At 51.6% G+C, this 56,447-nt stretch carries 56 protein-coding genes, 3 tRNA genes, 1 pseudogene and 1 riboswitch (1 of these 61 running past the window's edge); of the genes and pseudogenes, 24 read left to right on the top strand and 36 right to left on the bottom strand.

What is annotated here, in order from left to right:
* Positions 1-1,218, bottom strand: partial view of a serine--tRNA ligase gene (gene serS / locus ABXT50_RS00300; protein ID WP_415274203.1) — the 5' portion only. The gene continues 48 nt to the left of window position 1, outside the view; the window shows 1,218 of its 1,266 coding nt (coding positions 1-1,218); it begins with the start codon at positions 1,216-1,218; its stop codon lies beyond the left edge, outside the window.
* A 38-nt stretch (positions 1,219-1,256) separates the two neighbouring features.
* Positions 1,257-2,186 carry a prephenate dehydratase gene (gene pheA, locus ABXT50_RS00295; protein ID WP_415274202.1) on the bottom strand — a complete coding sequence of 310 codons (930 nt, stop codon included), beginning with the start codon at positions 2,184-2,186 and terminating at the stop codon, positions 1,257-1,259.
* A 51-nt stretch (positions 2,187-2,237) separates the two neighbouring features.
* Between pheA and ABXT50_RS00290 the strand changes: the two genes are divergently transcribed.
* Positions 2,238-2,636: a hypothetical protein gene (locus ABXT50_RS00290; RefSeq protein WP_415274201.1), complete on the top strand. Its 399-nt coding sequence runs from the start codon at positions 2,238-2,240 to the stop codon at positions 2,634-2,636.
* Positions 2,637-2,639: 3 nt separating this feature from the next.
* Here ABXT50_RS00290 and ABXT50_RS00285 read toward each other — a convergent pair whose 3' ends face one another.
* Positions 2,640-3,479: a D-alanyl-D-alanine carboxypeptidase family protein gene (locus ABXT50_RS00285; protein ID WP_415274200.1), complete on the bottom strand. Its 840-nt coding sequence runs from the start codon at positions 3,477-3,479 to the stop codon at positions 2,640-2,642.
* Positions 3,480-3,506: 27 nt separating this feature from the next.
* Here ABXT50_RS00285 and ABXT50_RS00280 point away from each other — a divergent pair, with 27 nt between their 5' ends.
* The 3 genes from ABXT50_RS00280 (at position 3,507) to ABXT50_RS00270 (ending at position 7,700) form a co-directional block, all read left to right on the top strand.
* Positions 3,507-5,189: an MDR family MFS transporter gene (locus ABXT50_RS00280; RefSeq protein WP_415274199.1), complete on the top strand. Its 1,683-nt coding sequence runs from the start codon at positions 3,507-3,509 to the stop codon at positions 5,187-5,189.
* A 20-nt stretch (positions 5,190-5,209) separates the two neighbouring features.
* Positions 5,210-5,323: riboswitch (TPP riboswitch) on the top strand.
* Between the two features lie 27 nt (positions 5,324-5,350).
* Positions 5,351-6,304, top strand: coding sequence for a thiamine ABC transporter substrate-binding protein (locus tag ABXT50_RS00275; protein ID WP_415274198.1), 954 nt, complete (start codon positions 5,351-5,353; stop codon positions 6,302-6,304).
* A gap of 1 nt (position 6,305) precedes the next feature.
* Positions 6,306-7,700, top strand: coding sequence for an ABC transporter permease (locus ABXT50_RS00270; protein WP_415274197.1), 1,395 nt, complete (start codon positions 6,306-6,308; stop codon positions 7,698-7,700).
* On the opposite strand, the gene ABXT50_RS00265 is transcribed toward ABXT50_RS00270, so the two are convergent.
* Complete coding sequence (locus ABXT50_RS00265) at positions 7,660-8,499, bottom strand: DNA-methyltransferase (protein ID WP_415274196.1); 840 nt, start codon at positions 8,497-8,499, stop codon at positions 7,660-7,662. The genes ABXT50_RS00270 and ABXT50_RS00265 overlap by 41 nt on opposite strands.
* A 19-nt stretch (positions 8,500-8,518) precedes the next feature.
* Between ABXT50_RS00265 and ABXT50_RS00260 the strand changes: the two genes are divergently transcribed.
* On the top strand, positions 8,519-8,848 hold the full coding sequence (locus tag ABXT50_RS00260; RefSeq protein WP_415274195.1) for a GNAT family N-acetyltransferase: 330 nt from the start codon (positions 8,519-8,521) through the stop codon (positions 8,846-8,848).
* Here ABXT50_RS00260 and ABXT50_RS00255 read toward each other — a convergent pair.
* Entirely contained in the window at positions 8,845-9,396 is a 552-nt protein-coding gene (locus tag ABXT50_RS00255; protein ID WP_415274194.1) for an acyl-CoA thioesterase, read from the bottom strand. The genes ABXT50_RS00260 and ABXT50_RS00255 overlap by 4 nt on opposite strands.
* On the bottom strand, positions 9,393-11,357 hold the full coding sequence (locus ABXT50_RS00250; RefSeq protein ID WP_415274193.1) for a M13 family metallopeptidase: 1,965 nt from the start codon (positions 11,355-11,357) through the stop codon (positions 9,393-9,395). Before ABXT50_RS00250 ends, ABXT50_RS00255 begins: the two co-directional genes overlap by 4 nt.
* A gap of 44 nt (positions 11,358-11,401) precedes the next feature.
* Here ABXT50_RS00250 and ABXT50_RS00245 point away from each other — a divergent pair.
* Positions 11,402-12,315: pseudogene (locus ABXT50_RS00245) on the top strand (rhodanese-related sulfurtransferase).
* 166 nt (positions 12,316-12,481) lie between these two features.
* On the opposite strand, the gene ABXT50_RS00240 reads toward ABXT50_RS00245, so the two are convergent.
* Both ABXT50_RS00240 and ABXT50_RS00235 read right to left on the bottom strand, forming a co-directional pair.
* Positions 12,482-13,144, bottom strand: a complete 663-nt coding sequence (locus tag ABXT50_RS00240; RefSeq protein ID WP_415274192.1) for a hypothetical protein — start codon at positions 13,142-13,144, stop codon at positions 12,482-12,484.
* Between the two features lie 133 nt (positions 13,145-13,277).
* Positions 13,278-13,901, bottom strand: coding sequence for a trimeric intracellular cation channel family protein (locus tag ABXT50_RS00235; protein WP_415274191.1), 624 nt, complete (start codon positions 13,899-13,901; stop codon positions 13,278-13,280).
* Between the two features lie 129 nt (positions 13,902-14,030).
* Here ABXT50_RS00235 and ABXT50_RS00230 point away from each other — a divergent pair, with 129 nt between their 5' ends.
* The 7 genes from ABXT50_RS00230 (at position 14,031) to pknB (ending at position 22,620) form a co-directional block, all read left to right on the top strand.
* Positions 14,031-14,702, top strand: coding sequence for an FhaA domain-containing protein (locus tag ABXT50_RS00230; RefSeq protein ID WP_415274190.1), 672 nt, complete (start codon positions 14,031-14,033; stop codon positions 14,700-14,702).
* Positions 14,703-14,906: 204 nt separating this feature from the next.
* Positions 14,907-15,182 (top strand): FHA domain-containing protein, encoded by a 276-nt coding sequence (locus ABXT50_RS00225; protein ID WP_415274189.1) that lies wholly within the window; start codon positions 14,907-14,909, stop codon positions 15,180-15,182.
* Positions 15,183-15,186: 4 nt separating this feature from the next.
* A complete protein-coding gene (locus ABXT50_RS00220; protein WP_415274188.1) occupies positions 15,187-16,440 on the top strand; it encodes a protein phosphatase 2C domain-containing protein in 1,254 nt (417 codons plus the stop codon).
* Entirely contained in the window at positions 16,433-17,797 is a 1,365-nt protein-coding gene (locus ABXT50_RS00215; protein ID WP_415274187.1) for an FtsW/RodA/SpoVE family cell cycle protein, read from the top strand. The genes ABXT50_RS00220 and ABXT50_RS00215 overlap by 8 nt, the downstream gene beginning before the upstream one ends.
* A gap of 8 nt (positions 17,798-17,805) precedes the next feature.
* Entirely contained in the window at positions 17,806-19,245 is a 1,440-nt protein-coding gene (locus tag ABXT50_RS00210) for a peptidoglycan D,D-transpeptidase FtsI family protein (RefSeq protein WP_415274186.1), read from the top strand.
* Positions 19,242-20,708 (top strand): protein kinase domain-containing protein, encoded by a 1,467-nt coding sequence (locus tag ABXT50_RS00205; RefSeq protein WP_415274185.1) that lies wholly within the window; start codon positions 19,242-19,244, stop codon positions 20,706-20,708. Before ABXT50_RS00210 ends, ABXT50_RS00205 begins: the two co-directional genes overlap by 4 nt.
* Positions 20,709-20,781: 73 nt before the next feature.
* Positions 20,782-22,620 (top strand): Stk1 family PASTA domain-containing Ser/Thr kinase, encoded by a 1,839-nt coding sequence (gene pknB / locus ABXT50_RS00200; protein WP_415274184.1) that lies wholly within the window; start codon positions 20,782-20,784, stop codon positions 22,618-22,620.
* Here pknB and ABXT50_RS00195 read toward each other — a convergent pair.
* Positions 22,594-23,232: an anthranilate synthase component II gene (locus ABXT50_RS00195; RefSeq protein ID WP_415274183.1), complete on the bottom strand. Its 639-nt coding sequence runs from the start codon at positions 23,230-23,232 to the stop codon at positions 22,594-22,596. The two genes, pknB and ABXT50_RS00195, sit on opposite strands and share 27 nt — an antisense overlap.
* A 58-nt stretch (positions 23,233-23,290) precedes the next feature.
* Here ABXT50_RS00195 and ABXT50_RS00190 point away from each other — a divergent pair, with 58 nt between their 5' ends.
* On the top strand, positions 23,291-23,560 hold the full coding sequence (locus ABXT50_RS00190; RefSeq protein WP_415274182.1) for a cell division protein CrgA: 270 nt from the start codon (positions 23,291-23,293) through the stop codon (positions 23,558-23,560).
* Here ABXT50_RS00190 and ABXT50_RS00185 read toward each other — a convergent pair whose 3' ends face one another.
* Both ABXT50_RS00185 and ABXT50_RS00180 read right to left on the bottom strand, forming a co-directional pair.
* Positions 23,561-24,214, bottom strand: coding sequence for a rhomboid family intramembrane serine protease (locus ABXT50_RS00185; RefSeq protein WP_415274181.1), 654 nt, complete (start codon positions 24,212-24,214; stop codon positions 23,561-23,563). It lies immediately after the preceding gene.
* Entirely contained in the window at positions 24,215-24,745 is a 531-nt protein-coding gene (locus ABXT50_RS00180) for a peptidylprolyl isomerase (RefSeq protein ID WP_415274180.1), read from the bottom strand.
* 83 nt (positions 24,746-24,828) lie between these two features.
* Here ABXT50_RS00180 and ABXT50_RS00175 point away from each other — a divergent pair, with 83 nt between their 5' ends.
* Together ABXT50_RS00175 and ABXT50_RS00170 are read left to right on the top strand one after the other, a co-directional pair.
* Complete coding sequence (locus ABXT50_RS00175; protein ID WP_415274179.1) at positions 24,829-25,536, top strand: ABC transporter ATP-binding protein; 708 nt, start codon at positions 24,829-24,831, stop codon at positions 25,534-25,536.
* The gene (locus ABXT50_RS00170; RefSeq protein ID WP_415274178.1) at positions 25,536-26,312 is read left to right on the top strand and encodes an ABC transporter permease; all 777 of its coding nucleotides are present in this window, start codon (positions 25,536-25,538) and stop codon (positions 26,310-26,312) included. The genes ABXT50_RS00175 and ABXT50_RS00170 overlap by 1 nt, the downstream gene beginning before the upstream one ends.
* Positions 26,313-26,374: 62 nt before the next feature.
* Here the strand turns inward: ABXT50_RS00170 and ABXT50_RS00165 are convergent, their stop codons facing one another.
* The 4 genes from ABXT50_RS00165 to ABXT50_RS00150 are packed head-to-tail and all read right to left on the bottom strand — an operon-like array spanning position 26,375 to position 29,908.
* Positions 26,375-27,136, bottom strand: a complete 762-nt coding sequence (locus tag ABXT50_RS00165; protein ID WP_415274177.1) for an ABC transporter permease — start codon at positions 27,134-27,136, stop codon at positions 26,375-26,377.
* A gap of 9 nt (positions 27,137-27,145) precedes the next feature.
* The gene (locus tag ABXT50_RS00160; RefSeq protein ID WP_415274176.1) at positions 27,146-28,261 is read right to left on the bottom strand and encodes a betaine/proline/choline family ABC transporter ATP-binding protein; all 1,116 of its coding nucleotides are present in this window, start codon (positions 28,259-28,261) and stop codon (positions 27,146-27,148) included.
* Positions 28,258-28,914, bottom strand: coding sequence for an ABC transporter permease (locus tag ABXT50_RS00155; RefSeq protein ID WP_415274175.1), 657 nt, complete (start codon positions 28,912-28,914; stop codon positions 28,258-28,260). The genes ABXT50_RS00160 and ABXT50_RS00155 overlap by 4 nt, the downstream gene beginning before the upstream one ends.
* Positions 28,915-28,921: 7 nt before the next feature.
* Positions 28,922-29,908 (bottom strand): glycine betaine ABC transporter substrate-binding protein, encoded by a 987-nt coding sequence (locus tag ABXT50_RS00150; RefSeq protein WP_415274174.1) that lies wholly within the window; start codon positions 29,906-29,908, stop codon positions 28,922-28,924.
* Between the two features lie 96 nt (positions 29,909-30,004).
* Between ABXT50_RS00150 and ABXT50_RS00145 the strand changes: the two genes are divergently transcribed.
* Genes ABXT50_RS00145 through ABXT50_RS00135 form a run of 3 tightly spaced genes read left to right on the top strand, consistent with a single transcriptional unit; the run spans position 30,005 to position 32,029 of the window.
* On the top strand, positions 30,005-30,844 hold the full coding sequence (locus ABXT50_RS00145) for an IclR family transcriptional regulator (RefSeq protein ID WP_415274173.1): 840 nt from the start codon (positions 30,005-30,007) through the stop codon (positions 30,842-30,844).
* A gap of 13 nt (positions 30,845-30,857) precedes the next feature.
* The gene (locus ABXT50_RS00140) at positions 30,858-31,673 is read left to right on the top strand and encodes an SDR family oxidoreductase (protein ID WP_415274172.1); all 816 of its coding nucleotides are present in this window, start codon (positions 30,858-30,860) and stop codon (positions 31,671-31,673) included.
* Entirely contained in the window at positions 31,655-32,029 is a 375-nt protein-coding gene (locus tag ABXT50_RS00135) for a DoxX family protein (protein ID WP_415274171.1), read from the top strand. The genes ABXT50_RS00140 and ABXT50_RS00135 overlap by 19 nt, the downstream gene beginning before the upstream one ends.
* A 40-nt stretch (positions 32,030-32,069) precedes the next feature.
* Here the strand turns inward: ABXT50_RS00135 and ABXT50_RS00130 are convergent.
* Positions 32,070-32,143, bottom strand: a tRNA-Gly gene (locus ABXT50_RS00130).
* A gap of 6 nt (positions 32,144-32,149) precedes the next feature.
* Entirely contained in the window at positions 32,150-33,430 is a 1,281-nt protein-coding gene (locus ABXT50_RS00125) for an O-antigen ligase family protein (protein WP_415274170.1), read from the bottom strand.
* Positions 33,431-33,592: 162 nt separating this feature from the next.
* On the opposite strand from ABXT50_RS00125, the gene ABXT50_RS00120 reads away from it, so the two are divergent.
* On the top strand, positions 33,593-34,612 hold the full coding sequence (locus tag ABXT50_RS00120; RefSeq protein ID WP_415274169.1) for a Gfo/Idh/MocA family protein: 1,020 nt from the start codon (positions 33,593-33,595) through the stop codon (positions 34,610-34,612).
* On the opposite strand, the gene ABXT50_RS00115 is transcribed toward ABXT50_RS00120, so the two are convergent.
* The 6 genes from ABXT50_RS00115 to ABXT50_RS00090 all read right to left on the bottom strand — a co-directional run bounded on the left by ABXT50_RS00115 (position 34,609) and on the right by ABXT50_RS00090 (position 41,460).
* Positions 34,609-36,729, bottom strand: coding sequence for a 3-hydroxyacyl-CoA dehydrogenase NAD-binding domain-containing protein (locus ABXT50_RS00115; protein ID WP_415274168.1), 2,121 nt, complete (start codon positions 36,727-36,729; stop codon positions 34,609-34,611). The two genes, ABXT50_RS00120 and ABXT50_RS00115, sit on opposite strands and share 4 nt — an antisense overlap.
* Before the next feature lie 4 nt (positions 36,730-36,733).
* Positions 36,734-37,921, bottom strand: a complete 1,188-nt coding sequence (locus ABXT50_RS00110; RefSeq protein WP_415274167.1) for a thiolase family protein — start codon at positions 37,919-37,921, stop codon at positions 36,734-36,736.
* Positions 37,921-39,885: an acyl-CoA dehydrogenase gene (locus ABXT50_RS00105; RefSeq protein WP_415274166.1), complete on the bottom strand. Its 1,965-nt coding sequence runs from the start codon at positions 39,883-39,885 to the stop codon at positions 37,921-37,923. Before ABXT50_RS00105 ends, ABXT50_RS00110 begins: the two co-directional genes overlap by 1 nt.
* Positions 39,886-40,042: 157 nt before the next feature.
* Entirely contained in the window at positions 40,043-40,822 is a 780-nt protein-coding gene (locus ABXT50_RS00100) for a crotonase/enoyl-CoA hydratase family protein (RefSeq protein ID WP_415274165.1), read from the bottom strand.
* Between the two features lie 117 nt (positions 40,823-40,939).
* Positions 40,940-41,191, bottom strand: coding sequence for a hypothetical protein (locus tag ABXT50_RS00095; protein ID WP_415274164.1), 252 nt, complete (start codon positions 41,189-41,191; stop codon positions 40,940-40,942).
* Positions 41,192-41,217: 26 nt separating this feature from the next.
* Positions 41,218-41,460, bottom strand: a complete 243-nt coding sequence (locus tag ABXT50_RS00090) for a hypothetical protein (RefSeq protein WP_415274163.1) — start codon at positions 41,458-41,460, stop codon at positions 41,218-41,220.
* A 61-nt stretch (positions 41,461-41,521) separates the two neighbouring features.
* On the opposite strand from ABXT50_RS00090, the gene ABXT50_RS00085 reads away from it, so the two are divergent.
* From ABXT50_RS00085 to ABXT50_RS00075, 3 genes are all read left to right on the top strand, one after another.
* Positions 41,522-42,214: a nitroreductase gene (locus tag ABXT50_RS00085; RefSeq protein ID WP_415274162.1), complete on the top strand. Its 693-nt coding sequence runs from the start codon at positions 41,522-41,524 to the stop codon at positions 42,212-42,214.
* A gap of 129 nt (positions 42,215-42,343) precedes the next feature.
* Positions 42,344-42,784 (top strand): fasciclin domain-containing protein, encoded by a 441-nt coding sequence (locus ABXT50_RS00080; RefSeq protein WP_415274161.1) that lies wholly within the window; start codon positions 42,344-42,346, stop codon positions 42,782-42,784.
* 288 nt (positions 42,785-43,072) lie between these two features.
* Positions 43,073-43,651, top strand: a complete 579-nt coding sequence (locus ABXT50_RS00075) for a fasciclin domain-containing protein (protein ID WP_415274160.1) — start codon at positions 43,073-43,075, stop codon at positions 43,649-43,651.
* Positions 43,652-43,731: 80 nt separating this feature from the next.
* Here ABXT50_RS00075 and ABXT50_RS00070 read toward each other — a convergent pair whose 3' ends face one another.
* The 3 genes from ABXT50_RS00070 to ABXT50_RS00060 form a co-directional block, all read right to left on the bottom strand.
* Positions 43,732-43,905, bottom strand: coding sequence for a hypothetical protein (locus ABXT50_RS00070; protein WP_415274159.1), 174 nt, complete (start codon positions 43,903-43,905; stop codon positions 43,732-43,734).
* Positions 43,906-43,963: 58 nt separating this feature from the next.
* Positions 43,964-44,527: a DM13 domain-containing protein gene (locus tag ABXT50_RS00065; protein WP_415274158.1), complete on the bottom strand. Its 564-nt coding sequence runs from the start codon at positions 44,525-44,527 to the stop codon at positions 43,964-43,966.
* Positions 44,528-44,747: 220 nt separating this feature from the next.
* Positions 44,748-45,113 carry a hypothetical protein gene (locus ABXT50_RS00060; RefSeq protein ID WP_415274157.1) on the bottom strand — a complete coding sequence of 122 codons (366 nt, stop codon included), beginning with the start codon at positions 45,111-45,113 and terminating at the stop codon, positions 44,748-44,750.
* A gap of 115 nt (positions 45,114-45,228) precedes the next feature.
* On the opposite strand from ABXT50_RS00060, the gene ABXT50_RS00055 reads away from it, so the two are divergent.
* Positions 45,229-45,633, top strand: coding sequence for a DoxX family protein (locus ABXT50_RS00055; RefSeq protein ID WP_415274156.1), 405 nt, complete (start codon positions 45,229-45,231; stop codon positions 45,631-45,633).
* A gap of 374 nt (positions 45,634-46,007) precedes the next feature.
* Here the strand turns inward: ABXT50_RS00055 and ABXT50_RS00050 are convergent, their stop codons facing one another.
* The 10 genes from ABXT50_RS00050 to dnaA form a co-directional block, all read right to left on the bottom strand.
* On the bottom strand, positions 46,008-46,457 hold the full coding sequence (locus ABXT50_RS00050) for a hypothetical protein (protein WP_415274155.1): 450 nt from the start codon (positions 46,455-46,457) through the stop codon (positions 46,008-46,010).
* A 217-nt stretch (positions 46,458-46,674) separates the two neighbouring features.
* Positions 46,675-46,747: transfer RNA gene (locus ABXT50_RS00045), tRNA-Ala, on the bottom strand.
* Positions 46,748-46,781: 34 nt separating this feature from the next.
* Positions 46,782-46,855: transfer RNA gene (locus ABXT50_RS00040), tRNA-Ile, on the bottom strand.
* A gap of 53 nt (positions 46,856-46,908) precedes the next feature.
* Positions 46,909-47,310, bottom strand: coding sequence for a DUF3566 domain-containing protein (locus ABXT50_RS00035; RefSeq protein WP_415274154.1), 402 nt, complete (start codon positions 47,308-47,310; stop codon positions 46,909-46,911).
* Positions 47,285-49,798, bottom strand: a complete 2,514-nt coding sequence (gene gyrA, locus ABXT50_RS00030) for a DNA gyrase subunit A (protein ID WP_415274153.1) — start codon at positions 49,796-49,798, stop codon at positions 47,285-47,287. Before gyrA ends, ABXT50_RS00035 begins: the two co-directional genes overlap by 26 nt.
* 13 nt (positions 49,799-49,811) lie before the next feature.
* The gene (gene gyrB / locus ABXT50_RS00025) at positions 49,812-51,749 is read right to left on the bottom strand and encodes a DNA topoisomerase (ATP-hydrolyzing) subunit B (RefSeq protein WP_415274152.1); all 1,938 of its coding nucleotides are present in this window, start codon (positions 51,747-51,749) and stop codon (positions 49,812-49,814) included.
* A gap of 120 nt (positions 51,750-51,869) precedes the next feature.
* Complete coding sequence (locus tag ABXT50_RS00020; protein WP_415274151.1) at positions 51,870-52,358, bottom strand: DUF721 domain-containing protein; 489 nt, start codon at positions 52,356-52,358, stop codon at positions 51,870-51,872.
* Positions 52,351-53,484 carry a DNA replication/repair protein RecF gene (gene recF, locus ABXT50_RS00015; protein ID WP_415274150.1) on the bottom strand — a complete coding sequence of 378 codons (1,134 nt, stop codon included), beginning with the start codon at positions 53,482-53,484 and terminating at the stop codon, positions 52,351-52,353. Before recF ends, ABXT50_RS00020 begins: the two co-directional genes overlap by 8 nt.
* A 16-nt stretch (positions 53,485-53,500) precedes the next feature.
* Positions 53,501-54,631 carry a DNA polymerase III subunit beta gene (dnaN, locus tag ABXT50_RS00010; RefSeq protein WP_415274149.1) on the bottom strand — a complete coding sequence of 377 codons (1,131 nt, stop codon included), beginning with the start codon at positions 54,629-54,631 and terminating at the stop codon, positions 53,501-53,503.
* A 327-nt stretch (positions 54,632-54,958) separates the two neighbouring features.
* A complete protein-coding gene (dnaA, locus tag ABXT50_RS00005; protein ID WP_415274148.1) occupies positions 54,959-56,347 on the bottom strand; it encodes a chromosomal replication initiator protein DnaA in 1,389 nt (462 codons plus the stop codon).
* Positions 56,348-56,447 lie beyond the last annotated feature (100 nt).

The following is a 56,447-nucleotide window of genomic DNA, read 5'->3' as shown; positions in this document are numbered from 1 at the left end:
CGCGGCTGGTATCAGAACTGATCCGTCCGCCTGCTGGTGGTTCTCCAAAATTGCGACCAGCCATCTGGTGGTTGCAAGGGTGCCGTTTAGGGTAGCTGCGACAGCCGGTTTGCCATCTTGATCTCGGTAGCGAGTGTTTAGCCTTCTGGCCTGATAGGTGGTGCAGTTCGAGGTTGAAGTCAACTCTCGGTAATCACCCTGGGTTGGAACCCAAGCCTCTATGTCATACTTCCTCGCCGCGCTTGAACCGAGGTCTCCGGCTGCCACGTCGATGATCCGGTAGGGCAATTCACACTTCTGAAGCATCTGCTCTTGCCACTCGAGCAACTTGGCGTGCTCAGCCTCAGCATCCTCAGGCTTGCAGTAAGAGAACATTTCAAGCTTGTTGAATTGGTGAACACGAAGAATGCCTCGGGTGTCCTTGCCGTGACTGCCGGCTTCCCTGCGGTAGCAAGTCGACCAACCGGCATAACGCATTGGAGTTGTTAGATCATCAAGGATCTCGCCGCTGTGATAACCGGCGAGGGCGACCTCGCTAGTGCCAGTTAGATACAAGTCATCGGCGGGAAGGTAGTAAACCTCTCCAGAGTGCTCTCCCAAAAAGCCAGTGCCCTGCATGATTTCGGGCTTTACCAGAGTCGGAGTTATCAACGCCGTGAAGCCAGCTTCGCTGGCTTGATCAAGCGCGAGCTGCATTAGGGCAAGTTCTAGCCTTGCTCCAAGGCCCTTCAAAAAATAGAATCTAGAACCAGAAACCTTGGCGCCGCGCTCGATGTCTATTACATCTAAGGATTCACCTAGAAAAACGTGGTCCTTCGCTTCAAAAGAAAACTCAGGCCTATTGCCAACCTCTTTAAGAACCACAAAGTTTTCTTCGGATCCGGCTGGAACTCCCTCGAGAACAACATTCTCGATTTTATGAAGGACGACCATCAGCTCTTGGTCAGCAAGGTTCGCCTCGGCCTCGAGTCTTTTTACATCGCTAGACATCTCCTGAGCCTGAGCGACTAGCTCTGCCTTTTCTTCCTTGGGGGCCTGGGCCACCAGCTTGCCATGGGCGTTCTGCTTTGCCCGCATAGCTTCGAACTGCTGCAACGCAATTTTTTTCTGTTCCGCAAGTTTCACAGCTAAATCAACGAGTGCCACGTCCGCGCCGCGGGCAGCCTGAGAGTCCCTAATTGCCTGAGGGTTTTCCCGAAGTAAGTTGATCTCAATCACGGAGTCAAGCCTACCTGCTAGCTAAGCGCTGCTTGGGATTAGCGGCTCTCCCGAAGTTTTTGAAGCCAGGTTTGGGCCGACTGGTAGTCCGGGTTTGCGTTATTACCGAGGTGAACAGAGTCAGAGTGGTCGGCTCTGGGATAAGAACCCAGAAACACCACCTTGGGGCTGAACCTATGAAGACCCATCAAAGCCTCACCGATAGCCTCGTCATCCAAGTGACCTTCAACATCGATGTTGAAGCGATACCTGCCGAACCGGTCGCCGACTGGCCTGGACTCAATTCGTGAAAGGTTGATGCCCCTAGCCGCGAACTGCTCAAGCATTTCCAGTAGCCCACCCGGACGATCATCCGGTAGCTCGACCACGACGCTGGTTTTGTCCTGGCCGGTTTTCGCAGGAGGTGATCCGGCTTTACCTATTTCGTAGAATCTGGTTTGAGCGTCCTGGTTCTCACCGATGTCGCTCGCGATAATCTCAAGGCCGTAAATTTCCGCAGCACCACTAGCTGCAATTACGGCGTGAGCAGTCGAGCCATTGGCCAACGACCTAGCAGCAGCTGCTGTTGATGCTGCAGGTATGTGGGTGTGAGACTTGAGGTTTTGACTCAGCCACTTCCTGGATTGGGCGTAGGCAACCGGATGCGTAAGTATCTCTTGGATGTCTGCAATTACGGTTCCAGGCCTAACCATCAGGTCAAATTTCACAGGTACCAGATATTCACCGTAGATCTGAGCACCCGCAATTGTTGCAAGAGCATCGCTGGTGGCACTGACGCCGCCCTCTAATGAGTTCTCAATTGGCGCTACTGCTCGATCCGCTAATCCAGACAAAACAGCGTCAATCGCCTCGGTAACACTTGCCATCGGAACAAGTTCAGCACTAGCTGCCCCGGGCAGCATCTTTGCCGCCATCTCGGTGAAGGTTCCGGCTGGTCCCAAGTACGCAATCTTGTTGTCATTAGACATGCCTCAAGATTAGGGCAGGCAAGAAACCTCCGATAGCAATACGATGCGTTTATGCATAAAAGAGGAGATGTCCAAAGACTGCGCGGCGTGCTGCGATTAGGCGCCGTAGTCTTTGCAATTAGTTCGCTGGTGCTGTTCATAGCACCGCGTTTGTTCACCGATCTTCTTGGACTACCTGGTTCCTTGAACCTCGATTGGTCGATGCAGCTATCTGGCGTGACGATACTCACCCTCGGGGGTTTGATGTTTGTGATCGCTCAGGCGGGCAGCGCTAATGCCGTCTTATGGGCTTCGCGGGTCATGATGATTGGCGCTTTTGGATTAGGTGTGATGACGCTACTGATTCCTACCGGCGTTACTTGGTTCGTAATTCTCTACGCGCTGATTGGTTTTGGTTTTTCATCCGCGTACCTGGTCTTCCTGACAAGGCGTAACCCTCAGACAGATTGATTCTCAATCGACCTTGGACTCAGCATCTTCCTCCGGGTAAAACTCCGCAGCCGGCAAAGACCAGAACTCTTCGAGGGTATGTATTCCGTTTTCGGAATACTCAGCCGCTAGTGCCTCTCCGACGAATCGCAGGTGCCAAGGTTCATAGCTATAGCCGGTAATAGCAGTCGTCTCTTCTTCGTAGCGAACAATGAACCCAAATTGCCAGGAGTTGCTGGCCACCCACTTACCCGCAGCAGTTTCTCCAAAGCAGGTCATTATTGCGCAGCCCTGGGCCGGCACAGAAACATCAACGGCCAAGCCAGTTTGGTGTTCCGAGTGACCGGCCTTTGCACTTCTAACAAGAGCACCCGCCAAACCGTACTGACGAGTTTTTGATTCAAAGAGTTCCACTTGATAGTCATAGGTTCGATAGGCGGAATTCACGAACAGCTGACCGTAGCCCTCGGCATGCATTTGCTCCGCCATCAGAACAAGCGCATTGGCCGCCGAAGACGCTAAAACTAATTCTCTCGAGTTGTCCAAAGACTTACTCGAGGGCATGACAACCAAGTTCGACGGTGCGAAGTCGATTGGGTCTAATGCCCGCTGCTTGTTGACAACCACCAAAGGCTGGTTAGCCGATTCAATTGTGAGCCGCGGGTAGATGTAATCGGTTAGCCCTAGGGTCGGGGGCACGAGGCCCTGGGCAGCACTGATCCTGTTTTGCTCGTTGATCATTTCGAGCTTTGGGCTTGCAAGGATTCCAGATTGAATCAGCAGGCCAAATCCCAAAATTGATAAAAGAACCGGAGGCCCAAAAATAAATAGGGGACTCCGTTTCCGAGGCGTAGACTTAGGCATCTCTAAACCCTAAATCCAGGAGACTAATTGGCCACGAACACCTCTCGGGATGCCGCAAAAAAGGCAGCCCAATCTGGAACCATGACTCCTAGGCAAATTTGGATAGTTCTCATCGGACTCATGTCTGGAATGTTTTTGGCAGCTCTTGATCAATCTGTGGTTGGAGCCGCTATGCGGACGATCGCCGATGACCTTTCTGGTCTTTCGCTTCAAGCATGGGCAACCACGGCCTACTTGATAACCGCAACTGTCTCGACGCCCATCTACGGAAAACTCGGAGACATCTTCGGTCGCAGGCCTCTGTTCATGATTGCAATCGTGATTTTCATAGTTGGTTCGGTAACCTCGGGCTTTGCAACCTCCATGGCCGAACTGGCCGCTTTCCGAGCGCTGCAAGGCATGGGCGCTGGAGGGCTGTTTTCACTGGCCTTCACAATTGTTGCCGACATTGTTCCTCCAAAGGAAAGAGCGAAATACCAGGGCATGTTCCTGGCGGTCTTCGGCACTTCATCTGTACTGGGCCCAGTTGTTGGTGGCGCACTTGCAGGAGCCGGCGAGATTCTGTTTATCGATGGCTGGCGCTGGATTTTCCTGATGAACATTCCAATTGGTGCCGTTTCGCTATTTATGGTGGTTACGTTTCTACATATTCCGAATAACCCAAGACCTCAAAAGATCGACTGGTGGGGTGCAGTCACAATCGTGTTGGCCGTCGTTCCGTTCTTGCTGATCGCAGAGCAGGGCCGCGAGTGGGGCTGGTCCAGCCCAATGGCTATCGCAATGTATGTCACCGGTGTGTTTGGAATTGTTAGCTTCATCATGATTGAAAAAAAGGTGGGTTCTGCTGCTCTGATCCCACTTTCTTTATTCAAAGAGCCAACTTTCGCAAGAACGCAAATCCTAGGTTTTATTCTCGGTGTTGGGATGTTCGGCGGAATGATTGTGCTGCCCTTGATCATCCAGGTGGTCTACGGGGCCAGCCCAACTGAGGCCGGCTTTTTGATGCTGCCAATGGTCGCCGGAATGATGACGGCAACAATTACCTCCGGACGCATTACCTCTAAAACCGGTAAGTATCGAATCTTCTTCAACACTGGAACCGGTGTGTTGTTCCTGGGGTACCTATTTATGCTTTTGATGATGGATGCCTCAACCCCAATCTGGGTCATCTCAATCGGAATGGTGATGATCGGGCTCGGCTTCGGCCAGCTAATGCAGACCACAATGATTGCGAGCCAGAATTCGGTTGCCGCAAGAGACATTGGTGTGGCTACAAGTTCCGCAACTTTCTTCAGGCAGATGGGTGGCACCTTCGGTGTTGCGGTGTTTATGTCGATTCTGTTTGGTCAGGTTGGAGACAAAATAACCACCGCCTTCCGGCGCACAGACGTTCGTGAGGGAATCGCTAGTGCAACTAGTGACGCGCAAGTATTAGCCAACCCGGACAATGATGCGATTATCGAAATACTCCAGAGTGGACCATCGGGTGCAAGTGAGATAACGCTCGATTCCTCCTTCCTGATTGGCGCGGATGACAGGCTGACACTGCCCTTCAGAATCGGCTTTGTCGAGTCATCTCTGACTGTGTTTTTGGTTGCGATCTTCTTCGTCGGGGCAGCCTTTGTAATTAGCTGGTTTATCAAGGAAATACCTCTCCGAGAAAAGAGTGCCTCGCAAGAAGTTGCAGATGCGGCGAACTCCGCCAAGTAGTTTTATCGGTTAGGCTTTTCACGTAACACCACGGGAGTTCGGTAAACCGGACTGAGAGGAAGACTAGAAATAGAGTCTTCGACCGTCAAACCTGATCTGGGTAATGCCAGCGTAGGTAGAGACCTCTAACCCGTGCCTACTTATAACCAAAAGGCACGAAAATGAAAAAATTAGCAATACTGGCAATCAGCGCTTTGGCCCTAACCGGTTGTAGCGCTCAAGACATAACACTGGTTCGCCTAGCAGCCCACGACTCCTTCGTCATCAGCGATGAACTTGTGGCCGAGTTTGAAAGCCAAACTGGATACGAACTAGAAATCATCAGACTCGGTGATACCGGGTCACTAACAAACCAACTAGTGCTAACTACCAACGCGCCCGTTGCAGATGCGTTCTTTGGCATCGATAACACATTCGCTGGAGTGGCCACCGACAACAACATTGTTGACGGTGAGATGCAAGCAATCGACTACGGGGATGTTTGCTTCAACTATGACCTTGACTGGTTTGCAGAGAGCTCAATTGCCCCTCCGACTTCTTGGCGTGAACTAGGCCAGGATCAATACGAGTCTCTGGTCGTTGTGACCAACCCAAACTTTTCCTCCCCCGGATTGGCATTTCTGGCAACCACTCACGCCGGCTTTGAAACCAGCGCTGAGGTTTCCGACTACTGGCGCTCACTGAAAGATAATAATCTCAAGGTAGCCGCTGGCTGGGAAGATGCTTACTTTGTTGACTTCACTCGTTACGGCGGTGACCGCCCGATTGTTTTGAGCTACGCATCGTCGCCCTCAGCCGAAGTAAAGGAAGACGGTACACCGGGGTCAGCTGCACTTCGAACCGAGTGCTTCAGGCAGATTGAATATGCCGGAGTCTTAGACAATGCGGACAACGCCCCTGGCGCCAGAGCAATTGTCGAGTTCTTGCTAGGCGATAGCTTCCAAGCTTCAGTTCCGGAAAACATGTATGTCTATCCAATTAACGAAGCCATCGAGGTCCCAGAGGCCTGGGCAAAGTTTGCACAGCCGGCAGATAGCTTGCTGGGTGAAGCCTCAGACATAAACGCCAATCGCGACCAGTGGTTGGCCGACTGGTCGGACGTATTTGACAACTAGCTTGGAACTGTTCGCAACCACCGCACTGATTGCACTATTGAGTGCGGTGGTTGCGACAATCCTTGGTTATCCAATCGGAAATTGGTTGGCAGGAACAGGTCGCAAAACAAGGCAACTGGTCTCAGCGTTTTTGCTGGTGCCTTTCCTTCTGCCGGCGTTTCTAATTGGAATAACCCTGCTTCCGCTCCAGCCCAATGCCTTTAATTCCATTACTGGAATACTTTGGATCATTGGAGCGCATGTTTTTATGAATGTGGGATTCATGGCGCGCGTGGTTTCGGCAAATCAAATACCCGCCGATCAAATGGAGGCCGCATCACTTGATGGGGCAAGCGGCCTAATAAAGCGCTTCGCAATCGAGCTTCCACAGCAGCTGGCTGGAATGCTGTCCGCTGGTTTGTTGGTCGCACTCTACAGCGCGACAAGTTACGGGCTTGTGCTGACACTGGGAGCGGGCAGAGTCGACACTCTAGAAACCGAGATTGCAACGGCAGCGCTGAGGGATCTAGATCTGAGTCTTGCACTGGCGCTAGCGCTGTTGCAAACAGCGCTGACCCTGTGTTTTTTTTACCTGGCAAGATCAATCGGTGCCGAGCCGACTCCGTTATTTGGCGAGAAAGAAACAGCCTCGACTGGCTCCAAACTGGGTGGGGTGTTAGCGGCTTTATTATTGGCCGCGATAGTGATCGTGTTCGCAGGGGTTTTTGTAAGAGCCATAACTTATGGACCGGGTCTAGTCGAGAATTTTGCTAACCTTGCTGGTCGAGGTGGCAGACAGATCCTGAATATCTCAGTTGCCGAGGCTGCTCTAAACAGTCTTCGAAACTTGCTTGTTGCGGCCCTGATTGCGCTTCCCGTTGCTTGGCTTGCTGCCGGAAGAAAAAAGACTAGCTACTTGGTTCTGCTACCGATCGGTATTTCCCCGGTCGTTTATGGTTTGGTGTTTTTGGTTCTAAGCGGATACCTGCCTTCGGCACTAAGTGGCACTTGGCTCCTAGTCCCGATTGTTCAAAGCCTTTTCCTCATCCCGCTTAGTTACCAGGTACTCAGGCCAGCGAGGCAATCAGTTTCCACGGAGATAAAAGACGCGGCGCTTCTAGACGGAGCTTTTGGTTGGAAAATGTTTACTCAGGTCGAGGGGCCCCTTGTTCGAAAGCCACTCAGTGTTGCTGCAGCCTTTGTTGCCCTGGGCTCGCTTGGTGAATTTGGGGCGGCGAGCTTTCTTGCCTACGGATCACAAGCGACATTGCCGCTTGTGATGTTCAGGTTGATTTCAAGGCCGGGGCCGGAAAACCTGGGAATGGCCATGGCTGCGGCAAGCCTATTTATTGCTGTTGCGCTGGCAGTCGTCTGGATTATTTCACTTGAAGCACGTACTCAACGCCAAGAGCGTTGAGACGATTTGTGATTACCTCAATTGACTCTGGGTTTTGATCCACAACAACAAATTTTCTTTGCAGTTCAAAGGCCGCCTGCGCGGTAGTCCCAGAACCCGCAAAAAAATCAAGCACCCGATCACCCGGTCTTGAGCTAGCACTAATTATTCGTCTGAGAATGCCAAGTGGCTTTTGGGTTGGGTAGCCGGTTTTCTCTTTTCCAGTTGGTGACACAATCGTGTGCCACCAGACATCGGTCGGAAGCTTGCCTCGAGCCACCTTCTCTGGAGTCACTAGACCGGGAGCCATGTAAGGCTCACGGTCGACGGCGGTGCTATCGAAAAAGTACTTTGCTGGGTTCTTCACGTAAACCAAAATCGTGTCGTGTTTTGCCGGCCAGCGACTTTTTGACTTTCCGCCGTAATCGTAGGCCCAGATAATTTCGTTTAGAAAACACTCTCTGCCAAACAGGGCGTCCATCAAAACTTTTGCGTAGTGGGCCTCTCGATAGTCAAGATGCAGATAAATCGTCCCGGTTTCGTGGAGCAACCGATAGGCCTCGATGAGTCGGGGTTCTAGGAATGCCCAGTAGTCGGCGAAGTCGTCGTCGTAGGACAAAACTGATTTGACTACCTGCTCGTATCTCTTGCCTTGAAAGCCGAGGTTCCCAGTCGCACTCGAAATGGAGCTGCGGTTTGTTCTTACCTGAGAGCGACCGGTGTTGAATGGGGGGTCGATGTAAATAAGCTGAAAAGACTCATCCGGCATAGTTTTAAGTGCTGCGAGGTTCTCCCCGTTGATAACCTCGTTAGTAGCCATAAGAAGAAAGGTTAACAGCATGAGCACTCAGGTAGTGAAAGATAGCGATAACGACCGCTTTGAAATTTACATGGATTCTTCTCGGGTAGGACTGCTAGATTACGTCGTCAAGGACGACGAGATTCACCTGGTCCACACCGAAGTGAACCCTGAACACCAAGGCAAAAAACTAGCCGCACTTTTGGTTCGCGAATCTCTTCGAGACATTAGGGAAGCCGGCGATAAGAAGGTTGTTCCGGTCTGTTCCTACGTAGTCAAATACATGGAGAACAATCCGGACACTCACGACTTGCTAAAGGGAACCATTGAAGAAGCCGTTGCTTCTTGCAGGTGGCCGGGGGCTAACTAGTCCCAAGTACTAGGAGCCGGTTCTTTACCCTTGGGTAATGCTGCGTCTTTGGCCCATCTGACGATCCACTTTGGTAACTCGGGTCGTTCTCCGGGCCAGCCACCGGAGCCGTCCATAACTTCCTGCGGGGTGAGAGTGCCCCAAGCGCGCTTCAGGAACCGTCCGCGCATAATCGCTTTGGCATAGATCTCACCATTTCGGACAAATCGCTGCTCGATGTAAACGGCTATGTCGTCCCAACCGACCACCTTGGTCTCGAGATCAAATATTTGCCAGGGCTCAAGAGACTTGCGGTAGCTAATCGTTGAGTTGACGACTATCGGGTACCAGCCTTTTTTGTTCCAAATTTGCCAGATACCTGTTCTTAGACCCTGGTCGTAACGACCGAGGTCCATGAGTGTCAAAAATATGCCGTTGTTCATGTGGTTGTAAACATCCAGGTCGCTTGGCATCACCCGAAGGGTCACCGACGAAACCTCGTCGATAGTCACCTTTGATCGACGACGCCAGGTCAGCTTGATGAAAAGGATTCGAAACCAGAGCTTCACCAGATAACCACACGCTCTTCTGGTGCAAGCCACATCGGATCTGATTCAGTGGTTTCGAAGGTGTCGTGGAAGATGTCCAAGTTTTTCACAACCTGGTTGCACCTGAATTCGGCCGGAGAGTGTGGGTCGGTGGCCAAACGCTGAATAGCAATTTCATCTCGGCTGATACCGCGCCAGCACTGGGCCCAAGAGAACAAGAACCTCTCGGCAGCAGTCACTCCGTCTATGGTCGGTGGCTCCTTGCCGTCAAGTGAAATCAAATAAGCCTTCCAAGCAATACCGAGACCTCCCAAGTCTCCGATGTTCTCACCGATGGTGAGCTCGCCGTTTACCTTGTTGCTGTCATCAAGCTGGGTCGGACTTAGCTCGTTGTATTGATCGATAAGAGATTTCGTTCGCTGCTCGAATGCCTTTAGGTCCGCCTCGGTCCACCAGGAAACCAACTTGCCATCTCCGTCGTACTTCGCACCTTGGTCATCAAAGCCGTGACCAATTTCGTGACCGATTACGGCCCCGATGCCGCCGAAGTTCATGGCGTCATCGGTATCTTCAGAGAAAAACGGTGGCTGCAAAATTGCCGCGGGGAAGACAATTTCATTCAGACCAGGGTTGTAATAAGCGTTCACGGTCTGAGGTGTCATGTGCCACTCGTCGCGATCGATTGGTGATCCGATTTTCTTGACCTGGAAATCAAACTCCCACGCGGAAACATTTTGAATGTTTTGCAGCAGATCTTCTCGCGAGATAACGATGCTCGAGTAGTCGTGCCACTTAACCGGGTAGCCAATCTTCGGAGTGAACTTCGACAGCTTCTCTTGAGCCTTTTCTTTGGTGGCTCCAGTCATCCACTCGAGCTTGTCAATACTTTGGCGATAGGCCTCAATGAGGTGAGCCACCAAGGTGTCCATTTGGGACTTGGAGCTTGCCGGAAAGTGCTTGTCAACATAAATCTGACCGACAGCTTCCCCAAGGCTTCCTTCAACCAAGCTGACGGCACGCTTCCATCGTGAACGATTGACCGGCTGGCCAGTCAACTTCGTTCCATAGAAACTGAAGCGCTCAGCTACAAAATCGCCGGAGAGATAAGGAGCGTGAGCTCTGATGTAAACCCAGCTCAGCCATGCCTTTAGAGCATCTAGGTTTTCAGCTGTCAACACGTCAACGAGCCCCTCGAAGAATGAAGGCATCATAACTACATTCCATTCCAGGAATGAATCGGTGAGACCTAGGCCCGAAAGGTATTCGTCCCAGTGAATGCTCGGTGCGAGAGTTTTTAGTTCCGCAAAGGTTTTGAGGTTATAAGTCTTTTCAGCGTCTCTCGCTTCGACTCTGCTCCAGTGCTTGGAGGCAATCTTGGTTTCGAGCTTCAAGATTTGCTCCGCCTTGGAGTCGGCTTCTGCTAGAGGTAAGCCAGCCAGAACCAACATGCGTGAAATGTGCTTTGGATATTCTTCACGAACATCCTTGTACTTCTCATCGGAGTAGTAATCCTTATCCGGCAGACCTAGGCCGCCGTTATAAAAATGAACGAGGTACCGCTCTGGGTTACCGGCGTCATTATCGATGTAACTGCCCCATAGCCCGCCAACGCCCATGCGCTCGAGGTGGCCCATCAAACTGTGCAGCTCCTTGAGGTCAGAAACTGCTGCGATTTTAGATAAACCCTCAACCAGTGGAGTGGCTCCAAGCTTCTCAGCTCGATCTTCGTCTAGGAACGATGCGTAAAGATCTCCAATTTGCTGGCTAACACCTGGAAGTGGGTTGTTGGACGCCTCTTCAAGGATTTCCTTGACGGCGAGTTCCGAATCATCGGCCAGCATATGGAAGCTACCGAACACGGCTTTGTCCTCGGGTATCTCGGTTGAATCCAACCAGCTTCCATTCACATGGCGGAACAGGTCCTGGGTCGGTTTGGTGGTTTCACTTAGTTCGGCTTTATCTAGCCCTGGTTTCATTGACATGCTTCCTAGTGTAAGTCAGTGCATTGTCACTTGGCTGACAGCTGATGTCCCTCAATAAGATCCTCCTTTACTACGGGCTCGCGCCGATAGCAGATCCGCAAGCAGTCTTGCTCTGGCAGCGGACCTTGTGCGAGGCTCTCGGGCTAAAGGGTCGGATTCTCATCTCCCCCCACGGGATAAATGGAACCCTCGGTGGCAAGATGGAAGGTCTATAAAAATACGTACACGCCACCAAAGAGTTCAAGGGTTTCTCCAAAATTGACTTTGAGTGGTCTGCCGGCACCGGTAATGAGCTTTCGAAGCTCATGGTGATAGTGCGACGAGAGCTGGTTACTTTCAATACCCCGGACGAAGTACAAGTTGACATCACGGGCGTGGTCAATGGAGGTAAGCATCTAAAGCCACAACAGGTCAATGTGCTAGTTGATAAGCGCGGCGACGATGTTGTCTTTTTTTTGACGGCAGGAATGCCTTCGAGGCCGAAATTGGCAGATTCAAAAATGCAGTCGTGCCTGACATTCAGACCACTCACGATTTCGTTACGGAAATCGAATCGGGCAAGTACGACCACCTCAAAGACAAGCCGATTGTGACCTACTGCACCGGTGGCATCCGGTGTGAGATTTTGAGCGCGGTAATGCTAAATCGCGGATTCAAAGAGGTCTATCAAATCGAGGGCGGCATCGCACGCTACGGCCAAAAATACCGGGATGCAGGGCTCTGGGAGGGCGCTCTTTACGTATTCGATAACCGCATGGCCGTTAATTTTTCAAAAGACGCATTGACCCTGGGAACTTGCGTGAACTGCTCAGAAAAGACTTCGCAGTTCCGAGACTGCGAAGGACCTGGCTGCAAGGATTTAGTGTTGCTGTGCGAGGACTGTTTTACCGACCCAAAGAACCTAAGGTGTGACGAAAGTCACATTCGGGGTAGAAATAAGCTCAGGCAAATAGGTTAAGGAAAAAACCCTCGGGTTCTTGCCCGAGGGTTTTCCTATTAGGAGGGTATGCAATCTATGAGAATTACATGGCTCTAACTCTAAAAGCCAAGCGGTGTCGACCAAGTAAAAGTCAGGGTTTCAACATCAAGCTCTCAGTGCTTTCTCAGCTTCAAGAGATGTCAGATTAGTCAGCAACATCTTCATACTGCTGGCCGTGGTTGCGCATCCCCTCATGCTTGCCCTTGCCTAGCTTTTTCCCGCGAGGTTCAAAGCTGGCGGCGTCATCTGCATCGTAGTTGAGGCGAAGAACTCCACTCGCGTTCGCGGTTGCAACTCCAGACGCGTCGGTGGTTACAGTCACAAGAATCGGAGCCGATTCATCCGAAGGGTAGAAAGCAAAAACCTCCACGCCCTCGATTGGACTTGCCTTGAAAACTAGATTGCCTGTGACGGTTCCAGCTGCAATCTCCGGCCTTATCAGATCGAGATTTGCATCAAGTACTGGATGAACGCCGATTACATGGCCACGAGTTGTCGGCTTAGTTGTTGGGGCCTCGGTTGCGCCGGGCTCGAGGCGAAAGATCTCGTAGTTGGCGCTCTTTACAACTTCTCTCAGTTCTGTAACATCTGCCGGGATCCCGATGATGGTGGCTGACAGAGTCGCAGTGTTATGTTCTTTTCGCATTTGGCCTTCGTTGGCCCTGTCAGCGTGCATGCCGCGCTCGATTTTAGGTGCGGAGCTATTTGGTCCTTGCGAATCGTGAGCCAGAGATGGAAGCGCGAATGCCAGCGCACCAACTGCCAGGCTGGCGGTTGCCGCGATGGCAATTGTCGATTTTATTTTCATGTTCTTTCCTTTGTTTGTCGGACAAGCAACAAATTAGTAATCCAGATTGGGAAAGAAACTAAATTTCAGGTAGTTGAGACGCTTTTAGCAGTGGGCTGCCAGACAAGGCATATTTCTGGCAGTTAGCTGAGGGCTAGAGGTAGCGCCAGCGGAAAAGCTCAATTTTGAATCGAACCGCAATGAGCCGCATGGTGACAATCAAAATTGCCGCGATAGCGACGTCGAGGTACTCGGGGGTGTTCAGGTAGCCCAGCAGCACGACAGCCCAGCCGCCAGCAAATGCGATTACTGCGTAAGGCTGGTGGTCATGAAACGCTCTCGGGACTTCATTAATCAGGACATCTCTCAATACACCGCCGACAACTCCAGTAATTACGCCCATCAAAACCGCAATCATCGGGCTCATGCCTGCGACCAAAGCAAGGTGAGTGCCACCAGCTGCAAATATTCCAAGGCCAACAGCGTCGGGGATCACAATCGCCTTTTCGGTCAAGTCAACGTGGGTTGCCCGGTAGAAAAACGGCAGAGCCAAACCCACCAAAATAAGCGCCCAAACCCAAAATTCTTGCTCAACCCAAAAAAATGGCCTTCTGTCCAACAGCACATCCCTGAGGGTTCCGCCGCCAAAAGCGGTGACCGCTCCGATCATCACAACGCCCACTAGGTCAAAATGCTTTCTAGCCGCCTCCAATATCCCGGAAAGCGCGAACGCCAGCACCCCTAGTGCTTCCAATGAGCTTAGAAATATCTCTAACAATTCGCTTCCCAATTTAGGTTCTCAATAACCCTAATAAGGCGGCGCCCGGATTAGCAAAGATTGCCCGACTAAATAGCCACTCGGCGATAGACTGACCTGACCTAAGAACCGCTCAGGGAAGCAGGTAACGTGGGCTTTCTAGACAAGGCCGAGGCGCGCATTGAGAACATAGTTGTCTCAATGTTTTCCAAGCTATCCAAAAAGCAACTTCAGCCGATTGAAATCTCTCAGGCTGTCAAAAATGCTATGGACGTCGCAGCGACTGCTCCAGGTAAGGACCGGAAACTAGTTCCCCATAGATACCTGATCAAACTTAACCCTCAAGATAAAGACAACCTCTCCGACCAGCTTCTTCGAGCCATAAGTTCAGAGGTTGCAAACCATGCCGGGCAGAAGAGCTATCAACTGACAGGTCAACTTGAGCTGAAGGTTTTAGCTGACCAGAAAGTCGCCAAGGGGCGAATTCAAGTTGGATCTGCGGCAGTGGGCAGTTTGGTGAGCTGGAAACCGATAATTTCCTATGGCAGCGAGCGCCGAGAGCTATCTAGTGGAACTACTACTTTTGGCAGGGACGATAGCGCCGACGTGGCGATAGATGATCGCGGCCTGAGCCGGATTCACTTCGAAATCGCATTCAATGGAGACATTGCAGCAATCAGAGACTTGCAGTCGACCAACGGAACCTTCGTAGACGGTTCGAGAGTGAACGAGGTGGTTCTTAGGTCTGGCAGCAAGATAAATGCCGGTAGGACTGAATTCGATTTTGAGCTATTGGCCCTGACGGGTGGGCCAAATGAGTGAGCTTGCCCTATTTCTGATTCGTATTGGTTTTGTTGCGGTGCTCTGGGTGTTTATTCTGAGCCTGCTTTCCGTTATTCGCGCTGACCTGTATGGCAGGCGAGTTATCAGTCGCATAGCTAAGCAGAACGCTCCCCTGCTAACCGCAGGTTCGGCTGCGAGCCTGGGCATAGACGATGGCGATAGTTTAATCCGACCGAGATCGCGGTGCTTACGGGCCGGGCCGCCGGAACTAACATCCCACTCGAGAACAAAAAGGAAGTGCTGATTGGCCGCGCTCCGAGTTCGGACATGGTAATCAGCGATGACTTCGCCTCCTCGATTCACGCAAAGCTTGTCCATGTGGGGGACGACTGGGTCTTACAAGACCTAAACTCCACCAACGGCACCAACCTAGACGGCAAGAAAATAACCACCCCGGTGACCATTAAAGCTGGGATGACGATACGAATTGGAACCACGACCTTTGAGCTGAGGTCTTAGTCAGTTGGCGATCAAGACCATTAGCTATGCAGCCAGCGACATCGGCAAGCACCGCAGTTCGAACCAGGATTCCGGTTATTCCGGTTATCAGCTGTTCTTCGTGGCGGACGGCATGGGCGGTCACGCCGGAGGAGACATCGCGTCGGCGATTACCTCGCAGCGAGTTGCACTAACCGACAGCAAATACGACACGGTTGAAGAAGCCATTGAAACCCTGAAGGCCGGAGTTCTGGAGGCCAACTCCATGTTGACCGGGACCGTAGTTGAGCATCCGGAACTTCAAGGAATGGGAACCACGTTTTCAGGGCTTTTGGTGCACAGAAGTCAGATCATTACCGCTCACATCGGTGACTCCCGTATCTATCGAGTTCGTGCCGGTGAGGTTACTCAAATAACCAAGGACCATTCGTTCGTTCAAAAACTTGTAGATCTTGGCCGAATTACTGAAGCCGAAGCTCTAGTGCACCCCCGTCGGTCGGTGCTAATGCGCGTGCTCGGCGATGTTCAAGGTGACCCGGAGCTAGATATTGCACTGCACGACGCACTGCCCGGTGACCGCTGGATGATTTGCAGCGACGGCCTGAGCGGCGTGGTCCCGGATGAAGTGATGGCCAAGATTTTGGCTTCAAATATTCCAACCGAAGAAGCCGCCGAACTTTTGGTGGGCGAAGCCCTTGAGCATGGCGCCCCGGACAACGTAACGGTGGTTATCACCGACGTTGTCCGCCCAACCGTTAAGGCAGACTTTGAACCCGGCGCTCACTTCGTTGGTTCAGCGGATCATGAAGTTGTCATTGAAGAGCGCAAGGGCGGAAAGATACTGCGTCTTTTCAACCCACTGAGTTTGCTTGAGCTGCTACAAAGCCCAGAGGACCCAGCCCAGTATGCACCTGAGTCCGAAGAGCTTCTTGAAAAGATTTTGGCCGAGACCAGACGGAAGCTACGCTGGCGCGCGGTCAGAATAACTGCGCTTTGGCTGCTATTTGCTGGCGTGATGGTCGGTGTCATCTTCGGCGCGTACCAATACACCCAGACCCGATACTTCGTTGATGTATCTGACGGTCAAGTCACTGTCTTTCAGGGCATCAAGGAGCAATTGGGGCCCCTGAATTTCTCAAGCCCTTACCTAGTGTCGGATATAAACATCGAAGACCTCCCGCAGTTCCAGCAGACCCTGATTGAAAGATCCATCTCGGTTGAGTCGTTGGATGATGCGTTGCGCCTGATCGAACAGCTTCAGGACGGAATCAATGAGTAACGTCTCTCTAACTCAAGCGATTCCAATGCTGCTGAAGGCTGTTCCGCGCTCCAGGAACTTTGAAGCAGTGTTGCTTTTCTGGGTTGCCGGTATTCACGCTTTCGCCTTGGCCCAAATTCAACTTGCAGTCAGTCAGCGGATGTCTTGGGACATGCTCTACTACTGGGCACCGCCAACGATCAGCGCATGGATACTGCACTACGTGCTCAGGAAGTATGTACTGAACGCTGATGGCCTGCTGCTGCCCCTGGCTTTTTTGCTAAACGGTCTAGGCATCGCAATGATTTATCGACTTGACTTAGCCGAGATAACTCGAGGTGGTCAGGACTTGTTTGCCGAGCGCCAGGTTTGGTTGAGCTGCTTTGCAATGTTGATTGCCGCAATCGTGGTTCGGCTGGTTCGGAACCCACTGGTTCTGAGGCGTTTTCCATATTTGGCAGGGGCGGCGGCCGTGGTCTTGCTGCTACTTCCGGCGGCACCGGTCATTGGCAGGACCATAAATGGTGCGACATTGTGGATTGCCATTGGAGATCTGAGCTTCCAGCCAGGCGAAATAGCGAAAATTTTGTTGGCGATCTTCTTCGCGGGCTACTTAGTTTCCAGAAAAGGCCCGCTTTCTGAAATTGGATCTCGAGTGTTAGGGATGAAGATTCCGAGCGCGAAGGACCTGGGTCCAATATTGCTGTTCTGGATCGCGTCCATAGCAGTGCTTGTGATCCAGCGTGACCTTGGAACGTCGATTCTGTATTTTGGTTTGTTTTTGGTCATGATCTACACCGCCACCGGTAGAGGCTTTTACGTCGGTATTGGATTGGTCATGATGGTAACCGGAGCCCTAGTGGCTTCGAGACTTTTTGGCTACGTCGGTGCTCGCTTCGATGCGTGGTTGGCTCCGTTTGCGACCGAGAACTACACCGCTCAAGGTGGCAGCTACCAGCTGGTGCAGGGTCTGTTTGGCATGGCTCACGGCGATGTTATCGGCGCGGGACTTGGTTCGGGTTTCCCGCAGTTGATCCCACTTGCCGAAAGTGACTTTATATTCGCAGCGCTCGGGGAAGAGCTTGGTCTAGCCGGAATTTTCGCGATTTTGGCTATCTATCTGCTGATCGTCTACCGAGGTCTGCGAATTGCAAACACCCATCAAGATGATTTTTCAAAGCTGCTTGCATTGGGGCTCTCATTTGTACTTGGTCTTCAAGTGTTTATTGTTGCCGGGGGCGTAATGGGCCTGTTGCCCCTGACTGGTCTAACAACACCATTCTTGGCTGCCGGTGGCAGTGCTCTGCTGGCCAACTGGTCAATTATTGCGCTCCTTATGGTGCTGTCTGATTCTTCACTTAAGCGGGTGAAGGGATGAATAGGCAAGTGAGAAGAGTTGGCCTTGCGCTGACCGTAATGTTCATTGCTTTGTTCGCAATTGCCTCCTCGATACAGGTTGTTAGAACCGAATCGCTTTATCAGGATTCGAGAAACGTTCGCGCATCCTACGAAACCTATAAAACTCAGCGCGGTTCGATATTGGTTGGTGAAACTGAGGTTGTCACCAGCGTTGCCGTCAATGACCAGTACCGGTTCCTAAGAAGCTATGACTCTGTTCTCTATAGCGCGGTTGCCGGCTACTTCAGCATTTTCACCGGTTCCTCTGGAATCGAGCGATCAATGAATTCCTTGCTCGCTGGCCAAAGCTCTGCACAGTTTTTTGAGCAAATCAATGCGCTGCTTGATGGCACGCCGGTAACCGGTGCTGCAATCGAACTAACCCTCGATCCAGATGTGCAGCGAGCTGCCTGGGATGCCCTCGGTGGCCGAAAAGGCGCAGTGGTTGCCCTTGACCCGGCAACCGGCCGCATTCTCGCGATGGTATCGAAGCCAACATTTGATGCCAACCTCATGGCCGGTCACGAGTACGATCCGGTGAACCAGGCCTACCGCGACTACCTAGATGATCCGGACAAGCCGCTTGTGAACCGAGCAATCGGTGGAGACCTTTACCCGCCGGGTTCAGTGTTCAAACTTGTTGTCGCGGCAGCCGCTCTTGAATCTGGGCGATACAGCACGACCACAACCTTCGAGAACCTAGCTAGCTACCGCCTCCCCGGCACCTCAACGATGATTCAAAATTCCTCCAATAACACCTGCGGGGACGGGGCACTGGTAACGCTAGAACAGGCCCTAATTAGATCGTGCAACATTCCATTCGCAATGCTCGCGGTCGACCTTGGTCAGGATCGAATTCGAGCTATGGCAGAGCTCATGGGCTTTGGAGATGAGATTGCGATTCCGCTTTCAGTAACACCCAGCGTTTATCCACTCGGCCTGGAGCTCTCTCAACTCGCCCTAACCGGTTTTGGACAGTTTGACGTTCGAGTGTCACCGCTGCAGATGGCCATGACCACTGCTGCAATCGCGAATCAGGGCGTGATCATGAAACCGCAGCTGGTTGATCAGGTCGTCGCAAGCAACCTAAACGTTCTCAGCCAACCCGAGCCCCAGGTGTTTTCCTCTCCAATGTCTAGAGAAACTGCCGGACTACTGACCCGCATGATGGTTGACTCAGTCGGCTACGGAGCAGCAACCAATGCTGCGCTTCCACAGGTCGCCGTTGCCGGCAAAACTGGCACTGCCGAAAACGGACCTGATGACCCGTTCACCCTCTGGTTCACCGGCTTTGCGCCGGCCGAATCTCCTCGCGTAGTTGTCACGGTCGTGGTTGAAGACGGCGGTGGCATTGGGCAAAACGGAACCGGTAACCAAATTGCCGCGCCCATCGCCAAGGCAGTCATGAAGGCGGCGTTGAACCGATGAAGCCCGCAGTGGGACAACTTTATGGAGAACGATACCGACTCCAACTGCGCATTGCCATTGGTGGCATGGGCGAGGTTTGGCAAGCCCAGGACGAGCTAATTTTGCGTCAGGTCGCAATCAAAATCCTGAAGGAAGAGTATCTTTCGGATCCGGCGTTCTTGGAAAGATTTAGAACCGAGGCGCGCTCGGCAGCCCTTGTCGAGCACGTAGGAATTGCCAATATTTACGACTACGGCGAGGACACTGGTTCCGCATTTCTCGTTATGGAGTTAGTTCCGGGTGAATCAATGTCCCGGTTGTTGGAGCGAGAAAAACGACTACCTGAGGCTCAAGTTCTAGACATTGTGGCTCAAACTTCCAGAGCACTGGCTGCGGCTCACGCCAGAGGTTTGGTTCACAGAGACATAAAACCAGGCAATTTACTAATCACCCCGGATGGCAAAGTCAAAATAACTGACTTTGGTATCGCACGAGTGGGAGACCAGGTTCCGCTAACCAAAACCGGGCAGGTTATGGGGACCGTTCAGTACCTGGCGCCTGAGCAGGCAACTGGGAAGACCTCAACCGGTGCAACGGACCTGTATTCACTCGGGGTTGTGGCATACGAAGCACTCGCAGGTAGGCGCCCCTTCCGTGGTGAGAACCAGATGGCAATCGCGATGGCACACATAAATGAGATGCCGCCGGCCCTTCCAGACTCGATTGACCCAAGAGTTCAAAACCTGGTTCTTAGCTGCCTAGCTAAAAAGCCCAACCAACGCCCAGAGTCTGGAGCCTCGCTCGCGATTAGGGCGGAAGCTCTTCTTAGGGAAAAACGTAAAGGTGTCCCGGTTGCCTCCGAAGACCCAATCAATGACCCTGTGACCGAGGTGATATCAACGGACACCGCTCCATTACCAAGGGCGCCGATTGTTTGGCCCTGGCTTGCAACCCTTGGACTACTGGGGCTCACTACGATCGTCGTGATCGTTGCGATTCTCTCGGAGCCAAACGCTTCCGACATCTCTCCAATTAGCACTCCAAATTCGACGCCCACCAACACTCAAACAGTGGAAGAGGCCACGGAGCCCGCAACCTACCTGGTATTGGTATCCGATGTGGTGGGTAAAAACCTGAGTGAAGTCACCGCGTGGTTGACCGAGCGTGGCTTCGTCGTAAACGCTATACCTGGTGAACTCATTCCGGGCAGCTCACCCGAGGTTCGAGTAGTTTATGCGGCCTCTCCGACTGGAAACATAGAAGTAGGCAGCACCGTGAACGTCACCTATTACGTAGGCGATTATGAAGACATTCCGATTGAGATACCAGAGGATGAGGCTACTTCTGAACCAGCTCCGGAAGCGACAGACCCCGCGGATGGTGAGCCAGCTCCCTCGGAGACTCCAGTGGCCGACGTGCCGGCAATAGTGCCGGGCGACACCACTGGAGATATAATCACAGTAGATCCGGGGTCATCAGGGTAATAAGACTGTAACCGAGTCATGCGGGAAATAATCAAAACAAAAACTAGAATTCAATGGGTGGAAAAGAGCAGGTTTGAGTAAGAGCGAAAGACTGATTGCTGGTCGATACCGACTGGGTGAGCTTGTCGGTCGCGGTGGAATGGCCGAGGTGTTCGAGGGCTACGACACCAGACTTGGTCGAACCGTAGCGATCAAGCTTCTAAAGTCAGATCTCGCAAACGACGCCAACTTCGAAGCAAGCTTTCGTCAAGAGGCTCAAGCCAGCGCCCGCATGGCCCATCCAACAATTGTTCGGGTCTATGATGCCGGCGAAGAAGAGACCACCGATACAAACGGTCAGATCGTAAAAACTCCGTTCATAATCATGGAACTAGTCCGCGGCAAATTGCTTCGCGAAGTGGTTGCTGAAAAAAACGTTGCCATCGAGCGAACCGTTGGATATATCTCCGGAATCCTCACCGCTCTCGAGGTTTCCCACCGAGCCGGTGTGGTTCACCGAGACATAAAGCCAGGAAACGTGATGATCGGCGAGGGCGATTCGATCAAAGTTATGGACTTTGGAATTGCCAGGGCAGTAAATGACAATTCAGCCACCCAAGCTGCTACCTCCGGCATAGTTGGAACAGCTCAATACTTCTCTCCCGAGCAAGCCCGGGGAGACACAGTTGATGCCAGAACAGATTTATATTCGACCGGCGTAATTCTTTACGAGTTACTCGCTGGAAGGCCGCCATTTAAAGGCGAAAGCGCCGTGTCCGTGGCATACCAACACGTTTCTGAACTTGCTACTCCACCTTCGACCTTTAACTCAAATGTTTCACCGGAGTTAGACGCGGTAGTGCTTCGATCTATGACCAAAGATCGCGACGAGCGCTTCCAGACCGCTGACGAATTCCGAGAGCACTTGCTTGCGGCCCAGGCCGGGACAGCTCTGCCTATGACCAAAACAACCCCGCTATCGAAAATGACTCCGGTGGCCCTGGATGCCACCGAAGCGATCTCGACGACTGGTGCAGATGAGTTTCCAACCTCTTTGCTTGAGGGCTTTGAAACAGCTCCGAGCAGACAAATAACTACTACCAACACCAAAGTGGGGGCGGGCGTTCTTTGGGGCCTGGGCACCGGAGTAGTCGTGATTTTGGTTGGATTGTTGTTCTGGGTCATGAACCTAGGTTCGGCTGGACCAGGAACAGCTCCATCAAGCGGCGTCGAGGTGGCAAACGTTCAAGGATCTTTATATGAAGATGCCTACAGCACGCTGAATTCACAAGATCTTGTGGTGCTTCGGGTTTACGAGAAAAGCGAGCTCGTTCCAGAAGGCATCGTCATAAGACAAGTCCCAGAAGCCGGAACATTGGTTCTCTCCAGCACCGCCGTGACGCTTTATGTTTCCAGTGGTGCAACCGAAGTAACCGTTCCGAACTTGGTTGGTAAAAACGAAACGGATGCGGTGGCCCTGATTGAAGGGCAAGGGCTGACGGTCGGAAGTATCACGGTGGTCGGATCCCCAGTGGTTCCGGATGGCACCGTAATAGCATCCGATCCGGTAACCAACTCAAAACTGCCCCTTGGATCAGTGGTAAACATCATTTTGTCCGACGGCACGGTTCAGATTCCCGACATCAGAAACCTTGAGGTGCTGGAGGCTAGAAGTATTCTGACTGGCCCATCAATTGGTTACACGGTTTCGGTTGAAGTTCTCGATGCCCAAACCTGCAATGGCACACCTGGAACCATAGTTCTGGAGCAGTCAGTACTGCCGGGAGAAGCGCCTCAACTACAGAACATAATCTTGTATGTCGAGTGCGTAGGTAATAAAACTCCAACACCTACTCCAACGCCAACCCCAACACCTACGCCTACACCGTCGGAAACTGGGTCCGGGCTAGGTCTTCTCAATCCTGGGGCTTAGGGTTTTAGATTTTTCTAGAGCACCTTCAACCCCAAGGGTTTCAAGCCAATTAGCTATCATCTGGTAGCCGCCCTCAGTCATTACTGATTCCGGATGAAACTGCACGCCGTAAATCGGCTTGGTCCTGTGCTGAAGGCTCATTATGATTCCGCTATCAGTTTGACCAGTGACCAGAAGTTGTTCCGGAACGCTCTCCGGAACAACAGCCAGTGAGTGATATCTAGTCGCCATAAAACCTTGCGGTAGGCCGTTGAGAATCAAGCTGTCCTGATGGTTCACTCTGGAAGTTTTGCCGTGCATAAGCTCAGGCGCACTTTCGACCCTGCCCCCCATTGCCTCTGCAATTGCCTGATGCCCCAGGCAGACTCCAAAAACTGGGTAGTCAGTGTCGAGGGCATATTTAACCGTCGGTATTGATAATCCGGCACTTGCTGGGGTCCCTGGACCCGGAGAGATCAAAACCGCATCGAACTTCTGCAAGAGAGCTGGGAGCTCATCCTCGCTGATTGCGTCATTACGCATCACGGTGGTTTCAGCACCCAATTGCTGCAAATAGCCATTCAAAGTGTAGACAAAGCTGTCGTAGTTATCTAAAACGAGGATGTTAACCATTGTGTTAATAGCCTAATCGGATGGCGGGTCTTTAGGTTCAGGCGTTAAGATACTAAGCATGTCTGATTCAAAGAGAAGTAAGAAAAACGAGACCAAGCCGCTAACCCCAAAGGTTGTCGGCGAAGAAGAGCAGGACAACCCAACCTGGTACAAGGTGGTCATGTTTGGCTTTATGCTCTTCGGCCTAGCTTGGATACTCATTTTCTACATCTCAAGCGCCCGCTACCCGCTCGGTGCAGCGACGCCCATTGATCTTTCCAATTGGAACATCCTGGTTGGCTTCGGCATCGCCATGATCGGCTTTGCAATGACCACTAAGTGGAAATAACTACATCCAACTAGAGATTTTTAGCATGGTCAGTCCGTAGAGGACCCCCCAAACCAAGAACACTCCAAAAATTTGCTGCACACGCTTTTCGCTCTGCCTGGTCTGCGAGTAGATTCCTGCAATTGCCAAGCCAGTTAGAAGGCCGCCTAGGTGACCCTCCCAGGAGATCCCGGAAACAAAAAAGCCTAGGCCAAAATTTATGGCTATCAAGGTAAAGATTTGAGTGGAATTGCCTCCGGTGGAGCGCACCACAATGAAGTAGGCACCCATTAGTCCAAACAGTGCCCCAGATGCCCCCACAACCGGTACCTGTGGGTCTGACAGCCACATGACGGCTACTGAGCCGCCAATAATTGAGGTTAGATACATCACCAGGAATCGACGCGGTCCCAGCAGTGGCTCAAGAATACGACCGAAGATCCAAATGGCGTAGGAGTTCAAAAGAATATGAAACGGTCCAGTCCAGTCATGGACGAAGCCGGCTGTGAGCATTCGCCAAGGTTCAAAAGGCGCAAATAGTGGGGCGAAGAACATTTGGTTCGTAAAAAGATAGCCAACCGGGCTTATTTGACCGAGCCAAATAACTACGTTAAGCAGCAACAGGCCCGAAGTTACCGGGACCTGTTGGAAGCTTTGAAGTTTTAAACGTGCCACTTAGGCTTTTTCGATTGTGATGCTCTCAATAATTACGTCGTCTACAGGCTTGTCGTTTGCGCCGGTTGCAACCTGGGCAATTTGGTCAACTACCTTGCGGCTAACCTCATCTGCGACCTCGCCAAAGATGGTGTGGCGGCCCTGCAACCAGGTGGTTGCGGCGATGGTGATGAAAAACTGCGATCCGTTGGTACCAGGACCAGCGTTAGCCATCGCAAACATGTATGGCTCGTTGAAAGTTAACTCCGAGTGGATTTCGTCACCGAACTGATAGCCGGGGCCACCCATTCCCGTTCCGGTTGGGTCTCCGCCCTGAATCATGAAATCAGGGATGATGCGGTGGAAGATTACGCCGCTGTATAGCGGGGTGTTGGTCTGCGTCGAGTTGGTCTTAGGGTCACGCCATTCGATGGCGCCGGTTGCTAGGCCCTCGAAGTTCTCGACAGTCTTTGGGGCGTGCAAACCAAACAGGTTTACCTTTATTGCGCCATGGTTTGTGTGAAGGGTTGCTACTGAAGTAGGTGAGGTCATCGTTACATTCTGCCATGAGTTCTAGACTCGTGCATATCCGAAAAACCTAATAGTCGACATCACCGACCAGAAGACGGAGTGAAATGACTGCAGCGATTACATTCACCAGCCTCGCGAAGACCTACGGCAAGCAACAGGCCGTAGCCGGTCTCAGCATCGAGATTCAAAAGGGTCGTATTACCGGCTTTTTAGGACCGAACGGTGCTGGTAAATCTACGGCGCTCAGGTGCCTTGTAGGCCTTGCTAAGCCCACAAGCGGCTCGGCTACAATTCTTGGAGCCGGTTACCGAGACCTCCGCGATCCAATCAGGCAGGTTGGCTGCGTGCTAGATTCTCAAGGTTTTCACAAGGCTCTAACTGGAAAACAGAACCTAAAGGTCATGGCCGCCGCCGGTGGCATCCCCGACTCGAGAGTCGATGAGGTTTTAGAACTGGTTGAACTAACCGAGGCCGCCAACAAGCGAACCAAGAACTACTCGCTGGGTATGAAGCAGCGCCTAGCCCTGGCAGGGGCAATTTTGGGAGACCCAGAGGTTCTTATTTTGGACGAACCGGCGAACGGACTAGATCCGCTTGGAATTGCTTGGCTCAGGAAGTTCCTGCGCTCACTGGCCGGTTCCGGAAGAACTATTTTGGTCTCTTCGCACCAGCTAGCTGAGATGCAGAACACGGTTGATGACGTCATCATCATGCACAGGGGCAAACTAATCACTTCTGGCAGCATGAAGGACATCATCAAGGACGGCACCCTTGAAGAAGCCTTCCTTAAGCTAACCGAGGGAGTGAACTAATGTCACTTATCAAATCTGAAATTCGCAAAGTTTTATATGTAAGGGCCAATTGGGGCATCCTGCTCGCGTCAGTATTCGTTTCGATAATTTCGGTTGTTATAACGCCGTTTATTTTTGAAGCGGGAAATGTAGGTAGCGGACTAACCCTTGACTCACCGCAAGCAATTGACGCAGTTTATGCGAATGCGATCTCGGGATATATCTTCGTGATAATCCTGGGAATCATGCTGATGGCCGGCGAATATCGTCACGGCACAGCCGTTGCGACCTTCCTTGCCCGTCCAAAGCGTGAAATCGTCTTGGCGGCCAAGCTGGGGATCGCCGCAATTGTTGGCGCCGTATTTATGCTCATCTCGGTTTGGACTTCTATTTTGGCCGGGATCATCGTGCTGGCTGGCTTTGATAATGCTGCTGCTGCCTCGAGCGGCACCTTTCTAAACCTGACTGTCGCCGGCCTGGTCTCGGGGGCAATTCTGGCAGTCATCGGAGTTGCCATCGGGGCTTTACTTAAGAGCCAGATGCTCGCCATCGTATTCTCACTGGTTTACTTGTTTGTTATCGATCCGCTGCTGTTAGTTCTATGGGTGGATATTGCAAAGTATCTCCCTGGTGGGTTAATTACAGCGATGACTGCAATCGACATAGATGCCCCGGAGTTCGGGATTAACACCGCCAACTTCCTAGACCCAATTCAAGCGACATTGCTACTGCTTGGATACGGTGCGGTCTTTGCGCTCACGTCCTTGGTAACAAGCATGAGACGCGATGTTGAGTAGCAAGAAGTAATAAAAAAACGCCGGCGTCCAATTGGGGGCCGGCGTTTTTTTGCGTTCAGGGCTTATAGGCCCCTTGGCTTCAAGTATTTTTGAGCTAGTGCGCTCAGGAAGTCAAACAATAAGGCCATAATCGCGACCATCACAGCACCAATCAAAATAGCTGGTCCTCGATCTAGCTTTAGGCCGGAGTTGATCGTTTCACCAAGTCCTCCACCACCAACCAAAAAGGCCAGTGCCGAGAAGCCAACGTTGATTACAACGGCAGTTCTGATGCCGCCAAGAATTACCTCAACTGAAAGCGGTAGTTCGATTTTGAGCAAAATTTGCCTCGCGGTTAGGCCCATGCCACGTGCCGCGTCGATGACAGACTTATCGACCTGCTCCAAGCCAACGATTGTGTTTCTAAGAACCGGTAGCAGCGAAAAAGTAGCCAGGGCAAGAATCACGGTGACGATTCCCGAGCCCATAAACGAGAAGAAAATAACAATCAGTCCGTAGGCAGGAAGCGCCTGACCCAGGCCAAGGGTGCTGACCAGAAGACTCTTTAGTCGCGGATAGCCCTTTCGGGTTACCAAGATGCCCACCGGAACCGCGATCAAGACAACCAAGATCGAAGAGGTAAGTCCCAGAATCAGAGTTTCTCCAATTTGCCTTTGAACCTTGTCAGGCGACAAAATCGCTATCGTAATTTTGTCCAAGTCTGAGTAGGTCCAAACAGCAAAACCCAAAATCGCCAGGGCAGCGGCGAAAACCGGCGAGATGATTAGATCAAGCCGTTCGCTCAAGGGCGATCGGGTCTTCACTGCTGAGTTAGTTGTACTCACGAATAACTCCTAGCTGTCGCTCATGATCAACTTGGCGAGGCTCTCGATTGTGGTGCAGCCGAGGTACTTGCCTTTTCTATCCGTCACACAAGCCATTCCGACTGAGGACTGCAGCATCACTGTCAATGCATCCTGCAAAGTGTCCTCGGGCTGAAGGTCAACGGTTACTGGCCGGCCAGATTTCTCAATCGGCTGAGTAGTTCGGTTCAAAGCGCGCTCGTCAATCCATCTCAGTGGTCGACCCGAGCCATCAAGCAGTAGAGCGACTTGATCCGGGGATTCCTGAAGCGTCTTTAGTGCTTCTTCGCGCAAAACCGGGGAAGTAAGAGTCGGGACCTGGTGCAGTTCGATGTCGCTTACCTTCTTCAAGGTGAGCCCCTTCAAAATTGCGCCTGAACCCAGGAAGCTCTCCACAAACTCATCGGCTGGGTGAGCCAAAATTGCCTCTGGTGTGTCCAGCTGAGCAATCTCGGAGCCCTCGCGAAGAATCGCAATTCGGTTACCCATCTTGATTGCCTCGTCAATGTCGTGTGTGACAAAAACGATGGTCTTTTTTACTTCTTGCTGAAGCCTCAAAAACTCGTTCTGAAGTCGGTCTCGGGTAATTGGATCGATTGCGCCAAAAGGCTCGTCCATCAAAAGCACATCGGGGTCTGCGGCTAGCGCCCTGGCAACACCGATTCTTTGAGCCTGGCCACCAGAAAGTTCTTTCGGGTAACGATCTCGGTAAGTTTCTGGATCCATTGAAACAAGCTCCAACAATTCATCGACTCGCGCACTGATTTTGTCCTTGCTCCAGCCCAGAAGCTGCGGCACGGTCGCGATGTTCTCGGCAATAGTGCGGTGTGGAAATAGACCCACTTGCTGAATTACATAGCCAATTTTTCTTCTCAGCTCAGACGGGTTTACTTCAGTGACATCCTCGCCGTCAATAAACATGCGGCCGGAGGTTGGCTCTATTAGGCGGTTTATCAACCTAAGAGTTGTGCTCTTACCGCAACCGGATGGTCCGACCAGCACAAGAACCTCGCCGCGCATGACCTCTAGAGTCAAGTTGCGCACCGCTGGATCGCCTGTGCCGTAGGACTTGCTTACGTTTTCTAAACGAATTAATACATCACTCATCGAATACCCTTCGAGATAGTGGCCGCTCGTAGGGCCTGGAGAATTACGTCAATAACTAGAGCTAGTACTAGACACAACAGCGTGCCCAGCCAGATGGACTCCAGAGAATTTGGTAGCGGCAGTCTTGCGAGGCCGCTCTTTATAAAGTCACCAAGTCCGCCACCGGCAACCAAAGTGGCGAGTGATGCAATTCCAACAGTCAACATCGATGAAACCCTTATGCCGGCCAATATCACGGGCCACGCAAGAGGAAGTTCCACCTTGATTAGAACTTGAATGGGTGCAAGGCCCATTCCTTTTGCTGCGTCCAAGATGCCGGGGTCGATGCCGTCAAGACCCGTAATAGTGTTGCGCAAGATTGGCAACAACGAGTACAGGAACAGCGCAATGAAGGAAGGCGCGAAGCCGAGCCCGACCAGCGGAATGAAGATTACAAATAGTGCAAGGGCTGGAATGGTCAAGAAGACCGAGGCGATGGCTAGAGCCAACTCCTTAGCCAAGGTACTGCGCCTGGTTACGACGCCGGCGACGATGGCAAAAAAGCCAGCCGTCACCAGCACCGTAATCACATACCAGGTGTGTTGAGCTAGACCTTCTAAAACTTGCTCTTGTCGAGAAAGCGCGAAGTCAATCAGTCTTAATAGAAAGTCCATGGGGTTCTTAGTCGATCAAGCCTTCAGAAACCAGGTATTCCCTGGCTACAACGCCTGAGTCCTGACCTTCGGCCGAGACATAGCCGTTGAGCTCTGCCATGCGGACGTTGGTCAACGGAGCAAGAATTGCATTGATGATTGCATCAAAAGCATCTGGTGCTTCGTTGTACTTGTCCTGACCCATGGTTCCGGAAACGTTGTAAAGAAGGTTGACGCCTGGATCTTCAACAAGGGTCATGCCCAAGGCTGGGATACGGCCGTCAGTAGCGTAAACCTCACCGAAGTCACAGTTATTAGCTGCTGTCTCGGTGTAGATAATTCCAGTGTCAAGAATTCGCTGCTGGCTGTCAGGCAAAGTGATCCCCGTGTGGGTCTCAGTCAAGATCAGTCCGTCTGGACGGGATGGGAATTCAGACTCCATGCAAACAATTGCATCTGGGTTTGCCTGTGTGTACTCCATCATGCTGGTCAATGTGAATGGCCCACCATTTGCCTCAGTTACTTCTGGGCTGGATGCAAATCCATAAGTGTTATTGAACGGTGAACGTCCAACCCAAACAATGCCGTTCTCGGTAAGGTCTAGAGCTGCAACACCAGATGTTAATACCTCTGGGTCGAAGCTAGCGTCTTCCTGCCCTAGGTGGACACCCCATCCGGTTCCGTTGTACTCCATGTAAATGTCAATGTCGCCAGACTCAAGTGCTGCACGGGCAACGCTAGTTCCACCAAGGTTTACCTTGTTGTCAACTGTTGCACCGGCTTCTTCAAAAGCCGCAACTAGAATTTCGCCAAGAATCAACTGCTCGTCGAAGTCCTTTGAGCCAACGGTAATGTCAATACCGGAAAGGTCATAAGCACCGATTATCGAAGTTGCAGCTTCGGTTCCAGCTGTGGTCTCTGTCTCTGTCTCTGTCTCGGCTGCTGCACAGCCTGCAAGCACTAGGGCCGCTGTGGCGCCAATTGCCAACATTGAGAATGTTTTGCTTTTAATCATAATTTCTCCTATGTAGGTTTCCATTTAGGCTAGAGAAGTCAATTGGCCTAGTCGAACAGTGTTGTGCATGCGTCAACTGGCGTGTACGTTGGAGGAATGAGAACCCATACATCGGGCTTAGCAAGGGACCTTGAAGTGCTCGAGGTCTTGTCCTTTGCCGAAGCCTTTACTAATGGGGGTCTGGGCGTGAACCGAATCGCAGAACTGACAGAGCGTGACAAGGGTCAAATTTCTAGGGTGCTAAAAACACTTGCGTCAAGCGGTCTGGTTGATCGCGATGATAAAACTCTTCGTTATTCGCTTGGTCCAAGGCTTTACTCGATGGCAATGCGCACAAAGGAAGCCCACCTGGCGCTTTTGTCCGAACCGAGGTTATTTGAACTGGTTGCGCAAATCCAAGAAACCGCACACCTGAACGTCTTGCGAGGTGGTCGGGTACTAACAACTAAGACCGTCGTGGCTGCTCAGGCGCTTCGACGCTCCGGCTGGGACGGCATCGTGAGTGCCGCTGGTAGCTCCGCTTCTGGGCGAGTAATGTTGGCGGGTTTCAGCGACGAGGAAATAGAGCTTTGGTGGATGGAGCACGCTCAGGATGACCCACTACCCGCGCTGCAAACCGCCTTTACAAAACCCCTAGAGCCAATCAACCGCAAGGTAAAGCGACAGTTGCCGGCTAAGAACCTTAAGGCGTTTCTAAAAATACTGCAGGGAGTTCGAGATCTTGGCTACGCGATAAGCGATGGAGAGTTTCAGCCGGGAATCGTTGATGCAGCGGCTCCAGTCAGGGACTCAAGCAACATGATTGTCGCGGCGATAAGCACGGGTGTCCCTAAAGAGCGAATAGGCAATCAGTTTGACCCACTTGGTCAGCTGGTTTCTGGTGCGGCTCTTCGTTTTTCCACCGACCTTGGAGCACCAATTATCGGCCCCGCTTAGTAAAGTTCTACACATGAGCAACGTTGCTATCATCACAGGCGCAGGATCCGGCTTCGGCCTTGGGCTGGCTAAAAAGCTATTGAACGAGAACTGGATTGTCTACGGTGCAGACATTTCTCCCGACGGCCTGACTCTGCTGAAGGCCATTGGAGCTCATCCTCTAAAAGTTAATGTCACTAGTGACAGCCAGGTTGCCGCCGGGGTGAAAAAGGTAATCAAGGAACAGGGTCGTATTGACGTCTTAGTTGCAAATGCCGGTTACGGCTCCTTTTCTTCTATCGAAGAAACCACCAGCGAACAGGTCCGAGCGATTTTTGATGTAAACGTATTTGGGGTTGAGCGCTTTGTGAAAGCAGTGCTGCCGCAAATGCGGAAACAGGGTTCTGGCCGAATCATCGCAACAACTTCCGTTGTAGCGCATGTTTCTCTTGTTGGCCTTGGTTGGTATGCCGGAACCAAACACGCAGTCAGAGCCATGTCCAATGCGCTTCGCCAGGAGGTGCGCCACTTAGGGATTCGGGTCTCAACGGTTGAGCCAGGAACCTCTAAAACAGGATTTGGCGCTTTGGCGTTCGACACTTTAGACAAGTCAAGATCGATAAGCGACTACGACGGCGTAATGCGTGGGCTAAACAAATGGCTAGGGGGTCTGTATCGAGTTTCTCCTGGGCCAAGTGCGGTTATAAATAAGCTTCATCGCGCCGCAACAGCCAAGAGGCCAAGGGCGCACTACCCCGGAAGCTGGGACGTGGTCGCGCTGAAGCTCGCCTTTTATGTATTACCAAGAAAAACTTTGGATGCTCTGGTGCTATGGCTCGCCAAACGCTAAATCAGGTGGGATCCAAGGTCGTCATTGGCGCTTTTTTGGTTTCCGGCACCTTTCATTTAATTGCGCCAGCCCAGTTCATGCCGCTGCTGCCAGATTGGACGCCCTACCCGTTGGTTTTGGTTTATCTATCCGGCATCGCTGAACTACTTGCCGCTATCGGTCTGATTGCAAAATTGCGCTGGGCACCAATTTTCACAGGCCTCGTGCTTCTGGCAGTGTGGCCGGCGAACTGGTGGGTAGCAATCGAGGCCACTAACAATGCCGAAATAGCAACCGCAGTGATTGCCTGGTTGAGGTTACCTCTTCAGTTGCCACTGATTTACTGGGCACTAAAGTCCCCTGTAAAAAGAAAATAGCTCTCAAAAAAACAGGCTTCTTATGCAAAGAGCAAGCATTTGGAGCGAGCGACGGGAATCGAACCCGCACCACCAGCTTGGGAAGCTGGAGTTCTACCATTGAACTACGCTCGCAAGTCTTTAGAGTCTAGCTCTTGGCCTGAGTCTGAAATTGCCGGCTAGACGGCTTCGCTTTCCAGTTCTTCCTAGCGGCTCTAGTTCGGCAAATGGCCCGGCGCTTTTGGCCGCTAGCAGCACCAGAAGCACCCAGCCAGCCTCGATTAGCAGCCTAGATTCTGAAATCGACTGGGCAGTAATCACCAAGAATATAAACAACGGGAAAAGATAAAGCGGGTTCGTGTGACGGACAGCCACTGTCCAAAGCCTCACGAACGTAACAGCCAAAAGCCAGACCAAAAGACAAAGGCCCACTATTCCCAGCTGCATGAAGATGTCCAAATAGGCATTATGTGCCTGATACATAGGGACCCCGTTCATGACAATTAGGCCCTCGTAAGGTGCCACTCCGGGAACCCAGTAACCGATCCAGCCCCAACCAAAACCCGGTTTCTGCCAGATCAAGGTCAAAACCTCGGACCAGATTAGGAACCTGCCGGAAGCATCGGGACTCTTACCCAAGAAGTCAAAGACTGCTGAAAGGTTAATCACTATCGAAGCCACCGCCAATCCTGCGATAGCACCGGCGCTCCAGTAGATCTGGTGTCTAACCTGCCGAGATCTGCCCTCAGCGAGAATTGCGATGATTGCCGCGAACCCAATGATTACAACTGCGAGTGTCATGCTCGCACTTTGAGACAAGACCGCGAGCAAAACAGCTAGACCGAGAGAAATTACTGGGATTAGCCTTTTTTGGCTGGTCACAATCGCTTCAACTAGGAACAACAGCGCACCCAGCACCGCGGTGAAGGCAAGTAGGTTTGCGTTTCCAACAATGCCCTGTATCCGGCCCCCATCAAACAGGCTCCCTTGGCTCCAGTAGTAGGCCGCGTATGGCACCGTATCGCCCTCAAAGTTAGGAAATAGAGGGATTACCGGCCCTGTGATGCCGGCAAATAGCTCGAAAACTAGAGAAGTTCCGAGAATGAAGCGAATTAGGTTTGAGAGAATATTTAGTAGCTGCCGCCAGCTAAATTGACTGGCTAAAAATAGGGCAAATAACGTCGCGCTTATTTGCAAGCCGGTCATCATAAAACTTGCACCAAGATACGAGGACCAAGTCAGGCTCAACATCATCCACCCGAGTAATAACACCAAGGCAGTTGGCATTACACGAATCAATTCAACTGGCCTGGATACCGAAAGCGCATAAATGCTAGCCAGAGTGACCACTACTACTGCGACAGACCAGCCACCCCAACCAATCGAATAACGAACAGCGTCGCCGGCTAGGGCTAAAAACAACCCCGGGTAGGCTAACCAGACCCCAGCTCGGTACTTAGGAGAGTGGGAGCCGACGGGGATTCTGATCGGCTGAGTTATTGGAATCGAATTGGTAATTTAGTGCTCACTTGGTGGCGGTTTTTTGTATCAGAGTGTCAAGAATACCGCCCTAAACTACAAAGCATGAAACTACCTGAGCCAATCATTATCGACCCGCAGTCCGTGCCGAGCCTGAACTGGGGAATCATTGGGCCAGGCCGGATCGCCGAGACGTTTGTAGCGGCTTCGCAAAAGCACACTTCGCAGCGGTTTATTGCGGTCGCCTCAAGAACCCCGGGCCGGGCAAAGGAGTTCGCAGGCAAATTCAATATCCCAAAGACCTTCGCCAGCTACCAAGACCTTGTGGCTGATAAAGAGATCGATGCCGTTTACATTTCAAGCCATATGTCCGATCACTTCGAGCACGCAATGCTCGCGATCAAAGCCGGAAAGAGCATTCTGGTTGAAAAGCCGATTACATACCTGCCTGAGGAGGCGGAGCAAATTTTTGCTGCAGCAAGACAGGCCAAAGTGCTCGCAATGGAGGCCATGTGGACGAGGTACTTACCCCAGTCAACTATCTTGCGACAGCTTCTAGAATCGGGCGACCTTGGAGAGCCGGAACTGCTAACAGCCAGCTTCTGTGCCGACAACAGGAGCGTCGAAAGGCTCTGGAAACCGGGCGGCGGCGGAATTGTCTTTGACATGGGCATCTACCCGATTGCAATTGCTCAAGAGATGCTTGGGGAGCCAAGCTCCATTGCTGCGACCGGAATCGTCAGGGCCGACGGCATGGATGAAGAAAGCTATAGCCTTTTGAACTACGAATCTGGTGCCAGGGCGTCACTTACTATTTCAGGAATTGCGACCCTCCCCATGCTTGCCAGCTGCTCATTTGAAAAAGCAGTGATTTCCCTCGGTGAACCATTCTTTGTGCCTTCAAGCATCAGCCTGAAGACCAAGGACTTTTACCCTGAACAGACCACCTGGGTTGATGAGTCAGGAATTTCCGGCCACGAGGGCCTTAGCTATCAGGCAACCTGGTTTGCTAAGTACCTATCCGAGGGCAAGTTTGAATCCGATGTCCACACTCATGCCCAAACAGTGGCAAACATCAGAACAGCCTTTGAGATAACCAGGCAAATCGGCGCGAAGCCCTTCTAACCCCGAATCCCAATAATCATTGGGTCGTGGAAGGTTCCGCCGAAAGCTCGCTCTGAAGCCCCGGTGCGATCAAGGTAAGGGGTAATTCCGCCAAGGTGGAATGGCCAAGCGGCACCCATGATCATGCCCAAGTCAATGTCCTGCGCCGATTGGACCACGCCCTCATCGAGCATCAGCTTCACCTCTTTGGCAAGACCTAGATTTACGGATTCAAAGATTTCCTCGCTGGAACGGCCTTTACCTAGGGCGTTGCCAACGATTTCCATCGCCTTTTTGTCGTAGCCCTTGATGTTTCCCTTTGAATCCCGATCAATCAGCTTGCCGTACTCAGCCAGCTTGTGAAGGTTCGCGCTGGCGTAAAACCTGTCGCTATTGAAGGCGTGCATTGAATCAAGCACGTGAGCCCCGACCTTTAGCCCCACAAGTTCTAAGAGGTCAAAGGGGTTCATGGGAAGACCTAGTGGCGCAATTGCCTCCGAGACCTGCTCAAACGAGGCACCCTCATCCACAGCCCGCATTGCTTCTCCGAGCAAATATCCCAGCAGCCTGTTCACGACAAACCCTGCCGAGTCAGAGGTGATTACAGCCGTTTTTCTTAGGTTTCTAGCAACATTCATAGCAGTTGCAACCGCTTGGTCCGAAGACTTGGGAGCCCTGACAACCTCAACCAGCGGCATTACTGCAACCGGGTTGAAGAAGTGAAAACCGACTACCCGCTCAGGGTTGGCTAGCTTGGAGCCGATTTCAGCGACCGAAAGTGAAGAGGTGTTGGTTGCCAAAATGCAGCTTTCGCTGACGTGTTTTTCCAGCTCCGCGAAAACTTCTTGCTTAATCTTGAGTTCCTCGAACACCGCCTCGATCACCCAGTCGCAATCGCTAAATGCCTTGTAATCCAAGGCTCCAGAAAGGTTACCTGCGTAGCGATTTCGATCATCGCTTGAAAGCCTGCCCTTTTCAACTAACTTGTCTAGCTCTCCGATTATGTAAGAAAGACCCTTGTCAATTCGTTCCTGAGAAACATCGGTTATTACCACCGGTATTTCGAGTCTTCTCAAGAACAAAAGTGCGAACTGCGAAGCCATTAGACCGGCGCCAAGAACGCCTACCTTTGTTACCGGCAATGCCAACGCTTTATCCGGAGCGCCCGAGGGCTTCTTCGCGTGTTTTTGCACCAGGTTGAAGGCGTAAATCGACGCGTGAAATTGGTCGGAGGCGCTCAGGTCCTCAATGGCCTGGTCTTCTCTGGTAAAAGCATCTTTCTTGGTCCCAGATTTTGCCGCATCAATCAAATCAAGCGCCACGTATGGCGACAGCGGAACGGAACCGAGTTTTTGCCGAACGGTTTTTCTAGCAATCGAAACAGCCGGCGACCAAATGGTCGCCTTTTCAACCTTGCCCGGCTCGTTCTTGCGCTTTACCTTCTTGCCACCCAGCACATCGTCGGCCCAATCTAATGACTGCTCCAAAAACCTCGGTGAATCAAACATCACATCGGCGATGCCGAGCTCTAGTGCTTCAGCAGGCTTCAGCATCCGGTTTTGCTTTAGAGGATTTTCGATTATTACCTTCAGTGCATTTCTGATCCCAATTAGGTTTGGAAGCAAATATGCACCTCCCCAGCCCGGAATCAACCCGAGGAAAACCTCGGGTAATGCGATGGCCGGTGCAGCTTGATTCACGGTTCGATAATGGGCATTTAGTGCGACTTCGAGCCCCCCGCCGAGAGCAAGACCGTTAATAAACACGAAGCTTGGGACCCCTAGATCGGATAACTTATCCAGCGCCCAGTGACCCATTTCGCCGATTAGGCGCCCTGAATGGCGATCCTTGAGACCTTGGACCTTGGTTAGATCTACCCCGGCAGCCAAATAGTAAGGCTTTCCGGTAACTGCAACTGCATGAATCTCTTTGTTTACGGCACGTTTTTTGAGCTCGTCAAGTTTTCCGGCAAACTCCAACAGCGTGTGTGGTCCGAGTGTGCTCGGGCGGGTGTGGTCCTTGCCGTTATCCAGGGTTATGAGCGCAATCACACGACCTGAACGCAAAGTTACGTCAGAGACAAACGAATGACTGATGATTTCATCGGTGTCCGTAAGTAGCGGCGCGAAGTCCTGCATCTTCCTAGCCCTTCCAGTTACTGTTTTCCCAAACCACGCTGCCGCCCATACCGAGGCCGATGCACATGGTGGTGAGGCCAAAGCGAACCCCTGGGTGCTCTTCAAACTGCTTGGCAAGTTGATTCATTAGACGGACGCCGCTTGAGGCAAGAGGATGGCCAAACGCGATTGCTCCGCCATACTTATTTACCCGTGCGTCGTCGTCTGCAATCCCGAAGTGATCTAAAAATGACAGCACTTGGACCGCGAAAGCCTCGTTGATTTCAAACAGGCCGATGTCTTCGATTTTCAGTCCGGCCTTCTCGAGGGCTTTTTCGGTGGCTGGAATCGGGCCGATACCCATGATCTCAGGCGCTACGCCCGCAAAAGCAAAGGAAACGAGCTTCATTTTTGGCTTTAGGCCGTGCTTGGCCAAGGCTCTCTCGCCGGCCAAAAGCGCAACCGTCGCGCCGTCGGTCAGTGGAGAGGCGTTGCCGGCGGTTACTTTTCCGTGAGCACGGAAAGGGGTTTTGAGCCCCTGCATGCCCTCGATCGTTGACTCCGGTCGCATGAGCTCATCCTGGGACACTAGTGACCAGCCGGCTTCACTGCCAGCAGAAACCGATATCAAATCCGGCTGAATTTTGTTGTTCTTATAGGCCTTGGCCGCCTTTTGCTGGGATAGAACCGAGAACGCGTCTGCCCTGTCTTTTGTCAACGCCGGAAAGCGATCGTGAATTTTCTCGGCCGTGCAACCCATGTTCAGAGCGTCTGGACTAACTAGCTTTTCAGACAGAAACCTAGGGTTTGGGTCAGCATCAAAGCCCATTGGGTGTCGACCCATGTGCTCAACACCACCGGCTAAAACGAGGTCATATGCGCCGATTCCGATCGAGCTTCCCGTCGTGGTTACAGCGGTCATTGCTCCGGCACACATCCGATCAATGGCAAAACCAGGAACGCTTTCTGGAAGACCGGCCAAGATGCTGGCGGTTCGGCCAATAGTTAAGCCCTGATCGCCCTGCTGGGTGGTGGCTGCAATTGCCACGTCGTCGATTGCTGCCCGGTCTAGGTCTGGATGTCGCTCCAAGAGGCCAATCATCGCCTTCACGATTAGGTCATCGGCTCGAGTGTTCCAGTAAACGCCCTTCTCGCCAGCTTTTCCGAATGGGGTTCTGACTCCGTCTACAAAGTAGACATCTTGAGGTTGCATTATTTCCTAACTAATTGCGAGCGAGTTGCTTGTCGTTCCTTCTCATCCGCCGCCAAAGTAGTGCGGACCAAACCTGGCGTCAGCAAGAATGCATCGACCAGGCTTTCTGCGTGAGGCCTTAGTCTTGGCAACAGTCTGGTGTCGATATATTCAGTTATTGCTTCGGCCCGCGAGGAAGATAGTCGGCCGTTGATCAAGTACCAGGACAAGTTTTCTTCTAAGACGCTGAAACCATAAAGGTCTCTGAGCCAAGTCAGAATTTGCTTGGAGCCCTCATCCTCAATTGTCTTTAGAGCCGACGTAAACGCCTCCCACAGGATCAGTTCACCATGTGCTTTTGCCGCAAGAATCAGATCATTCTGATAGCGGTTAAACAGCTCGGCTTGCTTTTGGGCGTTTTTGGGACCCGAGTGCTTCAGGTTGTTTGCAAGCTTTGCAATCATGGTGTGGACTCGGTCGGTTAGAAGTTGGTGCTGGGAATCTTCTTCCTTGACGTAGCCGACTGAACGAGCAGTGGAGCCAAAATCAACCATCTTCTGAGCGAGACCCCTTAGGCCACCGCGATTAATTGTCGCTTCGCCGACTTGACCGGCAACATAACTTGCAAGCGTCCCGAAATCTGGTGACTTGAGAGCTTTTGCATAGTCGCCCAAGAGGCGCTTGGCCACAAGCTGAAGCATGACATTATTGTCGCCTTCAAAAGTCACATAAACATCGAGGTCTGCTCTGAGTCCCGTCAATCGGTGTTCGGCCATAAAGCCCTGGCCACCGCATGCCTCTCGGCACTCTTGCACGGTTTCTAACGCGTACCAAGAACTAAGTGCCTTGGAGGCTGCTGCTACGGTTTCAAGATCCTGTCTCGACTCATCGGTGTCGTTTTCACCAGTAAAGACAGCGTGGAACTGATCAAGAAGTTCCTGGTGGGTGAAGACTTGTGCATAGGTTCTAGCCAAAAGCGGCAAGAGCCTGCGCTGGTGACGTCCGTAATCCATAATGGTTTTTTCTTCACCGTCTGGTCCTGGAAACTGTTTGCGCTCAAGCGAGTATCTGATGGCAATGTCTAGAGCGAGCTTCTGGGCGTTCACGACACCGCCGGTGAGAGAAACTCTTCCTTGTACCAAGGCGCCAAGCTGAGTAAAGAATCTTCTTCCGGAAGATTCGATAACCGAGGTGTAAACACCGTCTTCGCTTACATCTGCGTATCGATTTAGAAGGTTTGTCCGTGGAACTCTGACGCTATCGAAATACAATCTCCCGTTGTCAATTCCGTTTAGACCGCCCTTTAGACCGTCATCTTCGCTGCCGACCCCAGGCAAGAGCTTGCCGCGTTTACGAATTGGGACGAAGAAGGCGTGGACTCCATGCTTTTCACCGCCGGTGTAAAGCTGTGCAAACACAACCGCCGCGTGACCGTGGAGTGCTGCATTTCCCAAGTAGTCCTTGTAGCTGTGTCGATCCGGTGTGTGGATAACAAACTCTTTAGTGTCGGAGTCGTAGGTGGCAGTTGTACCAATCGATGCCACGTCCGAGCCGTGGCCAGTCTCGGTCATTGCGAAGGCCCCAACAGTTTCAGTACTGACGGCGCTGCCTAAAAAGGTCTTGTGGTGATATTCGGTTCCTAGATACAAAATCGCAGAGCTGAACAATCCGTACTGAACGCCGTATTTAATCTGTAACGAAGGATCGGCAAAAAGCAGCTCTTCGAAGCTGGAAAGCGAGGCTCCAGGATTCATGGTTCCACCGAACTCTGACTGGAAACCGTGCTGCGTTGCTCCGGCGTCTACCAGGGTCCGAAGCTGCTTGAGAACTGTCTCTCGATGCTCAGCCATTGGCTGGCCCTCTTGTTTGTAAAGCTTGTGGTCTTCTATCACCGAACGGGTATGGCGACGAACGTCCGCCCACCTGCCAAGGATTCTTTCCCCGGTTGCCTCGACGTCTAGTTGAATGTCCTCATTGATATTCATTTCTCACCTCGACTTCTAGTAAAGGACAGAATTGCATTCTCGCCAAGGGGTGTTTAGAAACTTTGTGACTGCGTACAATCCGCATCATTTCGAGGTTTGCTTATTTAGAGCTTTCCTACAAAAACGGCATGGGCTTTTGATTTATAACTAACAAAAACTAATTGCCCTCGAAGTTGGCGGGCTGCTTGGTCATGAACGCCTGCATGCCTCTTGCAACGTCCTTCGTCTGCATCAAAGAGGCCAGTCGCTGAAACACCTGCTTTTTTTCTTGCTCCGAATCTATTGCTCTTGCAGACGCAAGTGTCTCCTGCACAGCCAGCGGCGCCTGACTTGCAACTCGCTTCGCGATTTCCAGAGCTGTCTCAAATTCTTGACCGGGTTCGCACACTTGAGTAACTAAGTGCATGGCTAGAGCCTGCTGTGCATCAAAGCTGTCTCCAGTTAGTAAGTAACGCATGGCGTTTGCGTGTCCAGCGACTGCCGGAAACCTTATGGTTCCTCCGCCAAAAGGCATGATGCCCCGACTAACTTCTAGCTGAGCAAACCTTGAGTCAGTTGCCGCAATTACAACATCGCTTGCCAAAGCTAATTCCACTCCAAGAGTGAAGCAGGTCCCCCTGGTTGCCATAACCACTGGCTTTGAAACTTGTTCAGTGGTGATTCCCCAGGGGTCTAGCCCACCCTCCGGAACCATTTGGAGCTTGCCTGCGGCAAGCTTTGGCCCAACATCTTGCAGATCGAGACCAGCAGTGAAGTGGTCGCCGTGGGCGAAGACCAAACCGACTCTTAGATTGGTATCGGTATCTAGCTGGCCGTAAGCGAGTGACAATTCGTGGAGCATCTGCTCGTCCGCGGCGTTCAGCTTCTCAGGGCGATTCAGGCCAATGAGTAAAACGTGGCCTTGGGTTTCTAGGGTAATTCTGGTCATCGTCGACATGGCTCAAACATTAGACGCTATTCGACTGATTACGCCAATATCCGGAGCAACTACCGCAGAAGACTTCTACGTTCGCCCGCGCTAAGTTTTTTTATTGACAAGCGTCATGCAAAATTCTTAACGGCGTTTTCTGTTTGGCCAAGTAAGTATTATCGAGCCGACGATTAGGCCCATTAGCGGAACTATGCCAAGAGCCCAACTAATGCTGATGCCGAAAATAGCCGCGAACCCAGTTAGGGCATTAAAAACCATTGCTATCCAGGGCTTTAGCTTTTTGCGCCTCGACAAAGCGGCTAACAGTATGTTGATTAGCGCCACGCCACCTAATAGAACAAGGATGGTTGCAACTAGTGCGGCTAGATCTTCCATTGGCCAATTATCTCAAACGATTGCAGTTATCGGTTGGAAGACTTATGTGCTTTGCGGCTGGAAACCCAAAGCCAAGAAACCAAGAAAAACAGCCCCAAGAAAGAGCCACTCAGTCCAAGGGTAGCTAGCCCAAGGGCCCAAAACTCTTCTACTAGAAAGCCTTCATCGTTGACATAATTTGGCGAGAGGTTGTAATAAAGGATCAACAAAACTGACATCGATGTGGTCACACCGAGCGTCCTAAGTAAAACCCTCTGTCCCATGTTCATTATCCGAAGCCTAGCTGGGCCCAAGTCAGCAGCTAATCCAGAACTCGCATAGCATTCAAGGATGCTTAGCTATGAAAACTGGAAACAACTAACCCAGTCCAGACGATCAACCAGAGACTTCCTGGACTCGCCCATCGAACCTGGTGTTCTAACCGACATTCTCACCGATGGCCTCACCGCACCGAGCTGGTCGAACACCAGGCCTTTTGTCGTGGCGGTTGCAGAGGGTGAGCAGCGCGATCGAATAAGTCGGCGCCTGATTACTAGGTTGCGTGAGTCGACGGAGCTTCCAAACCTAGGAGCCAAACCAGACTTCACGCACGAGGTTCCCTACCCAAAGGGGCTTGTGGAACGAAGCCAGGCCGTTGGTAAGGGCATTTACGAAACTCTAGGCATAGACCGGAAAGACGCGGCCGCGAGATTTAGCTTCCTAGAGCGAAACTACGAGTTTTTTGGCGCACCAACCGCGCTGTTCTTTTTCACCCACCGCGGCCTAGACCAGTTTGGAACGCTTGATCTTGGACTGTTTATGGAAAACGTGATGCTAGCTGCTAACGCAAAAGGACTGGGTACTTGTGCGCAGGGCTATCTAGGTGGACACCCTGACATTATTCGCTCTGAATTTGAAGTTAGCGATGACTACGCATTGGTTTGCGGAATGTCGATCGGATATCCATCCGATCACCCCATCAATGGCTGGCACGCAGAACGGCTCCCGATAAATGACTTGCTTCTCAGCCCCAAAAAACTTTAGCGCCAGTTATACGCCCAGTGTGAACAACAGCTAAACGACGGAATGTTAGTCGTGGTTGTCTGTTGCATTAGATATACGTCCCGAGACCTTCGTTCCGTATTCCATTCAGATCGAAACATTGAGGAAATTATGACAGACAAGAACATAGTTGAAGTAGCAGTCGAAGCAGGAACTTTCACCACTCTTGCAGCAGCACTGGGAGCAGCTGACCTAGTAGCAACCCTGCAGAGCGAAGGACCGTTCACAGTCTTCGCACCAACCGACGACGCCTTTGCGGCCCTTCCAGAGGGTCTAGTAGCAGCACTATTGCTACCAGAAAACGTAGACGCCCTAAAGTCAATCCTGACCTACCACGTAGTGTCCGGTCAGGTTCATGCCGCAGACGTCACCACCGGTGATGTTCCAACAGTCGAGGGCTCAACAATGGCCGTTGACACTTCTGACGGCGTAGTTATCAATGGCACCGCCAAGGTAACCGCAACCGACATCGCAGCTTCTAACGGTGTTATCCACGTAATCGACGCAGTACTTGTTCCAGCAGGCGTCGACGCAGCAGCATTGCTTGCGTAATTTGTAACTAAGTCACAATAGAAAAGCCAGGGATTGTTCCCTGGCTTTTCTATTTAATGAGGCTTGAAAGTCAAGCAATCTGTCGACAGCCGGATTCGCCTTTTTTATTCGTCCGACCAAGGCCATGCCTCGGGAAATCGCTGGGACGACTTTGTCAGTCTTTTCCTAGAAGTTCCACAGTCAATTGCCACGGTCCTCCCACGGAACTCAAATTTTGGCTTGTTAATCTTCTATTGCGTCTCGGGACACTCGGAACGCATTCGCGGAACACCGAAAAAAAGAGGAACGATGAGAAAGAACAGACTTACCGCCCTAGCTGGAATCGCAGTTGCAGCTCTAGTGCTGACCGGCTGCGCACCCGCAGATGAGGTTGCAGAGCCAGCAGAAACGATGGAAGAAGCTCAGGTCGATGGAACCATGACCGAAGAAGCCCTTGGAAACATTGTCGAGGTAGCGGTTGGAGCTGGAACCTTTACAACCCTGGCCGCCGCACTTGGCGCAGCCGACTTGGTCACCACCCTTCAGGGTGAAGGTCCGTTCACCGTCTTTGCACCAACTGATGAGGCCTTTGCGGCACTACCAGCCGGTCTTCTAGACGCACTACTTCTACCTGAGAACCTAGCCGTCCTTCAATCAATCCTGACTTACCACGTTGTGGCCGGTGAGGTTTATGCGGCCGACGTTATGACCGGAGACGTAACAACAGTTGAAGGTTCGACCTTTGCGGTTGACACATCCAATGGCGTTGTAATCAACGGCACTGCGAACGTCACAGCTACCGACATAATGGCCTCCAATGGAGTGATCCATGTCATCGACGCAGTCATCCTCCCACCAGGAGTTGACGTAGAAGCGCTGCTTGGCTAAAAACCGAAAACGAACTGAACTTCAGCCAGGGAGATATCCCTGGCTGAAGTGTTTAATGATTATATCTCTGACGACAAAGGCTAGCCCTTGTCTCTTTTGGGTTGAACAGACCACAACCAAGCTCCAACACCCGCGACGCTGATGGTTATCCCGGCAAGCGCAACCAGATAGGTGTTATCCGCATAGGAGTCGTAAGTAGAGACGATTCCAAAGAACAGAGCGGCGTACGCGAGCAGTATCCACTTATTACTCATACTAAAAAGTCTAGCTGCCTGATTCTTGACTAACGCTTTCCACGTGCAAACACCAGAACTACGAGGTTGGTACCAGCTCAGCCGCGCCGAACGAAACGCTAAAAGTCACACACCACAACGAGATCGAAGAGGCATCTGAAAGATCCAGGTCGGTGGGAATCTCATAATTCTGATTCCCCTGGTTCCCCTTCATCGCGCCCAGGCTGATGTACTTTCCATCATCAAATACCCGCCAACCCTCTTGGCCCTCGATAACAGGTGCATCAGTTAGCCAAACTTCGACCCTTGGTCCGTCACTGGTATCTAGATTTTCAAGCCTAAGCACTCTGCTGCCATCGTCCAACTGCAGAATCTTTACTTTCCCCGAGGTTTGATGCTCGTGAGAAACCAAAACACCTTGCGCTAGAACGAGCGGAAATTGGACCGTCTCCTGAGGTGTCTCGGTCTCCCGAGGCGAAGCCGTCGAGTTTTCTGATGGGGTTGGATATACCGTTGGAATGGCTTCTTGAACTTCCGTGTCAACAAACAGCTTCCACGGCTGGAAAAAATATGCCGCCACGGCTACAAGCACAACTGCTAAAAGTGCAACGGGGCCTAAAGCCTTGCCCCTTAAAAAATTCATACGTAATTGTAAACAGGTGCAGGGGTGAGAAAAAAGAACCGCCCGTGGCAGTTCTTTCTGTTTTCCTGAGACCAGAGGGGTCTGTGTGCCGGACCAGTCCAATGGTTTAGACCTAGGTTTTCAACATCGGACTATAAGTCAGATTTAATTTTTCGTCCAAGGACCGCGAGCATCTGGTGTAATTTTCGTCGAGACTGACATGTTGGTTACGAAGGGGGTTTTAAGTGAGCTGCGCCACTCGCTGGGGCGAAATTTGGAGTAGAACTCCAATATCACGCATGCTCAACCCCTCAGTCCTGAGTCTCGCCACAACTTCCCGAACTTCTCGGGAAGACTCTTCCTGCAGTCGGTTTGCTTCTCGCATCTTGGCCTGAGCATTCTCCAAGTCACAAATAATGCCAGGCATTTTGGTTTCTATTTTCACAACGACCCTACAGCGATCAACGCCCCGGTACTCGTGAACCAAATCCTTGATTTGCTCGGTGGCAAGGTCAAGACGCTTTGAGGAAATCAGCAGATTGTCCAACTCCGGAACTCGAACACGCCAAGTACCGGCCTTTCGCTCACATTCCGCCTTGACTTCCATAGCTAAAGTCTACCAACTCCAGACTAAACGTTGGGTAGATATTTTTAGACTACTGTGCTAGACATACTTCGCCTAGGGACCCTAGACTTGTATATTTTATTAGAGGAGATCACAAATGAACTTAGTCATCGGCATAATTGCCGCAGCCGCATCGGCCTTCACGGCTTTTGCATTTTTCAAGGCCGGCATGTTTAAGGCTGGAGCCAGTCGCCAGAAGTTGCTAGATGCCGGATTTGGTTGGATCGAAAATATCTCATTAGGCACCGTGCGACTTATTGCATGGCTGGAACTCCTCGGTGTGGCTGGCCTGGTTCTAGGTGTGATTGGTTACTTTGTTGGATTTCAGTGGGCACTTTGGTTTGCGGTGGCGGCGGCTATTGGATTGGCGCTAACAATGATCGGCGCCATTTTGACCCATGCTTCCAGAGGTGAGTCCAAGTACACACTGAAAATGAACCTTGTGTTGCTTTTCCCTCCGCTGGTTGCAGCCGTGCTTTGGGCTATATTTCCTAGTCTCTAAAAATTAAGTAACTAGAAACTTAGGCTTTTTAAGTCTTGGCCCCGGGTCTTTTTGCTTTGGGGCCAAGTGGGAATTGTCTAGGCGAGGACAAAGCCAATTAGCGTGAAGCAACACAAGGCCCAGGCGACGCTATTGGGGTTATGTGTCCGCAACCAATTCCACGGTTGAAGGCCCTTCCTGTTGGAAGTCAAGCTATGAATCAGACTATTTCGTGGCTTTTGGACCACGAAAGTCTGGAAAGTTATCGTTTACAGCCCAGTTGGTCTAACAACCAAGTTTGGGTCAAACTTCGACATTGCCAGTTTTTCGCATTTCATGCATAACTAACCACTGGCCATCCAGGTAGACGATTTTCCAAGTAAGCCGTTACCGGGCTATTTACCAGCGGCGCCCGCATTCACGAGCGAACTCTTCACAAACTCGATGCCCTCGCGAAGTAGCCCAGCGACGATGTCAATCTCCTCATCGTTACAAGGTGCGTAGAACATGATCTTGGTGTCAGAGTCCGCGTAGAATGGGGGCCCTCCCCAGCCTGTATCCAATACGTCCTTGGCTCGTTCTGATGACAAGACAGCGTGAATGCTTGTATCGGTCACGCCATGAATGTGGAAGGCTTCGAGCGAACCATCCGTAGCAAGCGACCAGGCTCCGTGCTGTTTGGGTAAGCCGAGGAGGAGACCCGCCATCGAGTCGGCCATCGAGACTCTGCTGTGCTCTTGCGTAACGCCATCAATAGCGAATGCTCTCGAGACTAACTGACCCCAAATGCTCGGCGATGAGTTCTGAGTGCGCTGGGTGTGCGAGCCCTCTTTTGAACGTCTCAAGTCTCTCGCTAGAGCGAAGTGGGAGGTTCATATCAGGAGTCATAGACCGAGTATCGAGTAACAGGTCGGCGTTGTGTGAATGGCGACATCCGTGGTGGCACAGATAATCGTCCAGTGACGCATTAGACGTGAGTTACAGGTTTAGGACAATTTCTGCGAGAGGCACGGAGAGGAGAAACAAAAAGACCCGCCATTTCTGACGGGTCTTTCTACTTTGTGGAGACTAGGGGGGTCGAACCCCTGACCCCCTGCTTGCAAAGCAGGTGCTCTACCAACTGAGCTAAGTCCCCATAGCGAGCATTCCCTGGCGGAAAGTGCTCACCGTGGGCCTAGGAGGACTTGAACCTCCGACCTCTTCATTATCAGTGAAGCGCTCTAACCACCTGAGCTATAGGCCCGTCGAGCAAGATGATGCTACTAGAAAAAAACACCTGCCACAAACCCTAGATCTCTAGTTGTTGGTGAAAGTGAGCGCTAGCCCACCTACCAGCTTAGAAATTAGGTTAAAAATTACCGCCCAGACTGCCCAGAGGGCAGTAGTTAACACGACATTTAGCAGTGCAAGCGTCGTTGCCGTGGTCATGACATTAGAAAAAGAAAAATCATCCTCTAGGTTCACATTGCTGCCATCGCCGAGCACAGATCCCAGCAGGCCACCGATTGAGGAGAAAATCCCCGAGTTGGCAAGGACGGACCAGATCAACCACGCCCCGACAACCAGTGCGATTGAGCTCGCGATGGAAATAAGGAATCCGACTTTTACAGCTGACCAAACATCTACGCCTCGTAGCTTGAGACGAATTTGTTTCTTGGGTTCCTTAGGAGTTTTATTCCGGCTGAACAGCGATGTCAACGGCCGCTCCTTCAGTTTCTGGTTCGTCGTTAGTTTCTAGGTTGCGCTCGGCATTTCTGGCAATCGACAGAACTGAGTCGCTCTGGTCAAACCTAGCAAAAACTACGCCCATAGTGTCGCGGCCCTTTGCTGGAACCTCGTTAGCCGAGCTCCTGATTACCTTGCCAGAGGACAATACCGCTAGAACCTCGTCGGTTTCATCGACCATCAGTGCTCCGATTAGGTCGCCGCGCTTCTCATCAAGTTTGGCCACCTTAATACCAATGCCGCCACGTTTCTGAACTCGGTACTGATCCGCAGCGGTGCGCTTGGCATAACCGCCCTCGGTTACAACAAAGACGAAGCCAGACTCTCCAATGACCGAGGCTGACAACAGCTGGTCGCCCTTTCTAAAGGCCATACCAATGACCCCGGAGGTGTCACGACCCATTGGACGCATCGAATCGTTAGCCGCGGAGAACCTTATGGACATACCTTTACGACTAACCAAAAGCACATCGTTCTCTTCGCTCACCAACATTGCGTTAATAAGTTCATCGCCCTCGCGGAGCTTTATTGCGATGATGCCACCAGTTCTAGCGGTGTCATAAAGCTCCAGAGCCGTCTTTTTGACAAGTCCACTCTTGGTGGCCATGACCAAATACGGCTCCTGCTGATAGTCCTTAAGATCCAGCACCTTCACTACGTATTCCTCTGGCTGTAAGGCTAAGAGATTCGCAACGTGCTGACCCTTTGAATCACGACCAGACTCTTGGACCTCGTAGACCTTGGACCGATAAACCCGTCCGGTGTTGGTGAAGAACATCAACCAGTGGTGAGTGGTAGAAACAATAAAGTTCTGAACCACATCGTCGGCTCGAAGGCTTGCCCCCTTAACGCCCCTGCCACCGCGGTGTTGCACACGATAGTTATCGCTTCTGGTTCGCTTGATGTAGCCACCTTGAGTTAGCGTAACCACCATTTCCTCTTCGGGAATTAGGTCTTCTATGCTGACGTCGCCGTCGTAACCAAGCATTATCTCTGAGCGACGCTCATCGCCATACTTGTTCGTAATTTCAGCTAACTCACTAGACACGATGTCGCGTTGGGCTTTTTCGTCTCCGATGATGCGCTGAAACTCAGTTATCTGAATTTCGAGCTCCGCGGCCTCATCGATAATTTTCTGGCGCTCGAGCGCCGCCAGTTGACGCAATTGCATGTTCAAGATCGCACGGGCTTGCAGTTCATCGATCGTCAGTAGCTTGATTAGTCCATCGCGAGCATCTTCCACGGTCGCGCTCTTGCGAATCAACGCGATTACATCGTCAAGCGAGTCAAGGGCCTTCAGGTAACCGCGAAGGATGTGAGCACGCTCTTCTGCCTTACGCAGCCTGAACTGAGTTCTTCTGACAATGATGTCGATCTGGTGGGTCACCCAATTGGTAATAAAGCCATCAATCGACAGCGTCCTAGGGATGCCATCAACAAGCGCAAGCATGTTGGCACCGAAGTTGTCCTGCAACTGGGTGTACTTATAGAGGTTATTCAGCACAACTCTTGCAACCGCGTCGCGCTTCAGGACAATTACGAGTCGCTGACCAGTTCTACCGGATGTTTCATCGCGAATGTCCGCGATGCCTGTGAGTTTCCCCTCTTTGGTTAGCTCTGCGATCTTCAGTGCCAAGTTATCTGGGTTTACTTGATAAGGAAGTTCAGTAACAACTAGGCAGGTTCGGTTCTGAACCTCTTCGACGTTTACAACAGCACGCATTGTTATTGAGCCACGGCCGGTTCGATAGGCATCCTCAATGCCGCGGCGACCAAGAATCTGGGCACCGGTTGGAAAGTCTGGACCCCTAACAATTTTGATTAGCTCTTCAATTAGAGCTTCGCCCTCGATTTCAGGGTTAGCAAGAACAAACTGCGCTGCCTCTGATACTTCTCTGAGGTTGTGCGGAGGAATGTTTGTTGCCATTCCAACCGCAATACCGATTGATCCATTAACCAAGAGGTTTGGGAACCTGGCCGGCAAAATAGTCGGCTCTTGGGTGCGACCGTCGTAGTTGTCTTGGAAGTCAACGGTGTCTTCGTCGATGTCGCGTACCATCTCCATCGCCAACGGCGCCATCTTGCACTCGGTGTATCTTGGCGCGGCAGCCGGGTCATTTCCGGGGGAACCGAAGTTGCCTTGTCCCGATACAAGCGGATAACGAAGATTCCAGTCCTGGACCAACCGAACCAAGGTGTCGTAGATAGCTGTGTCGCCGTGAGGGTGATATTGACCCATGACATCGCCCACTACACGCGAACACTTTGAGAACTGCTTGTCTGGTCGGTAACCACCGTCATACATCGCGTAGAGAACGCGACGGTGAACCGGCTTTAGCCCGTCCCTCACGTCCGGAAGCGCTCGCCCGACGATAACGCTCATCGCGTAGTCGAGGTAGCTTCGTTGCATTTCGACCTTTAGGTCGATTTGCTCTATTTTGTCCATCTGGCCTTCTGACATTTTTCTCTCCTACCTAGATGTCCAAGAATCGGACGTCTTTGGCGTTCCGCTGGATAAAGTTTCTTCGGCTCTCAACGTCTTCGCCCATCAAGGTTGAAAACACTTCGTCAGCTAGTGCTCCGTCATCCAGGGTCACTTGAAGCAAAGTTCTGGTGGCTGGGTTCATTGTGGTTTCCCAAAGCTCGTCGTAGTCCATCTCTCCAAGGCCCTTGTAGCGCTGGATGGCGTTTTCCTTTGGAATCCTCCGGCCGGCGGCTTGCCCCTCTTGCAACCTTCGGTCTCGCTCTTCGTCCGAATAAACATATTCGTGGGGAGCGTTAGACCACTTGAGCTTGAACAATGGTGGCTGAGCCATGTACACGTAGCCGTGTTCGATCAATGGACGCATGTACCTAAACAAAAGCGTCAACAACAGGGTCCTGATGTGCTGACCATCCACATCCGCGTCGGCCATCAAAATGCACTTGTGGTAGCGGATCTTGGTGACATCAAATTCTTCGCCAATTCCGGTACCAAAGGCAGTAATCAATGCCTGAACTTCGGTGTTTGCTAAGGCTCGATCTAGTCTTGCCTTTTCAACGTTCAAGATCTTGCCTCGGAGAGGAAGAATCGCCTGAGTCTCAGGGTCTCTGCCTCGAACCGCTGAACCGCCGGCCGAGTCACCCTCAACAATATAAATCTCGGAGACAACCGGATCTCTCGATGAGCAATCCCTTAGCTTTCCAGGCATTCCGCCAGACTCAAGTAAGCCCTTGCGCCTGGTTGCCTCGCGAGCCTTTCTTGCCGCCATTCTTGCGCTGGCAGCCTGGATGGCCTTGCGAACAATCTCTTTGGCTTGAACGGGATTGCGGGCTAGCCAATCTCCAAGCTGGTCGTTCACAACTTTTTGAACGAAGGCTTTGGCTTCGGTGTTGCCAAGTTTGGTCTTGGTCTGTCCCTCAAACTGTGGCTCAGTCAGCTTCAAGGAAACAACTGCTGTCAAACCTTCACGAACGTCGTCACCGGTTAGGTTGTCGTCTTTTTCCTTGAGAAGCGACTTGTCCCGGGCGTATTTATTTAGCAAAGAAGTTAGGGCAGTGCGGAACCCCTCTTCGTGAGTACCGCCTTCGTGGGTATTAATCGTGTTCGCGTAGGTATGGACACCCTCGTTGTATCCGGTAGTCCACTGCATTGCGATTTCAACGGAAATCGTTTTTTCTTTGGTTTCGGTTTCGATAGAAATAATCTCGTCGTGAATTGTTTCTACCTTTTTAGCTGAGTTCAGATACTCCACGTAGTCGGCAAGACCCCGCTCGTAGCAATAGTTATCTTTTCGTCCATCGCGCTCGTCCAAAAGGTTTATCTGCAAGCCCTTGTTCAAGAAGCACATCTGCTGAAAGCGTTGACGTAAGGTCTCGTAGTCGTAGTCGACGGTTTCAAAGATGTCCGCGCTAGGTGAAAACTCAATCGTTGTGCCGGTGCGGTCGGTTTTTTCGCCTTTGGCTAGCGGGGCGTCTGGGACACCAATTGAATAGCCCTGGCGCCAAATGTGACCGTCGCGGTGCACCTCAACCGAAAGCGTTGATGACAGTGCGTTAACAACCGAAGCACCAACACCGTGAAGACCACCAGAGACGGCATACCCGCCGCCGCCAAATTTTCCACCGGCGTGCAGAACAGTCAAAACGACCTCAACGGCGGGTCTTTTTTCCACCGGGTGCATATCAACCGGGATACCTCTACCGTTGTCGGAAACCTTTATGTTTCCGGCCTTGGTGATGACAACGTCGATGTTGTCACAGTGGCCGGCGAGAGCCTCGTCAACTGAGTTGTCGACAATTTCATAAACTAAGTGATGCAGACCACGAGGGCCTGTGGAGCCGATATACATTCCCGGTCGTTTACGAACAGCCTCGAGTCCTTCAAGGACTTGAATGTCTCCGGCGTCGTAGTGGCTAGTTGGCTCTGACATATTCAACTACTTCCCGTTTGAGTTAGCTCCACGTAAACGCGGTCTAGGACCGACTTAGATTCAGGTTTGCTAACCCCTCTAGTCTAGTCCAGAGGGCAGAAAAAGCAGTGCATATGGTTATCACCCGTAGGTGTCACGTGGACCCCGTCCAGGAACCGATCTGGGACCCTTCTTCCAACTCGGTGCGTTCGGACCGATAAACATGACTTCATCTACAACAAGTTTTGGATGAACATCCGCTAACTTCTTCAAAACCTGAGTCTCCAATAGGCGCATTTGAGTAGCCCAGGCCGTTGACTTGCAGCGAACAATTAGTTGCGTGCCCTTCAGCTCTTCGGGGAAGGAGGCGTTTGCACTCTCCGGGCCCACAACTAGATCCCAATCCGCAAACAGTGACGCCTTCTCAAGATCCGCAGTCCAGTTGAATTCTCCAAACAGATGTTCCAAGCTCTGGCTGGCGGTCACTAGGTCGCGACCAGGATCAAACGGCTGCGTACCACGCGTCTGGTTTTTCTCCCGGAGCTTCTGGTCCTTCGACTTCATTCCATGCGAGTTTGCAAGAAAGCTTTGAAAAAAGCCATCAGCAACTTCAAAGAAAATATTAGGCACTGACAAAACCCCCCGATACGTTCATTTTGCTGGACCAATCAAGATTCGGCGCCATGGTCTCATCTGCGGCGGTAATTATTACCTGCTCATAATCTGTGACGAATTCGACTAGACGTTCCCGCCTGCCTTTATCCAACACTGCAAACACATCATCTAGAAGCAAGATCGGATCCCCGTTGTTGCTCGTTTTTCGTGAAACATCCCCTAGAGCGAGTTTTAGTCCCAGGGCCAAGGACCAAGCCTCACCCTGGGAAGCGTGGGTTCTTGCGAGTAATCCGGCTTTATCTATTAGTAGTTCATCCCTGTGAGGTCCGGCCAAGGTGATGCCACGCTCGAGCTCCTTTTTTCGCAGCGCATCAAGGCGTTCGTAGAACAATTGAGAATAAACTTTTGGATCACTTTCGATGTCCGTCCACTTCTCGCTGTCATCGCTCCCCACTGCTGAAACCACCCGCAAGCTAATAACATCGCGTGAATCACTGAGGGCAGTGTAAAAAGTCTGTAAGAGCGGTGAAAGCGCCGTCACCAGCTCAAGTCGCTCCGCGGCGAGTTCGGTGCCCAATGCGACCAGTTGGTCGTCCCAAATTTCTAGAGTGGAAAGTTCAGGATTCTTTACACCCCTTGCGGATTTTAAAAGGGCGTTTCGTTGCTTCAGCACACGTTCGTAGTCTGCTTTCACGCCGGACAAACGTGGTTTCAGCTGCACGAGGGAGTTGTCTAAGAATTTTCTCCTGTCACTAGGGTCTCGCCTTATTAGGTCTAGATCCTCCGGGGCGAAGGAAACTGTTCTGACTAAACCTAGAATTTCTGAGGTTTTCTTCCTGGCGGATCCGTTTAGAAAATACCTGTTACTTGTGTCCCTGTTTAGCTCGATTCCAACTAGGAGCTCGCGCGAGTTGTGGTTCACCTTCCCAGATAACTGTGCCGTGGCGTGGTCCTTTTGTATTAATGACTGATAGCCACTAACCCGATGTGACTCGAGAGAGGATAAATAGCTGACCGCCTCGACGAGATTTGTTTTCCCCTCGCCGTTCTGGCCGTAGAGCAAGACCTGACCGGCTGTGAAATCAACGCTTAGCTGCGAGTAATTCCGAAAGTTAGCCAGTTGCAGAGACTTGAGCCACAAGTGCCGAGTCCTTTGCCTAAGAAACTAGAAGATTTGGCTGTAGTAGGTATTTAAAGTCTTTGTCGCCATCTTTTGGATCGACTGGGCTTATGAGTACCGGACCAGGCTTATTTGGATTGTTCGGGTTTACCGTAAATCCTATTTTTACGTTCTCGACATCGAGGCCCGTCAATGCGTCGGTCAAAAATTGGGGCCGTAGGGAAACTAGTGTCTCCTCCCCCTTCATTGAGCACGAGATTTGCTCCGAGGCATCGGCTACATCGGAACCTATTGACTCAAGGGACAATTCGTTTTCAGTGAACTTGTACCGCAAAGGCTTTTCCCGGTCCACCACGAGGGCAACCCTTCTTGTTGCGTCCAATAGGTCCTGTCTGCTGAGGATCGCAAAGCTGGCCGTTTCCTCAGGGAACAGCTGCAGTACTGCGGGATATTTACCTTTGATGGTGGCAGTGGAGACCGACTTATTGCCACTTGAAAAACCAATCATGTCCTTCTCGCCCTCGCCGAAGCCAAGCTCTAGTTCACTATCGTGGCTAAAAGTCTTTGAAATCTCGCTTAGGACCCTCGCAGGTATCAAAACTTGCCGTTCCACCGACTTGCCGTTCCAAGGAAGCACCTTCACGGCTACCCTGAATCGATCCGTAGACACCATTGTCAATTCTTTGGCGCTTGCGGTTATCATCACAGCCGTCAGAACGGGGGTTATCTCCTCCCGAGAAGCCGCCACTGCAACCTTCGATACACCATTGGTGAATTCACCGGCCGACACTTTGCCTGTGGCGATTGGAAAGACAGGAGTATCCGGATAGTCGGTTGTTGACATTGAGGATAAGGAGAATTTACTAGAGCCCGAATTGACCTGAAGCCTTGATTCATCAAGTTGTATTGCAACGGATGCGGACGGAAGTTTGCTTAGTATCTCGGAGAGCAATCGCGCTTGAACAAGAACTTTTCCGGGCATGTCGACAGCAGCTGCAATTTTCACTCTTGCGGCAACTTCATAGTCGAAAATTGATAACCGCACTTCGTTACCATCTGCTTCTATCATGACGCCCGACAACTGTGGGAGCTGCGGCCGGGGTGATAAAAGACGCACTAGAAAGGAAACAGCATCACTTAGTACTTCGCGATCGGCTTGAAATTTCATGGTGGCCTTCTAGTTGATTGGGTTTTATCTTGGCACAAGACTTCGCGAGAGTCACAACCTCGCGAGGGAGGGTGGAATTATTAATTATTTAATATCTTTAATAATCACTAATAACCTGCTGTGTAAAAGTGGATAAGTCCCTGTCGGGCTCTTGTTAATTGAGAACTACATCGTTGTAAGTTGTACACAGTTCTGTGGATAAGCCTGTGGATAAGTCATCTAGTTGTGGATTGTTTTAGATTTGTGAACAAATTGAAGTGATTTATAGGGGAATGTACTCGACTTCTCCACATTATTTTCGGAGTTATCCACAGGCTTCTTTTAAAACTATTTGTGGTTGTCTTTTATTTTTTGAATGATTTCCGATACCTGATTGTAGATATAACGTTTCTCTCGCATTTCGGAGCTAATTTTCTTCGTTGCGTACATGACTGTTGTGTGATCGCGATTACCAAAATGAGTGCCTATTTTGGGTAGTGAAAGGTCTGTTAGTTCACGGCAGATGTGCATAGCTATTTGCCTGGCCAGCGCAATTGCGGCTTGTCGTCCAGATCCCGTGAGTTGTTCTTGCGTTATTTTAAAGTATGTCGAGGTTGCCGCGATTATCTCTAATGGGCTTATTCGAGTGTCGTCGGACACTGAGTAGGTGTCCTTTAGGACCGTCTGCACTAGGTCCATGTCGAGCGGTTGTCGGTTTAGGTTGGCGAAGGCTGTGACTCGGATTAGGGTGCCTTCGAGCTCTCTGATATTGGACGAAATTCTGGTTGCCATGTACTCGATTACATCGTCCGGAACCGGAATCCTCTCCAAAGCTGCCTTTTTACGCAAGATAGCAACTCGTGTCTCAAACTCGGGGGCTTGGATGTCCGTGATGAGGCCCCATTCGAAGCGAGAGAGCATTCTCTCCTCGAACCCTGCGAGTTGCTTGGGGCGGAGGTCTGAAGTAATGACCACCTGCTTGTTGTGGTCGTGCAAATTATTGAAGGTATGGAAAAAAGCTTCTTGAGTCTGGTCCTTACCTTGGAGGAATTGAATGTCATCCACTAGCAAAATATCAACATCGCGATACTGCGCCTGGAAATCTGAGGTTTTGTTGTTTTGGATTGCGTTTATAAAGTCATTTGTGAATTCTTCGCTCGAGACATAACGAACTTTGGTTCTTGGCTTCAGGTGCATTGCGTAGTGGCCGATGGCATGCAGCAGGTGCGTCTTGCCTAAGCCGCTTGATCCGTAGATGAATAGCGGGTTGTAGGCCTCGGCGGGTGCCTCAGCAACGGCGAAGGCCGCGGCGTGCGCGAACCTGTTTGAGCCGCCAGTGACAAAGTTGTCGAAACTATATTTCGGATTAAGTCCGGATGAGCCGGTTATTGGAACTGGACCAGTGGCTGGATCACGATCGATTACCGGCGGCTCGGGCTCCACGGCTAATTCAATGCGGGTTGGAGTTTGGAGCTCTTCGTTGGTGATTATTAGGAATGATGTCGGGCCCCCAAATTCGGCCACGTCGCCTAGCGCATCTAGAAGCAACTCCTTGAGTCGCTGCTGAAGCATTGAACGTGTTGTCTCGTTTGGTACTTCTAGGTAGAGGGTGTCATCCAGGACGCCTTTTGGAACCGCAAGATCTAGGTGGCCTTTTAGGTGGGGCGTAACCCTAGGGTCTGATGCAATTTTAGATACGAGGTCGCTCCACATACTAGTGAGGGCAACGTCGGCCATCTGGGGCTCCTTTAGGTTCTTAACATACTTATGCACAGATTTCTGCACAGATAGTTAGACCTGTGTATAAACCCTCAATGCCTGTGGAAAACTTGTCGAA

This window comes from Aquiluna sp. Uisw_065, assembly GCF_047731275.1.
In the GTDB taxonomy this organism is placed as follows: domain Bacteria; phylum Actinomycetota; class Actinomycetes; order Actinomycetales; family Microbacteriaceae; genus Aquiluna.
The sequence above is the reverse complement of the archived record's forward strand: the minus strand, read 5'-3'. Positions and strand labels throughout refer to the sequence as shown.

Coding starts and splice junctions, on each gene's coding strand:
- pheA (WP_415274202.1), bottom strand. CDS start 2,186: ATGTCTAATGACAACAAGATTGCGTACTTGGGACCAGCCGGAACCTTC.
- ABXT50_RS00290 (WP_415274201.1), top strand. CDS start 2,238: ATGCATAAAAGAGGAGATGTCCAAAGACTGCGCGGCGTGCTGCGATTA.
- ABXT50_RS00285 (WP_415274200.1), bottom strand. CDS start 3,479: ATGCCTAAGTCTACGCCTCGGAAACGGAGTCCCCTATTTATTTTTGGG.
- ABXT50_RS00275 (WP_415274198.1), top strand. CDS start 5,351: ATGAAAAAATTAGCAATACTGGCAATCAGCGCTTTGGCCCTAACCGGT.
- ABXT50_RS00265 (WP_415274196.1), bottom strand. CDS start 8,499: ATGGCTACTAACGAGGTTATCAACGGGGAGAACCTCGCAGCACTTAAA.
- ABXT50_RS00260 (WP_415274195.1), top strand. CDS start 8,519: ATGAGCACTCAGGTAGTGAAAGATAGCGATAACGACCGCTTTGAAATT.
- ABXT50_RS00250 (WP_415274193.1), bottom strand. CDS start 11,357: ATGTCAATGAAACCAGGGCTAGATAAAGCCGAACTAAGTGAAACCACC.
- ABXT50_RS00240 (WP_415274192.1), bottom strand. CDS start 13,144: ATGAAAATAAAATCGACAATTGCCATCGCGGCAACCGCCAGCCTGGCA.
- ABXT50_RS00215 (WP_415274187.1), top strand. CDS start 16,433: ATGAGTAACGTCTCTCTAACTCAAGCGATTCCAATGCTGCTGAAGGCT.
- ABXT50_RS00205 (WP_415274185.1), top strand. CDS start 19,242: ATGAAGCCCGCAGTGGGACAACTTTATGGAGAACGATACCGACTCCAA.
- ABXT50_RS00195 (WP_415274183.1), bottom strand. CDS start 23,232: ATGGTTAACATCCTCGTTTTAGATAACTACGACAGCTTTGTCTACACT.
- ABXT50_RS00190 (WP_415274182.1), top strand. CDS start 23,291: ATGTCTGATTCAAAGAGAAGTAAGAAAAACGAGACCAAGCCGCTAACC.
- ABXT50_RS00180 (WP_415274180.1), bottom strand. CDS start 24,745: ATGACCTCACCTACTTCAGTAGCAACCCTTCACACAAACCATGGCGCA.
- ABXT50_RS00175 (WP_415274179.1), top strand. CDS start 24,829: ATGACTGCAGCGATTACATTCACCAGCCTCGCGAAGACCTACGGCAAG.
- ABXT50_RS00170 (WP_415274178.1), top strand. CDS start 25,536: ATGTCACTTATCAAATCTGAAATTCGCAAAGTTTTATATGTAAGGGCC.
- ABXT50_RS00160 (WP_415274176.1), bottom strand. CDS start 28,261: ATGAGTGATGTATTAATTCGTTTAGAAAACGTAAGCAAGTCCTACGGC.
- ABXT50_RS00155 (WP_415274175.1), bottom strand. CDS start 28,914: ATGGACTTTCTATTAAGACTGATTGACTTCGCGCTTTCTCGACAAGAG.
- ABXT50_RS00150 (WP_415274174.1), bottom strand. CDS start 29,908: ATGATTAAAAGCAAAACATTCTCAATGTTGGCAATTGGCGCCACAGCG.
- ABXT50_RS00145 (WP_415274173.1), top strand. CDS start 30,005: ATGAGAACCCATACATCGGGCTTAGCAAGGGACCTTGAAGTGCTCGAG.
- ABXT50_RS00140 (WP_415274172.1), top strand. CDS start 30,858: ATGAGCAACGTTGCTATCATCACAGGCGCAGGATCCGGCTTCGGCCTT.
- ABXT50_RS00135 (WP_415274171.1), top strand. CDS start 31,655: ATGGCTCGCCAAACGCTAAATCAGGTGGGATCCAAGGTCGTCATTGGC.
- ABXT50_RS00120 (WP_415274169.1), top strand. CDS start 33,593: ATGAAACTACCTGAGCCAATCATTATCGACCCGCAGTCCGTGCCGAGC.
- ABXT50_RS00115 (WP_415274168.1), bottom strand. CDS start 36,729: ATGCAGGACTTCGCGCCGCTACTTACGGACACCGATGAAATCATCAGT.
- ABXT50_RS00110 (WP_415274167.1), bottom strand. CDS start 37,921: ATGCAACCTCAAGATGTCTACTTTGTAGACGGAGTCAGAACCCCATTC.
- ABXT50_RS00105 (WP_415274166.1), bottom strand. CDS start 39,885: ATGAATATCAATGAGGACATTCAACTAGACGTCGAGGCAACCGGGGAA.
- ABXT50_RS00100 (WP_415274165.1), bottom strand. CDS start 40,822: ATGTCGACGATGACCAGAATTACCCTAGAAACCCAAGGCCACGTTTTA.
- ABXT50_RS00095 (WP_415274164.1), bottom strand. CDS start 41,191: ATGGAAGATCTAGCCGCACTAGTTGCAACCATCCTTGTTCTATTAGGT.
- ABXT50_RS00090 (WP_415274163.1), bottom strand. CDS start 41,460: ATGAACATGGGACAGAGGGTTTTACTTAGGACGCTCGGTGTGACCACA.
- ABXT50_RS00085 (WP_415274162.1), top strand. CDS start 41,522: ATGCTTAGCTATGAAAACTGGAAACAACTAACCCAGTCCAGACGATCA.
- ABXT50_RS00080 (WP_415274161.1), top strand. CDS start 42,344: ATGACAGACAAGAACATAGTTGAAGTAGCAGTCGAAGCAGGAACTTTC.
- ABXT50_RS00075 (WP_415274160.1), top strand. CDS start 43,073: ATGAGAAAGAACAGACTTACCGCCCTAGCTGGAATCGCAGTTGCAGCT.
- ABXT50_RS00070 (WP_415274159.1), bottom strand. CDS start 43,905: ATGAGTAATAAGTGGATACTGCTCGCGTACGCCGCTCTGTTCTTTGGA.
- ABXT50_RS00065 (WP_415274158.1), bottom strand. CDS start 44,527: ATGAATTTTTTAAGGGGCAAGGCTTTAGGCCCCGTTGCACTTTTAGCA.
- ABXT50_RS00060 (WP_415274157.1), bottom strand. CDS start 45,113: ATGGAAGTCAAGGCGGAATGTGAGCGAAAGGCCGGTACTTGGCGTGTT.
- ABXT50_RS00055 (WP_415274156.1), top strand. CDS start 45,229: ATGAACTTAGTCATCGGCATAATTGCCGCAGCCGCATCGGCCTTCACG.
- gyrA (WP_415274153.1), bottom strand. CDS start 49,798: ATGTCAGAAGGCCAGATGGACAAAATAGAGCAAATCGACCTAAAGGTC.
- gyrB (WP_415274152.1), bottom strand. CDS start 51,749: ATGTCAGAGCCAACTAGCCACTACGACGCCGGAGACATTCAAGTCCTT.
- dnaN (WP_415274149.1), bottom strand. CDS start 54,631: ATGAAATTTCAAGCCGATCGCGAAGTACTAAGTGATGCTGTTTCCTTT.
- dnaA (WP_415274148.1), bottom strand. CDS start 56,347: ATGGCCGACGTTGCCCTCACTAGTATGTGGAGCGACCTCGTATCTAAA.